This is a genomic window from Saccharopolyspora sp. NPDC047091, assembly GCF_040643635.1.
Lineage (GTDB): Bacteria > Actinomycetota > Actinomycetes > Mycobacteriales > Pseudonocardiaceae > Saccharopolyspora_C.
Genome location: NZ_JBEYUS010000032.1, coordinates 1 through 55,023 on the forward strand (window position 1 = coordinate 1; position 55,023 = coordinate 55,023).

Below are 55,023 nucleotides of genomic sequence, written 5' to 3' on the forward strand. Positions count from 1 at the left end.
AGGACAGCTTTTTGGCTCGGGGCGGAGCCACTCGGGAAAAAGATCCCGCAGCGAGGGAACCGCTGAGGTTCCGCCACCCCACCCCCGAGCAACGGGAGCGGGAAGGCGGTCAAGGCCGAAGGCGTGCCAGTTGCGGGTCGTGGTCGCTGGTCTGGTCGGCGAACTCCGCGTTCACGTGCACCACGTCGTAGTCCACCCGCCCGACGCCCGAGGTGGTGAGCACGTGGTCGAGCGCCTGGGCGTTGCCCTCGTACACGTAGCTGTACCGCTCCACCGGCGGCAGCGCGTCGGCGGCGGAGGTCAGCAGCCCGCCCTCGGTCAGCGCGGACACCGCAGGGGAGAACCCGAAGTCGTTGAGGTCGCCGGTGACGACGACCTTCGCGCCCGGATCGATCGCGGTGAGCTCGCCGACGAGGCCGCGCACCAGCCGGGCCTGCGCACCGCGCTGCCGCTCCGAATCCCGCGCGGGCGGCTGGAACCGGCCGTGCAACGGCTGGTCGCCGCCCTTCGAGGTGAAGTGGTTCGCGACGACGAACACCTGCTCGCCGCGGAACGAGAACTCGCCGACCAGCGGCTTCCGGCTCGCCTCCCACGTCGGGTCGGCGGGCGCGATGCGGCCCGGGGAGGCGCTCAGCTCGGCGCGGTCCCCCGCGGGCACCGCGCGGACCGGCGTGACCGCGTCCCCGCCGGGACGGTCCACGAAGGACACCCGGGCCGGGTCGAACAGGAACGCCACCCGGATGTTGCCGCCCGGCTGCCCGCCGTCGGCGCCGTCCACCGGGTCGATCTGCCGCCACTCGTAGCGCGGGCCGCCCGCCACGGCGATCGCGTCCACCAGGCGGCGCAGCGTGCCACCGGCGGCGACCACCCCGTCGTCGGCGGCGCCGGTGTCGTCCTGCACCTCTTCGAGGGCGATCACGTCCGGGGATGCCAGGTTCACGGCGACGCCGCGGGCCAGCCGGTCGAACTTCGCCTGCTCGTCGGTGCCCGCGAGGTTCTCCACGTTGTAGGTGGCGACGGCCAGCTCGGCCGCGTCCTGCGCGCGGGTGACCTCCGGTTCGACGCCCACCGGCCGGTGCTCGCCGAGCGACGTCGCCGCCAGCAGGTAGCCGCCGAACCGGCTGTAGTCCAGCGGCCCCTCGGTGCGGCCCGCCAGCTCGTCGCCGACGTTCGCCGCCGGGACCGGCAGGCCCACCGGCTCCACCTTCAACCGGCCCGAGTTCGGCTCGTCGTAGCCGGTGTAGGTGGTGGTGCCGCGCTCGCCGGCCTGCTGCGCGGGCTTCGAGGTGACGGTCAGCGCGCCGTACGAGTCGGTCGGGCCCACCACGCGCGCGTCGGCGACGGAGACGTTCATGTGCTCGCGGGACTCGTAGAAGTCCAGCGCGAACCGGGCCGGATCCAGCGGCAGCGCGTCCAGCTCGCCGTCCGGTGCGTAGGCCTCCGGCACCGAGTCCGGGGTGATCGGCTCCGCCGCCGGGACGGGTGCGGAGCCGGTGACCTGCCAGCCGGCGCGGTTCAGCTCGGTCACCGACTGGTTCGGCGTGGTGTCCGGCTGCTCGCCGTCGCCGACCGCGTAGTACTCGGCGACCGTGCCGGACACGGCCACCACGTCGCCCACCGCGACCTGCGGCGGCTCGTCCGGGGTGTAGACGAACAGACCCTCGCTGGTGCGCGGATCACCGTCGGGTTCCGGGTCCTGGAACCAGAAACCCGGTGCGGTGCCCTCGGTCCGGACACCGGTGACCACGCCCGGCACCCCGCTGACCTGCTGCCCCAGCAACGGGGAGACGCGGCCCGCGCCCTGCATGTCGTGGATGCGCACCTCGGCGGCCGCCGCCGAACCCGGCAGCACCACCAGCACCCCGCACGCGGCCAACGTCCCGGCCAGCACCTTCGACGAACCCACCCGAACCCCCAGCGCTCGAACGATCACAGCGGCGCTCGACGCTACCGCGCCCAGGTGACGTCTCCACCGATTTCACCCGTACGCCGGGCAACACCGCACCGGACGAACAGCGCACCGCCCGACTTCGACACCACCCGGCGGTCTCGGCCCTTTCTCGTCAGTGGCGAAGCCGATGAGCGGCGACCCAGCGAGCAACCGGACTACCCGCGGGTTCTCCGCGTTCTCCTCGCGAGGACGGTGTTTTCGCCTGTGGCGGAGCCACCGGTGAAAACGGTCCCGCAGCGTGGAGGACGCCGAGGTTCCGCCACCCCACCCGCACGCAGCAGGAGGGACGACCGCAGTTCAGACCCGGATCTCCGGGCGGTGCTGTTCCAGCCAGGCGGCGATGTCGAGGGCTCGGTCCAGCTTCTCCCGCTCGTAGCCGGGGAGTTCCGCGGATGGCGTGCTCACCGTCGCGTCGAACCACTTGCGGTAGATGACCTGGAACATCGGGTGGTCCGGGTCGGCCAGCACCTCGCGGCCCATCGCCTGCAACTTCCCGGCGTAGCCCGGGTCCTGGGTGGACGGGTACGGGCTCTTCACCCGCTGCAGCACCGACTCCGGCAGCACGTCGCGGGTGGCGGCGCGCAGCAGGCTCTTCTCCCGGCCGTCGAAGCTCTTCATCGCCCACGGCGTGTTGAACACGTACTCGACCAGCCGGTGGTCGCAGAACGGGACGCGCACCTCCAGTCCGACGGCCATGCTGATCCGGTCCTTGCGGTCCAGCAGCGCCCGCAGGAAGCGGGTCAGGTGCACGTGGCTCATCACCCGCATCCGCGCCTCGTGCGGGTCTTCGCCGGGCAGCGGTTCCACTTCGGCGGCCGCGTCGCGGTAGCGGTCCTTCAGGTAGGTCATCAGGTCGATCCGGGCGTCCAGGTCCGGGTCGAAGAACTCCGACACCGCGGGCCCGCCCTCGTCCGCGGACATCTCACCGGCGGCGAACACCGGCACCATCCACGGGAAGATCTCGGCCTGCTGCGCCACCGGGTCGTGGAACCACGGGTAGCCGCCGAACAGCTCGTCCGAGGTCTCCCCGGACAGGGCGACCGTGCAGTGCTCCCGGATCGCCTGGAACAGCAGGTACAGCGAGGTGTCCACATCGGCCGCGCCGACCGCGAAGTCCTTCGCCGCCAGCACCTTCCGCCGCGTCACCGGATCGGCCAGCGCCGCGTCGGAGAGCACGATGTCCTGGTGCACCGACCCGACGTGCCGCGCCACGTCGTGCACGAACGGCGAATCCGGCGTCGCCCGCATGTCGTCCGGGCGGAAGTTCTCCGCCAGCCCCACGAAGTCCACCGAGTAGCTGCGCACCCGCTCGTCCCGCTCCGCCAGCCGGCCCGCCGACAACGCGGTCAGCGCGCTCGAATCCAGGCCGCCGGACAGCAGCACGCCCAGCGGCACGTCCGCGGTCAGCTGCCGCCGCACCGAATCGTCCAGCAGCTCGCGGATCGTGCCGATCGTCGTGTCGAGGTCGTCGGTGTGCTCGGCGGTCCGCAACGTCCAGTAGGTGCGTTCGCGCAGCCCGTCCCGGTCCACCACGACCAGCGTGCCCGGCACCACCTCGCGCATGTCCGCCCAGATCGCGTGCCCCGGCGTCTTGATGCCGCCGAGCAGCTCGTTCACCCCGTCCGCCGCGATCACCGGCCGCACGTCCGGGTGCGCCAGGATCGCCTTCGGCTCCGAACCGAACAGCACGCCGTCCCGGGTGCGCTGGAAGTAGAACGGCTTGATGCCCATCCGGTCGCGCACCATGACGAGCTTCTCGGCGCGGCCGTCCCAGATCGCGAACGCGTACATGCCGTTGAGCCGGTCGACGAGCTCCTCGCCCCACTCCAGGTAGCCGCGCAGCACCACCTCGGTGTCGCTGGACGTGCCGAACCGGTGGCCGCGGCCGCGCAGTTCTTCGCGCAGCTCCTGGAAGTTGTAGGTCTCACCGCTGTAGGTCAGCACCACCGGGCCGTCCGGGGTGTCCGCGCGCATCGGCTGCGCCCCGCCCTCGATGTCGATCACGGCGAGCCTGCGGTGGCCGAGCGCGACGTGCCGGTCCAGCCAGACGCCCGCCGCGTCCGGGCCGCGGCAGGCCATCGTCTCCGTCATCGCCGCCACGACGTCCCGCCGACGGTTCACGTCGTCCTCGAACGACACCAGTCCCGCGATCCCGCACATGTTCCGCGCTCCTCCGCCGACGCCTGCACCGACCCACCCCGCAGCATCCCCGCCGAAAACCCGGACATTCACCAAAGATCGGGGCTCTCCACAGCACCACCGCCGCCGATCCGGCGGCGAGCACCCGGTCGACGCGCTCGCCGGAACGGAGCAGTGCACCAGGGGCGGCGTCCCCGTTCGGCGGCGAACGCCGGTGCGCCGAGTGGTCCCCCACCACCGTCCGAACCCGTCGGACGCACCGAACGGACGAGCCCGCGACCTGGTCCGCGACGCAGCGAGTTTCGCTGGACCAGCGGTAGGGACGGGCCGCGCTGCCCGGAAGCATCCGTTGGCGGCGGCTCTTCTTCCACGCCCTGGAGGAGCATTGACGCATCCGTCCAACTGCGAACGTGCCGACGGCGAAACCTGCAAGTGCCGGTGCAACAACACCCGACACGGGTGGCCCGGCGCCGTTTCGCTGATCCGCGACCCCTCCCCCGACGCCCTCGACGACTTCCGGGAACGAGCCGACCGCAGGTGGGAGGCGGCCGAGCGCAAGGCCTCCGGGAACCGCTACCGCTCGACGATCGGGCACAAGCGCGCCGCAGTGGACACCGCGCGCGAACAGGTGCTCCGGGCGCTCCGCGCGGTGCACCGGAGCGCCGAGCCCCGTGCAGAGCAGCAGCGGCCCCCACCGGATTCGACGCCCGACGACGGAGCCACCGGGTCCGGTGCAGGACGGCGGGAATCTCCACCACCTCCGACGTCCGACGAGGAAGCCGACACCGCGGCCCGGGAACGGGCGGACACCGACCGGAAGCTCGCCACCGCCCGCACCGACGTGGACCGGGTCGAAGCGGTGGGCGAGCTGCTCGGCCAGGTCCTCGACCAGGTCGAGCGGGACTTCGGCCCGCTGGGCGCCGGAACGCGCGCGGCGATGGCGGAGCACTTCTGGTGCGAACTGCTCGTGCAGCTGGTCGTGGTGATCGAGGAGTCGAAGCGCGCCTGGGACGCGATTCCCCAGGTGGTGGGAAAACAGCTCGACAAGGTGGTCAACGCGGGCCGCCGCAAGATTCCCGCCAAGGTCGTCTCCGCGTGCGTGCAGCAGCTCTGGACCCGCCTCACCGAAGCGCTCGGTCTCACCGGGATCGCGCAGGCCACCGCGCTGCTGCCCGCGCTGCGGACGCTCGCGGTCGTGCTGTGCAAGTCCCCGCCCCGGCATCCGGCCGTGGTGCGGCACTGCCTGGACCCGCTCCAGGAGCTGCTGCTGGAGAAGGCGAAGGAGCGGTTGAAGCAGGCGTTCGGCGAGAGCCTGCTGCCCGAGATCCACGCCCGGCTCGGATAGCCGCCGGCCTGTCGGTGCGCTGATCTAGTCTCGCGCGGCGTGAGACCTGGATACGGATACGCGCTCGTGCTGCGGCCGGGCGAGCACCTGAGCCGCGGTGCGGTGAGCTGCCCGAGCGGCGAGTACGGCCTGGTGCACCAGCACGACGGCAACGTCGTCCTCTACCGGAACGCGGACTCGTTCGCGGTGTGGGCCACCGGCACGAACTACCAGCGGGGCGTGCTGCACTCGCCCGCGGCGTCCGATCCGGATTCGGCGTTCGGCCGCCCCGGCCGCCTGGCGCTGGAGGAGGACGGCGACCTCGTCGTCTACGCGCACACCGGCGAGCGGCTCTGGTCCACCGGCCCGCAGCGCGAACCGGTCGAGTCCCTGCTGGTCCACGACTGGGGCAAGATCGTGCTGAAGAACGCGCAGGGCCACGTGCTGTGGGAGTCGCCGCGCGCGCCGAAGCGCTGGGACGGCTGGAACTCCCCCGCCGACGCGCACCGGGTGCGGCGCGGGCAGTCGCTGCGGAACGCCTCGTTGACCTCCGCGAACGGCGAGTACCAGTTCGTCGTCGGCGAGGAGGACGCGTGCTTCCTGTCCCGGGTGGACGGTCCGGTGCTGTGGCACGAGCCGATCCGGCGGGGCGACGGGTTCGCGCTCACCGAGGACGGCGAGCCGCGCACCGTCCGGCCGGACGGCTACGCGCTACCCGGCATCGTCGGCCCGGCGCGCGACGTGCGCGCGGAAGCGATGCTGGTGACCGACGACGGGCGCCTCGCCCTGGTCGACGAGCACGACGAGGTGCTGTGGGCGCACGAGCCGCCCGAGCCGCCCGCCCGGCGCGCCCGCCCGCGGAAGCCGAAGCTCGCCGCCGGTTCCCCCGCGCTCCCCGGAACCGAGGCGATTCCGGTGGTGCGCACCGACTTCTCCGACGACACGGCCTGGGCGGCGACCGCGGCCCGCACCACCGCCGACTACTTCGAAGGCGACGAGCCGGACGACGAACCCTGGTCGGCGAACGTGATCCCGCTCGACGACCGCCGCTACGCCGGGCTCACCCCCGCGCAGCTGGCCGCCCTCGTCCCGGCGGAGTCGCACTGGCCGCTGCTCGTCATCGCCGATGCGCACGCCATGACCTCGCCCGAGCACGACGTGCTGGTGGTCAGCCTGCACGAGGACAGCTTCGGCGAGACCCGCCGCGCCACCACCGGCGCCCTCGTCGAGATGGAGATCAACCTGTCGATCGCCAACATGGACTGGGAGGACTTCGCGGGCGAGGAGGACTCCGGCCGCATCGAACCGATGAACGTCGAGAACCGCCCGCACCCGCCGAGCAGCTGACCCGGCGGGGCGTCGCGCCCGGCGGACCCGCCCGTTCTGCGAACCTCCCCGCGAGGCGTGTCCGTGTCTTGGCAGCGGCGAAGCCGATGAGCACCGACCACGCACGCAGAACGACCACCCGCGGGTTCTCAGCGGTCCCCTCGCGAGGACGGCGATTTCTCGTGTGGCGGAGAGCCACTCGTGACATCGATCCCGCAGCGAGGGGACCGCTGAGGTTCCGCCACCCCACCACCACGCGACAGAAGTAGCGGGCCACGGCGGTCAGCGGCGAAACGGCCGGTTCGCCGGGTACGAGCGGACTTCCACGACCCGGTCGTCGCGGACCACGAGGAACTCGATGCCGGTGGCGCCGTCATCCGCTCCGGGTCGACCCGGGATCGCGGTGCACGGCCCGCGGGCGGTCAGGAGGTCGCACCCCGACGGGACGGTGCCGGGAGCAGAGCCACCTCACCGTGCGCGGTGCCCCCGGAACCGGGCCCCGAACGCCGAAGAGCCGGTCCCCTGTGGGGACCGGCTCTTCGCTGGCGGTAGCGGTGGGATTCGAACCCACGGAGGCTCTCACCTCACGCGCTTTCGAGGCGCGCTCCTTCGGCCGCTCGGACACGCTACCGCCGACTAGGCTACTGCACGCCTGTTCGGCGCCTCAGGCGGGGGTCGGCGATCAGGAACCGCTGGACTCGCCCTCGCCGGAGCCCTTGAGCTTGTCCTGGACGTCCTGCACGGCGCCGGCGGCCTTGTCCTTGACGTCCTGACCGGTCTCCTTGACCTGGCCTTCGACCTGGTCGCGCTTCCCGGCGTTCTTCAGCTCGTCGTTGCCGGTGGCGTTCCCGGCCGCTTCCTTGGCCTTGCCGGTCCACTGCTGAGCCTGGTGCTTGGCCTTGTCGAACACGCCCATGGTGACTCCTTCCGCAGGGTTCGGTCACGCGTAGGAGTACCCACCATGATCCCGCATCACGCGCACGTGGTGCAGATCACCGGTGGCGGCCGAAGAAGCCTTCGAGCAGCTGCGCGCACTCGGCCGCGAGCACGCCGCCCACCACGTCGGGGCGGTGGTTGCTGCGGCGGTCGCGCACCACGTCCCACAACGATCCGACGGCGCCGGTGCGCGGCTCCCACGCGCCGAACACCAGCCGGGACACCCGGGACAGGACGAGCGCGCCCGCGCACATCGTGCACGGCTCCACGGTCACCGCGAGCGTGCAGTCGGCGAGCCGCCAGCCGTCGCCCCACTCCGCGGCGGCGGCGCGCAGCGCGAGCACCTCGGCGTGCGCGGTGGGGTCGGCGAGGTCTTCGCGGCGGTTGTGCGCGCGGGCCAGGATGCGGCCGTCGGGGGCGGCGACCACGGCACCGATCGGCACGTCGCCGGTGGCCAGCGCGGCGGGGGCGATCTCCAGCGCGGCGCGCACCAGTTCGGCGTCGCGGGCCGTCACTGGTCCAGCTTCTCCAGCACGCCCGCGAACTGGTCTCCGAAGCCGCAGCGCTGCGCGATCATCTCCAGCTGCTCGTCCGGGTACAGATCGACCTCTTCGATGATCACGAGGAGTTCGCCCTCGGGGAGGCCGATGTCGGACAGGATCGACAGGTTGCCCTCCGGCCACACCTCGTCGTCGTCCTCGTCGGGCGCGTCGGCGCGGAGCAGGTCCAGCACGTCCGCGGCGATGTCGTAGTCCAGGGCGGCCGCCGCGTCCGACAGCAGCAGGTCGACGCCGCCGGGAACCGGGCGGATCAGCACGAAGAACTCGTCGTCCACGTTGCACATGCCGAACACCGCGCCGGTCGAGCGCAACGCCCGCAACGCGGTGATCGTGTCGTCGAGCCCGCCCAACAACGAGCCCTCCAACGCACTGCACCGCCACCGGCCGTCCTCGCGAACCACGGCCACGGCGAAGCCCGCCTCCGGCTCCTGCCCTGTCATGCGGACAACGGTAGAGCGTGCAGGTGCCACCCGAAAGCACTATTGCGCGCTCGTGACCTTCGGCACCGCGAACGGGGGTGCACAACCGCACGACCGGGTGGCGCTGGGTCGCCGCGGGGTCGGGCAGGATGGACGCATGCGTGCCGTGTGCGTGATCGGACTGGGATTGATCGGTGGCTCGGTGCTGCGCGCCGCCACCGCCGCCGGACGCCCCGCCTGGGGCGCCACCGCGGGGGACGACGACGCCGCCGGGGCCCGCGGTGACGGGCACCGGGTGGAGAGCACCGAGGAGGCGCTGCGGCTCGCCGCCGAGCAGGACGCCCTCGTCGTCGTCGCCACCCCGCTGACCGCGGTGCGCGCCGTGCTGCGCGACATCGCCTGGCACGCGCCGGAGGTCCGGCTCACCGACGTGGTCAGCGTGAAGGACCCGGTGGACGCCGAGGTGCGCGGCCTGCTGCCCGGCGCGCGCTACGCGGGCGGCCACCCGATGGCGGGCACCGCGTCCTCCGGCTGGGCCGCCGGGTCGGCCGAGCTGTTCCGCGGCGCGCCGTGGGCGGTCGTCGTCGAGGAGGGCACCGCGCTGGAGGCGTGGCGGGACGCGGCCGAACTGGCGCTGGACTGCGGTGCGCACGTCGTCGCCACCTCGGCCGCCGAGCACGACGACGCCGTCGCCCGCATCTCGCACCTGCCGCACGTGTTCGCGAACGTGCTCGCCGCCGTCGGCGCGGACGGCGGGCCGCTCGCGCTGTCGCTGGCCGCCGGGTCGTTCCGGGACGCCACCCGGGTCGCCGCGTCCGACCCGGAGCTGGTGCGGGCCATGACCGAGGGCAACCGGGTGGCGCTGCTGGACGCGGTGGACGACGCGCTCGGCCGCCTCGGCGCCGCGCGCGGCTCGCTGGCCTCCACCGGGGCGTTGAAGAGCACCGTCGACGCGGGCTTCGCGGCGCGCGGCGAGCTGGAGCGGATCGGCGACCCCGACCGGACCACCGAAGAGGTGGCGCTGCGCGGGGACCGCGACCTGCGGAAGCTGCGGGAGCTCGGCGCGCGGGGCGGGCGCGTCACCGCGCTCGGCGAGAAGTCCGCCACCGTGGAACTCCCAGCGACCTGACAGCAACCGCGCCCGGACCTTCCACCGGCACCGCCGGTTCGGCCAGCATGGAGGCATGGCCCGCGCCTACGTCCTCGACGCCGCCCGCACCCCGTTCGGACGCTACCGGGGAGCGCTGTCCGGGATCCGCGTCGACGACCTCGCCGCCCTGCCGCTGACCGAACTGCTGCGCAGGCACGGGCCGGGCGGCAGCGGGCTGCTCGACTCGGCGCGCATCGAGGACGTGCTGTTCGGCAACACCAACGGTGCAGGCGAGGAGAACCGGAACGTGGCGCGGATGGCGGCGCTGCTCGCAGGCCTGCCCGCCACCGTCCCCGGCGTCACCGTCAACCGGCTGTGCGCCTCCGGCGGTGAGGCGCTCGTGCAGGCGGCGCGGGCCGTCAAGGCCGACGAGGCCGAACTGCTCGTCGCGGGCGGGGTGGAGGGCATGAGCCGCGCGCCGTTCGTGGTGCCGCGCGCCGACCGCGCCATGCCGGACCGGATGGAGGCGGCGTCCACCGCGGCGGGCTGGCGGCTGGTGAACCCGCGGATGCCGTCGGCGTGGACGGTGCCGCTCGGGCACGCCGCGGAGCGGACCGCGCTGGACCTCAGCATCACCCGCCACCAGCTGGACGAGTGCGCGCTGCGCTCGCACCGGCGGGCGGCGGCCGCGTGGGACGCGGGCCTGCACGACGGGTTCGCGTTCCCGGTGACCGCGCCCGACGGGGAGGTGGTGCGCCGCGACGAGTCGGTGCGGCCGGACACCGACCTGCGCAAGCTCGGCAGGCTCGACTCCGCGTTCTCCCCGGACGGGCCGGTGACGGTGGGGAATTCGGCGCCGCTGTCGGACGGGGCGCTGGCCGCGCTGATCGGCACCGAGGCGCAGGCCGAGCGGCTCGGCCTGCGGCCGTGGGGCGAGCTGGTGGGGTCGGCGAGCACCGGGACGGAACCGCACCACTTCGCGCTGTCCGCGGTGCCCGCGATCCGCGCGCTGCTGCGCAAGCTCGGCAGGACCGCGGCCGACGTGGACCTGTGGGAGATCAACGAGACCTTCGCGGCGGTGGTGCTGGCGGTGCTGGAGCACCTGCCCGGCGTGGACCGGGAGCGGGTGAACGTGCACGGCGGTGCGCTCGCCTACGGGCATCCGCTGGGGGCGTCGATGCCGCGGATCGTGCTGGACCTGTGCCGCCACCTGCGGCACCGGGGCGGCGGGCTGGGCATCGCGGCGGCCTCGGTGGGCGTCGGGCAGGGCCTGGCGATCGCGGTGCGGGCGTGACTTCCGCGCGGGCGGTTCCCGTCCCCGGGAATCCCGTCCTCGGGAACGGCCCCGGACGAGGGAGAGGGGCCGCCCCGCGCGCGTGCGGGACGACCCCTCTCCGGGGCGCTGCCGGCCACCACGCGGGCGGGACCACCCTCGCCAGGTCCCTCCGGTTCGGCTTCGGCCGCGCAGCGGAGCGCGAACTACTGCTGCGGCCCTGAGCCCTCGTTGCGGAAGTAGTCCTTGCCCTTCTCGGCTGCCTGGTCGATCTGCTGCTCGTGGCCGAACTTCTTCTTGACCGCATCACTTCCCTTGTCGATGCCCTGTTCGACCTTGTCGCTGTGCTGCTTGCCCATGTTCAACAGCTTGTCCTTGAGGCTGCCGAGTCCCATGACAGCTCCCTTCTGGCGACGTCTCAGGTGACACTCGAAGCTAGTCCTCCTGCGGGGTGAACGCGCGCCGGTCAAGACCGTCCAGGCAGGTCAGCCACTACGGGTCTGCACTTTCGGGTGACGAGGGGCGGCGTTGGGCCCGCAGCCGTGACGCACCGTCGCCGACACACGCGGGGCGCCGGCGCCCCACCGCACGGAGCACGCGGTCGAAGGCTCTCAGCGAAATCGCTCGACGGGGCTGAGCCGGCTCCGTACCGCTGGAACGGGAAGCGGTACGGCTCTTCGACCACCACGGGGGACGATTCATGATCACGAGCGAGCGTTGGGGACTGCCGGAATCGCAGTTCTGGTTGCGCGGCGAACGACCGGCGACCGCCGTCCAGCGCGACCCCGACACCGACGGCGCGCACGTGTACGGCCACGCGGAGGCGGTGAGCGTGCTCGGCGATCCGCGGTCCTATTCGTCGAACACGAGCAGGCTGCAACCCCAGATGCAGGAGTTCGTCGAGGGCGACCTGCTGCAGTGGGATCCGCCGGAGCACACGAAGTTGCGCAGGCTCGTCAGCCGCGCCTTCACCCCGAAGGTCGTCGCCGGGCTCGAACCGCGCATCGCCGAGATCACCCGCGAATTGCTCGACCGCGCGGGCGACCGGCTCGACCTGGTGGCCGACGTCGCCCACCCCCTCCCGTCGATCGTCATCGCCGAATCGCTGGGTGTGCCCGCCGACGAACGCGAGCTGTTCACGGGATGGGTCGACGTGGCGCTCGGCGGGACGGAGCCCGAAGGCTCCGACTCGGATCCGGAGCAGCGGACGCGGACCGCGGTGGCCATGTTCCGGAAGCTGCGCGACTACCTGACCGAGCACGCCGACGAGCGGCGCGCGCACCCGCGGGAGGACCTGCTCACGCGGCTCGTCGAGGCCGAGGTGGACGGCGTGCGGCTGACGCGCGCCGAGGTGGCCCACTTCGCGACCTCGTTGCTCATCGCGGGCCACCTCACCACCACGATGCTGCTGGGCAACACCGTGCTCTGCCTCGACGCCCACCCCGAGCACCAGGCCCGCGCTCGCGCCGACCGCCGCGTGCTGCCCGCCGTGATCGAGGAGTCGCTGCGCTTGCTGAGCCCGTTCGCCTCGGTCTCGCGGGTGACGACCGCGGAGGTGGAGCTGGGCGGTCGGCGCATTCCGGCCGATCGGCCGGTCTCGGTGTGGCTCGGCGCCGCCAACCGCGATCCGCGGCGGTTCCCGGACCCGGACGTGTTCGACCCGACCCGCGACCCGAATCCGCACCTCGGTTTCGGCCGGGGCGTCCACTTCTGCCTCGGCGCCCCGCTGGCCCGGTTGGAGGGCGAGGTGGTGCTCGGTCAGCTGCTCGACCGGTTCCCGGCTTTCGGCACGGTCCCGGAGGACCCGCCCCGCTTCCGCCGGCACCCGAGCTTGACCGGCGTGCAGCGGCTTCCGCTGCGCACATCCTGACCGCCTCCGGGCGATCACCGCGGGTGTCCGCGGTGATCACCCGGGCTCGGAAGTGGGCCGACCCCGTCCCGCGAGGGGCGCGACGCCGAGCCGGCGGTGGCGCTCCGCAGTCCCGTGAAGAGGCTTGCCCGCCGGCTCCCGGCAGGTCTAGCGTGACTTCGTGACCAGATCTGCGAATCCGGTCACGAAGTCACGAGACCGCACCGCCGCGCCCGGCGGAGGAGAGGACACCAGTGCCCCGCGACACCGCCCGAGCCGACCGGATCCTCGACGCCGCAGGGGAACTGCTGCTGCGCCACGGCTACCGGAAGGTGACCATCGACGACGTCGCCCGCCAGGCCGGCGTCGGGAAGGGCACCGTCTACCTGCACTGGAAGACCAAGGTCGCGCTGTTCCAGAGCCTGCTGGTCCGCGAGTCGGTCGCCCTGGTCGAGGACGTGCTGGGGGCGCTGCGCGCCGACCCGGACGAGGTCCGCCCGCACCGGTTGCTGCGGCTGGCCTACCTCGTGACCTTCCGCCGGCCGCTGGCGCTGGCGCTGGTCACCGGCGATACCGAGATGCTGGGGGCGCTCCGGGAGCGCGCCGACTCCGATCGGATGCAGGAGACCAACGAGCGCTTCTACTCGGTGCTCGCCGAGTCCGGGCTGCTGCGCGCGGACGTGCCCGACCTCGCCTACACGCTCAACGCCGCCGCGCTCGGGTTCTTCCTGGCCGACGACTACAAGCCCGCGGTCTCCGGCATCGACCGGGAACTCAAGGCCGACGCCCTCGCCCACACCATCCGGTACGCCTTCGAACCGCCGGAACGACCGGACCCGGCCGTGGTGCGCGCGGTCGCGGACCGGATCGACGCGCTGCTCACCGAACTGATCACCGACTACCGGGAGCTCTTCGACGCGTTGGACGCGGCGAACGCCTCCCGGTGATACCCGTCGACGCTTGATGGAGGGGACATCATGACCGCGATCGAGAACTGGGGATTACCGACGTCGCAGTTCTGGCTGCACGGCGAACGGCCCGACGGCCCCGTGCAGCACGACGAGGCGACCGGGCTGTGGAACGTCTACGGGCACCCGGAAGCCGTCCAGCTGCTCAGCGACCCGGCTACGTTCTCCTCCGACACCAGCAGGTTGTTCCCGCAGGGCGACGAGTTCGCCGACGGCAACCTGGTGCGGATGGACCCGCCGGAGCACGAGAAGCTGCGCAAGCTCGTCAGCCACGCCTTCACCCCGAAGGTCGTCGCCGGGCTCGAACCGCGCATCGCCGGACTCACCGACGAACTGCTCGACGCCGTCGACGGCGCGGACCGGCTGGAGCTCGTCGCCGACCTCGCCTACCCGTTGCCGGTGATCGTCATCGCCGAGCTGCTGGGCGTGCCCGCGAGCGACCGCGGGCTGTTCAAGGAGTGGGTGGACGCGATGTTCACCCGCGACGCGACGCTGTCGCTCAAGGAGCAGACGCCGGAGCAGCAGCGCGAGCTCGACGCGGTGCTCGCCCAGGTCCGCAACCTGACCGAGTACTTGGGCGGGCACGTCGACGAACGCCGCGCGCACCCGCGCGAGGACCTGCTCAGCAAGCTCGTCGAAGCCGAGGTGGACGGCGAGCGGCTCACCCGCGCGGAAGTCGTCAACTTCGCGAACGTGCTGCTCATCGCCGGGCACATCACGACCACGATGCTGCTGGGCAACACCGTGCTCTGCCTCGACGCCCACCCCGAGCACCAGGCCCGCGCCCGCGCCGAGCGGTCCTCGCTGCCCGCCGTGATCGAGGAATCGCTGCGGTTCCTCAGCCCGTTCGCCACGCTCGGGCGGGTCACCAGCACCGAGGCCGAGCTCGGCGGTCAGCGCATTCCCGCCGATCAGCTGCTGATGGTGTGGGCCGCCGCCGCGAACCGGGATCCGCGGCGGTTCTCGAACCCGGACGTCTTCGACCCGACCCGCAACCCCAATCCGCACCTCGGCTTCGGGCGCGGCATCCACTTCTGCGTCGGCGCGCCGCTGGCTCGGCTCGAAGGGCGCGTCGCGCTCGGCAAGCTGTTCGACCGGTTCCCCGTCCTCGCCACCGACCCGGCCGATCCGCCGGAGTTCCAGCCCAACCCGAACATGACCGGGGTCCGGAAGCTCCCGCTGCGCGCCCGCTGACCGGCGGCACCGGCCCGCGGGGGTGGGCCGGTGCCGCCCGGCCGCCGCGAAGCCGGGCCGGAAACCGGGTGCACGGACCGCTGGCGTGATCCCGCGGGACGAGCTCCGCCGGAACCACGCCCGAACACGACGAAGGGCCGCCGGTGCACCCGGCGGCCCTTCGTGCGGTCGAGATCAGAACGACAGCTTGCGGAAGATCGCCCGCGGCAGGTGCCGCAGCACGACCATCACCCAGCGCATCTGGCCCGGAACCCAGATGGACTCCTTGCCCTTGCGGACGGCGTCGATGATCGCCGCGCCGACCTGCTCCGGCGTCTGCGCCATCGGGGCCGGCTTCATGCCCGCGGTGAGCTTCGTCTTCACGAAGTTCGGGCGCACGACCGTGACCTTCACGCCCGAGCCCTCCAGGGCGTAGGTCAGGCCGGAGTAGAACAGGTCGATGCCGCCCTTGGCGGAGCCGTAGACGAAGTTCGTCCGGCGGGCGCGCTCACCGGCCGGCGACGCCATCATCACCAGGTGCCCGTGGCCCTGCTTGCGCAGCTTGTTCGACAGGTGCACGCCCAGCGACATCGGCGCCACGTAGTTGACCTCCGCGGTCAGCCGTGCGGCGGCCGGGTCGGTCCAGCACTTCTCGTTGTCGAGCTGCACGCCGAAGGCGACCAGGGTGACGTCGATGTCGCCGTCGGCGAAGGCCTTCTCGACCACGTCGCCGTGCGTTTCCGGGTCGGTGGCCTCGAACTCGATGGTGCTGACCGTGCTGCCGGTCTTGCGCAGCCGCTCCGCGGCGGCAGCGACGAGGTCGGCCTCCTCCGGGCGCGCGGCCAGCACGATCCGCAGCGGGCGCTGGTTCGCGTACTGCTCCGCGGTCGCCAACGCGATGTCGGACGTACCACCGAGGATGAACAGGGACTGCGGGTTTCCAACGGCGTCGATCACAGGGCCAACCTTCGGGACAGATCGGAGTGGAAGATTCCTTGCGGGTCGACGGCGGCGCGGACCTTGCGCCACTCGTCGAGGCGGGGATACATCTGCTGGATCATCTCGGGCGTGGTCCGCGAGTCCTTCGCGAAGTACAGGCGCCCGCCCGCGCCGAGCACCAGCTCGTCCAGTTCCTGGCAGAACCGGCTCAGCCCGTCCTTGATCGGGAAGTCGACGGTGATCGTCCAGCCCGGCATCGCGAACGACAGCGGCGCGCGGCTGCTGTCGCCCATCCGCTTGAGCACGTTGAGGAACGACACGTGGCCGGACTCGGCGATGCGCTTCACCAGCGTGCGCAGCGCCTCGTGCTGGTCGAACGGCAGGATGAACTGGTACTGCAGGAAGCCCTTGGAACCGTAGGCGCGGTTCCACTCGCCGAACATGTCCAGCGGGTGGTAGAAGGCCGTCAGGTTCTGCACCTGGCCGCGGCCCGCCTTCGGCGTCTTGCGGTACCAGACCTCGCTGAGCGTGCTGAACGTCAGCTTGTTGGCCAGCCCGTTCGGGAACACGTCCGGGAAGGTCAGCAGCTGCGGGGCGTCGAACTTCAGCGGGTCGGCGCGCAGCTTCGGCGGCAGCTCGTCGAGCTTGGCCAGCGAGCCGCGGGAGAACGCCGAGCGGCCCAGCTTCGGGCCGGTGGAGATCGCGTCGAACCACGCCATCGAGTAGTCGTAGTTCATGTCGGAGCCGTTGGAGAACAGCTCCAGCGTCTCGTCCAGGTCCTTCGTGCGGTCGGCGTCGACGATGAAGTACGCGCTCTCGGTGCGCTTCATCTTCACCTTGGCGCGCAGCACGATGCCGGTCAGGCCGACACCGCCCACCGTCGCCCAGAACAGGTCCGAGCCCTCCCCGTCCGGGGTCAGGGTGCGGACCTCGCCGTCGGCGGTGAGCAGGTCCATCGACAGCACGTGGTTGCCGAAGCTGCCGTGCGAGTGGTGGTTCTTGCCGTGGATGTCGCACCCGATGGCCCCGCCGATGGTGACCTGGCGGGTGCCCGGCAGCACCGGGACCCACAGGCCGTGCGGCAGCGCCGCCTTCATCAGCTGGTCCAGGCTCACGCCGGCGTCCACGTCGACCACGGCGCCGTCCGGGTCGATGTCGTGGATGCGGTTCAGCGCGGTCATGTCGACGACGGTGCCGCCCGCGTTCTGCGACACGTCGCCGTAGCTGCGGCCGAGGCCGCGGGCGATGACGCCGCGCTCATCGGCCTCGCGGACCGCGCGGGCGATCGCGTCGACGTCAGGGGTGCTCAGCACCTGGGCGTGGGTCGGCGCGGTGCGCGCCCAGCCCATCAGCTTCCGGTTCTGCAACGCTCCGGTCACAGGCTCAACCTCCGGGACAGGTCGGAATGGAACACGCCCTCGGGGTCGACCGAGGCGCGGATCTTGCGCCACTCGTGGATGCGCGGGTACATCCGCTCGATCATCTCCGCCGTCGTCCGCGACTCCTTGGCGAGGTAGAGCCGCCCGCCCGCGTCGAGCACCAGCTCGTCGAGCTCCCGGCACAGCCGGTCCAGGCCCGCCGTGATCGGGATGTCGACGGTCAGCGTCCAGCCCTCGCTGGGGAACGACATCGGGGCCTCGTTGCCCGCGCCGAAGGTCTTGAGCACGTTCAGGAACGACACGTGCCCGCTCGCGCTGATCTTGTCGATGGAGCGGCGGAACATGTCCTCCTGGCCGAACGGCACCATGAACTGGTACTGGAGGAACCCGTTCGGCCCGTACACCCGGTTCCACTCGCCGACCAGGTCGAGCGGGTGGAAGAACTGGGTGATGTTCTGCACCATCCCGAACCTGGTCGGCGCCTTGCGGTACCAGACCTCGTTGAAGGCGGTGATCGTGTACTTGTTCACCAGCCCGTTCGGGAAGATCGGCGGAGCGGTCATCAGCTGCGGGGCGTTGAACTTCAACGGGTCCTTGCGCAGCTTCTTCGGCAGGTCCTCCAGCGTCGCGGAGTTCCCCCTGGTCAACAGCGCGCGGCCCAGGTTCTCGCCACGCGCCAGCGAGTCGAACCAGGCCACGGAGTAGATGTAGTTGCCGTCGGAGCCGTCGGTGAAGTGCTCGATCAGCTCGTCGAGGTTCTTCGTCTGCACGTTGTCGACCAGGAAGTACGCCGTTTCGACGCGCTTGAGCCGGATGGTCGCCTTCAGGATGATCCCGGTCAGCCCCATGCCGCCGACCGTCGCCCAGAACAGCTCGGCACCGGCGCCCTGCGGCGACAGGGTGCGCACCGAACCGTCGGCGGTGAGCAGGTCCAGCGACAGCACGTGGCTGCCGAACGAACCTTGCGAGTGGTGGTTCTTGCCGTGGATGTCGGAACCGATGGCGCCGCCGACGGTGACCTGGCGGGTGCCCGGCAGCACCGGGATCCACAGGCCGTACGGCAGCAGGCGGCGCATCAGCACGTCCAGCGAGACACCGGCGTCCACCACGACCGTCGCCTCGTCCGCGTCCACCTGGTGCACGCGGTTCAGCGCGGTCATGTCGATGACGGTGCCACCGGCGTTCTGCGACGGGTCGCCGTAGCTGCGGCCGAGGCCGCGGGCGATGACGCCGCGCGCACCCGCTTCGCGGACCGCTCTCGCGATCACGTCGACGTCCGGGGTGCTCACGACTTGAGCCGAGGTCGGCGCCGTGCGCCCCCAGCCGGTCAACCGCTGGCTGGTCGCGTGTTCGTGCTGTACCGATCCCACCCAGCCGAGTCTATCCGCGCCGCGCCCCCGGGTACGGGCGGGTAGCGGCGGCCTAGCACAGGTGTCCCCGACGGTGCAGAGCTTCGCCGCTACACTTTTCGGGGCGACTTGTGGTCGTCCGCCTCCGGGCCAGCCGTACCGACGCTCGTTGCCGACACTTGGGGTGAACCAGTGGCCGTGGCCGAATCCGGTGCAGACACCGAGATCAAGAAGCTCGGGCTGTTCCAGCAACTCTTCCGCTTCGTGGCCATCGGCGGGTTCTGCGCGCTGATCGACGCGGGCACGTACTCGGTGCTGCTGGGCGTGCTGGGCTGGCCGACCTGGTTGTCGAAGTCGATCTCCTTCATCCTCGGCACCACCGCCTCGTACCTGATCAACCGGAAGTTCACCTTCAGCGGGGCGAGCACCGGCAACTCCACGGCCAAGGCCGGGGCGTTCGCGATCGTCTACACGACGACGTTCTTCGTGAACATGGGCTCGAACGAGCTGCTGTGCCGGATCTTCGAGGCGCACGAAGCGTGGCAGTTCGGGCTGTTCTGGGTCATCGCCCAGGGCCTCGGCACCCTGATCAACTTCGTGATGCTGAAGTGGGTCGTCTTCCGCGACTGACCCGGCACCGGCCCGTCAGCGGCTGAACCCGGTGGGCCGGTTCGGCGCGCCGTAGGCGTTGCTGTCCGAACGGGAGCTCTCCACGTGCGCGGTCGCGACGTGCGCGAAGTTCACCGCGAACTTGCCGCCGTCCGCCGTCGTCAGCAGCGTCGTGCCGCCGGAGCCCATCAGCTCCGCCAGGCGCCCGTCCAGCGTCTCGGCCTCGGTCGCGTCCAACGCGATGTGCAGGGGCTGGGACACGCCGGCCAGGTGCAGGACCAATCCGGGTCGTTTTTCGCTCATGCCCCCAGCGCACCACCGCGCGGGCTCCGGCGACAGCCGCTTTCACCCTGAGCGGACGCGCCACCAGGCTTTTTCACCCTGGGCGGACACGAGGAACGGCCCGCCCCACCGGAGATCGGCGGGGCGGGCCGTCGTCGCTCGGGCTCGGGGTCCGCCGGAACGACCCGCGGTGCGGGCCGTTCCGGGCGGGCTCCTCACTGCTGGTCGTCGTCACCGCCGAGCTGCTTGACGTCGTTGCGGTCGTCGGAGCTGGGCACGTCGCCCGGCAGCTGGACCGTCTTCGTCAGCGGCCCCGGTGACCACAGGCCGGAGTGCGTCTCGGAGTGCACCTCCATGGCCGCCTGCGCGGGCAGCGCGTCCGGCTCGTACGGGTCCACCTCGTACAGCGAACCCCAGTCCCGGTTCAGGTCCCCGCGCATGTAGGTCGGCAGCTCCCGCACGCTGGAGCTCACGTTCATCCAGCCGAACGGGCCGCCCGCGTCCGGCGAGGACCAGCCCGCGCCGATGTCCCGGACCTCGGCGCCCGCCGACACCCGGAACCGCGGCATCTCGGCGACGCCGCCGCTGATGCCGGAGATCTTCAGGCACGGGTGCACCAGCGCCGCCGTCCACTCCACGAACGTGGGGGCGTCGCCGACCACGTCGGTCATGTTCGACAGCTGCGGCGCGCGCGGGGCGCTCACCGCCAGCCAGCCGTTCGGCGACACCGCCTGGTCGATCGCGACGACCCGCATCTTGGTGGCGCCCTCGGCGTCGCCGCCGACCGTGTAGCGGTAGTCCCGCCACGACGGTCCCGGACCCTGGCCGACGAACTGGCGGTGCATCATCTCGAAGCCCTGCGGGGTGTCCCGGCCGAACTCCAGGACCAGCGCGTTCGCCCCGGACTCCGAACCGGCCAGGCTCAGCACCACCGGGACCTCGCCGGTCGCCGCGCGCTCCGGCAGGTCGTACCACTGGGTGCGCAGCTCGCCGGTGCCGGTGCCCGCCTCGTCGTAGCTGCCCCACACCGGGGCGGTGTCGTCGCCGAACTGGTGCGGCGGGCGCCAGTCCGGTTCCTCCGGGTCCGAACCGTCCCCGACGGGCAGGCCCGGGCGGCGGAAGCCCTCCATCTTCGCGCCCAGGTACTGGCGGGCGTCCTCCTTGTCCTGGGCGCGCTTGGGCACCTCGAAGTCCGGGGACGGCGTGCCCGGCTGGGCGCCGGACACCGGCAGCATGCCCGCCTTCGGATCGGTCTCCACGTAGACGTAGTCGGACAGGCCGCAGCTGGACCCGGCCAGCTGCTTGACGTTGTCCATGCCCAGGCTGTAGCTGCCCGCCTGCTTCTGGATGACCTTGCCGAAGGTCGCCAGCTCGCCCAGCACCAGCAGCGCGCAGATGATCGCCAGCGGGGCGGTGCCCAGCCGCAGGGCGCGGCTGCGCTTCTCCATCCCGGTCTTGTCCGGGAGCTCCACGAGCTTCGGGTTCTTCTCGTCCAGCCGCAGGTGCTCGACGAACGCGACGATGCCCGCGATGGCGGCGATGCCCAGCAGCAGCGTGCTCGCGTCGTGCCCCTTGATCGACGGCGGCTTGTCGAACCACGGCACGCCCCAGCCGGACACGTACCACCAGGCGTTCGGGCCGGTCGCGGCGAACGCGCAGATCACCATCAGGCCGGCGAAGAACGCCGCCCGGTTCCGCCGGGACCGCAGCACCGTGCTGCTCGTCGCCAGCGCCGTCAACGCCGCCAACGCACCGCCGACCGCCGCGAAGATCCCGAAGTGGTGCGACCACTTGGTGGGGGTCAGCGCCAGCGCGACGAAGGACAGCGCCGCGACCGCCAGCAGGCGGCGGCTCGGGCCGAGCGCGGCACCGCGGATGCGGCCCCGGCGCAGCAGCATCACCGCGCAGGTCGCCAGGCACAGCATCACCAGCAGCACCGGGAACCGGCGCACCAGCGAACCGTCCGGGGTCGGGCTGAACAGCAGGTTGTAGCGGTTGAGCTCCTGGTACCAGTCCTCGCTCGGCCCGAGCTCGGTGCGCAGCTCGGTGGCGTCCATGACCGAACCCCACGTCTGGTCCGCGAACACCGCGGTGAGGATCACGAACCCGCAGGCCGCGATCGGCGCCAGCACCGGCAACCAGCCGTAGTCCTTGGCGCGCTGCCGCACCAGCCGCAGCAGCGGCTTCAGCGCCGCCACGTACGGCAGCACCGCCACCAGCCCGTGCGGACCGGCGCCGAGCGCCAGCGCCGCCACCACCAGGCCGAGCGCGGCGGGCATCAACCGGCCGGTGGCCACCGCCCGCTCCACCGCGCACAGCGCCAGCAGCGAGAACAGCGCGATCACCGGCTCGGCCCGCAGCCCGTTGTTGTAGGGCAGCCAGAAGGCGAGGAACACCGCGGCCGCGGCCCATCCGGCGGCGTTGCTGCGCCGCACCTGCTGGCCGAGCCGGGGCAGCACCTCGCGGCTGATCAGCAGCCAGCTGACCGAGCCCATCAGCAGCGCGGGCAGCCGCACCCACGGCGTCGCCGTGGACACCTGCACCCACACCGAGTACAGCTCGTAGAACCAGCCGAACGGCGCCTCCGGCACCGCGAACCAGCGGTAGTAGTTGCTGATGTAGCCGGCGCTCTCCCGCGCCCGCGCGATGGTGAGGATGTAGCCGTCGTCGGAGGTCATCGCGCCCGCGATCCACCACACGATCAGCGATCCGAACACCGCCAGGTCCCGCAGCGTCGGCTTCCACCAGCCCAGCGGCGCCCAGCGCGGCGGACGGCGGCCCGCCCGCACGTCCAGGCGGCGCAGGCACACCACCGAACCGACGAACGCCGCCAGCGCCAGCACGATCACCGCGATCTTGATCGGGGTCGCGCTGCTCTCGTAGCGGTTGTCGATGCGGGCTTCGAAGGACAGGCCCCGGATGTCGTCGGCGTTCTCGTCCAGGTCGGAGAAGATGCCGGTCAGCTGCGGGCGCTGGTCGCCGCGCATGTTCGCCAGCTTCTCGTCACCGAGCTCGACCTTGGTGCCCACCGCGTCCGAGCGCACCGTGATGGCGCAGTCCCCCGGCGGCAGCGGCATCGTGCTGATCTGCTGCCCCTTCGACAGCAGCGTCACCTGGCCGTTGTCGACCTGCAGGGTCATCCCGGTGAGGTTGCCGTAGTCGGAGTCCGGCGGGTTCGTGCTCAGCAGGTTCGCCGGACCCTGGGTGCGCGCGTCGAGGCTGCGGATCGAGGTGCACGGCACGGTCGCGTTCATCCACAGCGGTTCGAAGCTCACCAGCGGCGCGGACACCGATTCGGTGCCCTGCGCGGTGGGCCATCTCAACGTGTTGACGTCGTGCTCGACCGGCAGGAAGGGGACCGCGATGGCCAGGACCGCGCCGAGCAGTCCGAGCACGGAGGCGAACCACCTCAGCTGCTTCGCGGACGGGTCGCGCCGGTTCGCCGCCGGGCGTGCCGGAGAGTCCGCCGGTCGATCCTCGGACGACTCCGATGGGTCGTCCTTGCGACTGCTGTCTTCCTGCCCCTTACGCACGCCAGGAGAATAGTAGTCGCTGGTCCGGGGACGTCCGGCGCGTTCGGTGCGGTCCCGGTCGAGATCTTCCCCGGCTCCATGAGCAGTACCGATCGAGTGATTCTCAGGTCGCTCTCAGCGTCCCGTGATCCGCCGGTGACCGCCCGGTGACCCGGGCGCCGGGGACGTTCAGGACGCCTCCGCCAGCAGTTGCGCCACGCGCTGGTGCGAGGTGCCGATCACCTCGGCGATGACGCGCTGGCTCAACCCCGCCGCCCGCAGCGTCGTGATGATCTCCAGGCGGGCGCGTTCGGCGTTCTCCGCGGCCTGCCTGGACTGCTCGCGCCAGTGGACCAGCTCCTCGACCGGGCGGGTGTACTCGACGTCGCCCTGGCGGTAGTGCCAGGAGAGGTCGAAGGAGTCCGGTTCCCGGTCGGCGAGACCGGCGATGAGGTCCCGCACTTCGACGTCGAGCTCGTCGAAGTGGTCGACCTCGGTCGCCCCGGCGGGCAGTCCGCGGACCACCGCGACCCAGCCCGAGGATTCCCGGCTCACGTCCACTCGGTAGTCGCCGGCACGTTGCGTCGCGCTCATCGGTCCTCCAGCCACTTCTCGCCGAACACGGGGGCCAAGCCTGTCTCGACATGCGTCAGCACATGCCAGGAGATCTCTTTGTTGTGCCCCGTTAAACCGAATCTGGCCACTTCCACACCGTCCCGGTCGTAGACCGCGAAGATCCGGTGCGATCCCTTGCCCCTTCCGGGGATCTCCTTGATCGTCGCCTTCGCGCCGCGAGCCGCGCGGCGCGCCAGGCTGAGCACCTTGGCCGGCTTCAGCTTCTTGTTGACCACAGCATACTTCTACCGCAGTGGACACTCAAGCGGCAAATACGCTAGAAAGATTCACGTTCCGCCGAACGGCGGAACGTGCGCGACCCCGATCAGCGGCGGAAGAACTGCTCCCGGCGGCCCTGCCGGACCAGACGCAGCCATTCCCGGAACGCCTTCGGGTCCCGGCGGTGGCCGACGAAGTACAGCCCGAACCGCAGCACCTCGAGCATCCCGATCTTGCGCATCCCCGGCTGCGACAGCAGGTAGCCGCGGTTCCGGTAGGTGTAGTAGCGCTTGTTCGCGTCCGACGGGTCCTGCGCGTGGAACCGGCCGCCGAGCATCGGCTTGAACTCGTCCGACCCGTCCGGGTGCACGAACCGCGTCTTCAGCGAGGTGCCGAACGGCAGGCCCGAGCGCACCACCCGGCGGTGCAGCTCCACCTCGTCGCCGCGGAAGAACAGCCGGTAGTCCGGCACGCCCACCACGTCCAGCGTGGCCGCGCGGAACAGCGCGCCGTTGAAGAACGACGCGATGCCGGGCAGGAAGTCCGCGTCACCGCCGGGAGCGCCGAGCTCCTCCGGGTGCCGCTTCCAGGTGAGGCCGCGGCGCAGCGGGAACGCCAGCTTCTCCGGGTGGTCGATGTTCACCACGACCGGCGAGACGGCGGCGAGCTTCCGGGTGCGCGCCACTTCCAGCAGCGTCGACAGCGCGTGGTCGTCGGCGGGCCTGCCGTCGTCGTCGCCGAGCCACACCCACTCCGCGCCGAGCGCCAGCGCGTGCAGCATGCCCAGCGCGAAACCACCGGCACCGCCGAGGTTGCGCTGCGAGGGCAGGTACGTCGACGGGATCGGGCAGTCCTCGACGGCCTGCCGCGCGGGCTGGTCGGGACCGTTGTCCACGACGATCAGGTGGTCGGGCACCCGGGTCTGGGTGGCGATCACCTTGAGCGACTCCGCGAGCAGCTCACGGCGATGCCTGGTGACGATCACCGCGACGACGGAGTCGGCGGGGAGTTGCGGCTGCTCGGCGGAGTCGGTCGTCATGGCGCCTTGTCGCTCTCGATCAGGGCGGACTCACCGATCCGCTCCAGGGTTTCCGGGCTGAGGTTCTCGAACGGGTCCTTGCCCTTGTAGGAGGTCAGGACGCTGCGCAGCGAGCCGTGCTCCCGGATGCCGCCCTTCTCCATCCAGAGCCCGGTGGTGCACAGCTCCATCAGGAACTCGTCCGAGTGCGAGGCGAACACCAGGATGCCGGAGCGCTTGACCAGGTCGTTGAGCCGGTCCCGCGCCTTGTCCAGGAACTCGGTGTCCACGGCCCCGATGCCCTCGTCGAGGATCAGGATCTCCGGGTCGATGGACGTGACCACGCCCAGCGCCAGCCGCACCCGCATGCCGGTGGAGTAGGTGCGCAACGGCATGCCGAGGTAGTCGCCGAGTTCGGTGAACTCGGCGATGTCGTCCATCCGCTTTTCCATCTGCTTGCGGTTCATGCCGAGGAACAGCCCGCGGATGATGATGTTCTCGTACCCGGAGATCTCCGGGTCCATGCCGACGCCGAGGTCGAAGACCGGCGCGACCTTGCCCACCACGCGGGCGCTGCCCCGGGTGGGCTCGTAGATGCCGGACAGCAGGCGCAGCAAGGTGGACTTGCCCGCGCCGTTGTGCCCGACCAGCGCGACCCGGTCGCCGTGGCGCAGCGAGAGGTCGATGTCGTGCAGGGCCTCGATGATCGGAACCCGGCTGTCCGTGCCGATCTTGCCGCCGGCCCGTCCCAGCGCCGCCTTCTTCAGCGAGCGGGACTTGGCGTCGAAGATCGGGAAGTCGACCGCGGCATTCCAGACGTCGATGCTGACCATGTGCAGAACCCCCGATCAGATCCAGTAGGTGACGCGAGCGCGGTAGTTGCGCAGCACGAGCAGCGCCAGCAGCCAGCCGACGACGGTGCAGCCGAGGACGATGCCCCAGTGGTAGAACTTCTCGTCGCCGCCGATCAGCGGGTCGCGCATGATCTGGATGTAGTGGTAGAGCGGGTTGATCTCGGCCAGGTTGGCCCGCCACCCGATCCCCTTCTCCTCCAGGATCTTCGCGTCCCACACGATCGGGGTCATGAAGAACAGCAGCGTGGTGAGGCTGTTGATCACCGGCGGGATGTCGCGGAACCGCGTCGCGATGACGCCGAACAGCAGCGCCACCCACGCGCCGTTGATCATGAGCAGCAGGAACGCCGGGAAGGCGAGCAGCACGCTCCACCCGATCGGCATCTGGAAGATCGCGAGGACCACCAGGTAGACGACCATGTTGTGGGCGAACAGCAGCGCCTGGCGCCAGACCAGCCGGAGCACGTGCACGCTCAACGGGGCCGGTAGCTGCTTCATCAGGCCTTCGTTGGAGATGAAGACCTCGGTGCCCTCGGTCAGGCACCCCAGGATGAAGTTCCAGACGATGAACCCGACCGTCAGGTACGGCAGGAAGGTCTTGATGTCCTGCTCGAAGAGCTGGGAGTACAGCAGACCGAGCGCGGTCGCCGTCATACCCATGCCGATGGTGATCCAGAGCGGGCCGATCACCGAGCGGCGGTAGCGCTGCTTGATGTCCTGCCAGCCCAGATGAGCCCAGAGCTGCTGCTGCTGGAAACCTTGCGCGATGTCTTGGAACGCCTTGCGCCAAGTCCGTGCGGACGTCTCGGGCGGGGCCGGAGGGCGCTCTTGCGTGCTAGTGGCCTGCACGGTGCGTCAGAGTACCCACCGGCCACACCCGACCGAGGACAGGGCATCGCTGCCGCGATCACTCTCGGCATACCGGACACCCGGCGGCACTGCTCCGATCAGAGGTACTGGCCGGTTCCCCGCGACTGCGGGCCCACGTCGCCCTCCCCCGCGCTGCCCGCGGGAAGGCCGCGCCGCATCTGCTCCAGCTGGGCCCGCGCGGCCATCTGCTGCGCGAACAGCGCGGTCTGCAGGCCGTGGAACAGGCCTTCCAGCCAGCCGACCAGCTGGGCCTGCGCGATGCGCAGCTCCGACTCGGACGGCGTGGACTCCTGGGCGAACGGGAGGGACAGCCGCTCCAGCTCCTCGATCAGCTCCGGGGCGAGGCCTTCCTCCAGCTCGCGGATGGAGGACTGGTGGATCTCCTTGAGCCTGCTGCGGCTCGCCTCGTCCAGCGGCGCGGCCCGCACCTCCTCCAGCAACTGCTTGATCATGGTGCCGATGCGCATCACCTTCGCGGGCTGTTCGACGAGCTCACCGACGTTCTCCCGCTCCCCGACCGCCTCCGCGGACGGGTCGCCGCCCGAGCCGAGCGGCGTGCCCTCACCCACCACGAAGATCTCGCGCTGCTGGTCCTGCTCGTTCTGGTTCATGCCCACCATCCTGACGCGTTCCGGGACGCCGGGTGCGCGTGGAGCGCTGGATCAGACCACCCGGCGGTCGTCCGCCCGGTCCCGCTCCGTACGGTATGACCATGGCGTTCGACGTCGCTGCAGTTCGCGGGCTGTTCCCCGCGCTCGGTGACGGCTGGGTGCACCTGGACGCCCCGGCGGGCATGCAGGTTCCCGAGCAGGTCGCGACCGCGGTGTCCACCGCGCTGCGCGCCCCCGTCTCCGGACCTGGCGGGATCTTCCCCGCATCGCAGCGCGCCGAGGCCATCGTGGACGCCGCCCGCCGCGCACTGGCCGATCTCGTGGGTGCCGACCCCGCCGGGGTGGTGCTCGGGCCGAACTCCGCCGTGCTGCTGCAACGCCTCGCCGACGGGCTCGGCGACGGCTGGATGATCGGCGACGGCGTCGTGGTGTCCCGGCTCGACCACCCCTCCAACGTGGTGTGCTGGCAGCGGGCCGCGCAGCGCTCCGGGACCCAGGTGCGCTGGGCCGAGGTGGACATCGAGACCTGCGAGCTGCCCGCCTGGCAGTACCAGGACCTGGTCGACGAGCGCACCAAGGTGGTCGCGGTGACCGCCGCCTCCGGCGCCGTCGGCACCCGCCCGGACGTCCGCCAGATCGCCGAGATCGCCGCCGCGCACGACGCGCTGGTCGTCGTCGACGCCTCCGCCGCCGCCCCGTTCCTGCCGCTGGACATCACCGCGACGGGCGCGGACGTGCTCGCGCTGAACGCCTCGGCGTGGGGCGGGCCGCCGGTCGGCGCGCTGGTGTTCCGCGATCCGGCGATGATCGACCAGCTGCCCTCGGCGGCGCTGGAACCCGGCTGGCGGGGCCCGGACCGGCTGGAGCTCGGTCCGCACGCCTACCCGCTGCTGGCCGGGCTGGTGTCCTCGGTGGACTACCTGGCCGGGCTGGACGACGCCGCCGCGGGACCGCGCCGGGAGCGGCTGCTGACCTCGCTGAGCTCGGTGAAGGCCTACCAGGCGGGGTTGCTGGCGAACCTGACCGGCGGGCTGCGCAGGCTGCGGAACGTGATGGTCATCGGCGACGCGATGCGCCGGGTGCCGTCGATGGCGTTCACCGTGAACGGGGTGAAGGCCGTGGACGCGATCGAGCACCTCGCCGAGCAGGGGGTCTGCGCGTTCGCCGATCCCGGGACGCACGGGGTGTTCGCGGTGCTCGGCGTCGGCGAGGTCGGCGGCGCGGTGCGCGTCGGCCTCACCCACTACACCAACACCTACGAGGTGGACCAGCTCCTCCGCGCAGTAGCCGCCCTCACCTGACCCCGCACCGAGGTGAGTGGCCCACCCGCCCAGTGAGGCTGGGCGAATGGGCCACTCACCTGGTCACGATCGGGTGAGCAGGATCTTGCCGTGCACGCCGCCCGCTTCGAGCAGCGCGTGCGCGCGGGCCGCTTCCGGCAGCGGGACGCGGTCGTGCACGATCGGCAGCACCTTCCCGGCGGCGACCAGCGGCCACAGCTTCTCCCGCACGTCGGCGACGATGGCCGCCTTCCCCGTCGGGCCGTCCACCGGCCGCCCGCGCAGCCCCAGCACCGAGATGTGCAGCCGCTTCACCAGCATCTTGCCCAGGTCCAGTTCGGCCTTGCGGCCGCCCTGCATGCCGATCACGGCGAGGTGCCCGTCCGGGGCGAGCGCGGAGAGGTTCCGGTCCAGGTAGGCGGCGCCCATGTTGTCCAGCACCACGTCCGCCCCGCCGAGGCCCTTCACGACCTCCACGAAGTCCTCGTCCCGGTAGCTGATCACCGGATCGGCACCGAGCTCCCGGCAGAACTCGATGCTCTCCGGCGCGCCCGCGGTCGCCGCGACCCGCGCGCCCAGCGCCCGGCCGATCTGGATGGCGCTGGTGCCGATGCCGCCGGAGCCGCCGTGCACCAGCAGCAGCTCGCCCTCGGCGAGACCGCCTTCCATGACCACGTTCGACCACACGGTGCACGCGACCTCCACCAGCCCGGCCGCGTCGACCAGGTCGACGCCGTCCGGCACCGGCAGCAACTGCGCGGCGGGCACCGCGACGCGCTCGGCGTAGCCGCCGCCGGACAGCAGCGCGCACACCTGGTCGCCGACCTGCCAGCCGGTGACGCCGTCGCCGAGCTCGGCGATGGTGCCGGAGCACTCCAGGCCGAGGATCTCGCTGGCGCCCTTCGGCGGCGGGTAGTTGCCCTGGCGCTGCGAGAGGTCCGCCCGGTTCACCCCGGCGGCGGCGACCTCCACGAGCACTTCGCCGGCCGCGGGCCGCGGATCGGGCTGCTCGGTCCACTCCAGCACTTCCGGGTTCCCCGGTTCACGGATCGCGATGGCATGCATGGCACCGACGGTAATACCTGCACGCGCTCCGGCAATATCGGGAAAAACGCCCGCCAGGACCATCATTCGGACATTCTTGACTCCGTCGGGGGAGCTGTCGAAGCTGATCGTCACGAACTCACCTTGGGGAGCCAACAGAACATGAGTGCTGTGAAACCCGGTCGCCGCGCGACCGCCGCGTTCGCCACCTTCGCCGCGATGCTGCTCGCCGCCGCTCCTGCTTCCGCCGCCGCCACCGACCTGGGCGACCGGGTCGAGGTGGACGCGGTGCACCGGCACCTGATCGCGCTGCAGCGCATCGCCGACACGCACGACGGGAACCGCGCCTCCGGGCTGCCCGGTTACGAGGCCAGCGTGGACTACGTGGCGGGCAAGCTGCGCGCGGCCGGTTTCGACGTCACCACCCCGGAGTTCGATTACCAGGCGTTCTTCCTGGACTCGTTCGCGCTGGACGTGGCGGGAGCCCCCGTCGAGGGCGGTGCGCTGGAGTACTCCCCTGCGACTCAGCCGGGCGGGATCACCGCGCCGCTGACCGTCGCCGCCGTCGACGACACGCCAGGCTGCGAAGCGGCCGACTACCCGGCGGACGTGGCGGGTTCGGTGGTGCTGGTGCAGCGCGGCTCCTGCACGTTCGCGGAGAAGCAGCTGGTCGCCGCGGAACTCGGCGCCGCGGGCACGATCGTCTACAACAACGTCGAAGGCCCGTTGAACGGCACCCTGGGCGACCCGGCCGACGCGCGGATCCCCAGCGCGGGCGTGGACCTGGCCACCGGGCAGCGGCTCGCCGAGCAGGCCGGGGCGCCGGTGCACCTCGACGTGCAGTCGAGGCTGGAGGACATCACCACCCGCAACGTGATCGCCCAGACCCGCAGCGGCCGCACCGACAACGTGGTGGTCGCCGGGGCTCACCTGGACAGCGTTCCCGAAGGGGCGGGCATCAACGACAACGGCAGCGGCACCGCCGGGCTCCTCGCCACCGCCGAGGCCCTCGGCGGGAACCCCGGCGCGGAGAACGCGGTGCGCTTCGCGTTCTGGGGCGCCGAGGAATCCGGCCTCGTCGGATCGACGAAGTACGTGCAGAGCCTCGGGTTCGAGCAGCAGCTGGACATCGCGCTGTACCTGAACTTCGACATGATCGGTTCCCCGAACGCCGGGTACTTCGCCTACGACGGCGACGACTCGGACGGCGTCGGCGCGGGCCCCGGCCCGCACGGTTCCGGCGCCATCGAGCAGGACCTGGTCGCGGCGCTCGCCGAACAGGGCGTGGAAGCCGAGGGCACCGACTTCGACGGCCGCTCGGACTACGGCGAGTTCATCGCAAACGGCATCCCCGCGGGCGGGCTGTTCACCGGCGGCGACGGCACGAAGACCGAGGAGCAGGCCGCGAAGTGGGGCGGCACCGCGGGCCGGACCTTCGACCCGAACTACCACACCTTGCAGGACGATCTGTCCAATGTGGACAAGGTGGCGCTGGAGCGGAACTCGAAGGCGCTCGCCGACACCATCGGCCGGTACGCGCAGAGCACCGAGAACGTCAACGGCGCGCAGCGCCGCACCGCCCAGCGCACCGCGGCCGCACCGCTCCCCCTGCTCGGGGAGCACGCGGTCCGCTGACCGGCGGCCGAGCGGCCCGCCCGGACCGGGTGGGCCGCCCGGCTCGTTCGGGAGTCGGCCGCGGGAACCCGAATCCGCACGTCCGGCGCATTCAGGAAGCCCGCGGCGGCACTCGGAACTCGGGTCCGACCGCTCGGCTCGTTCGGGAGGCACGCGGCGGGGGACCGGAACCGGGTCCGCACATCGGGTGCGTTCGGAAAGCCGGCAGCGGCACGGCCGGAATCGGGTCCGCACATCGGGTGCGTTCGAATCGGGTCCGCACATCAGGTGCGTTCGGCAAGCCGGCAGCGGCACGGCCGGAATCGGGTCCGCACGTCGGCTGCGTTCGAGACGTCAGCTGCGGCACTCGGAATCCCGGGTCCGCCCACCCGCCACCGCCACCGCGCCGCCGCACCCGTTCGGCGCAGGCGGTCTGCGGTGGGAGCCCGGCGGCCCGTCCTGCCGATCCACCCCGGTGATCACCGACCGCGGACTAACCTGGTGGGCGTGATCGATGGGAGCGAAGAGCAGGTCCGCTGGCTCGACGACGACGAGATGGTGGCGTGGCGCTCGTACATCGAGGGCAGCGCACTGCTGGAGCACCGGCTGAACCGGGAGCTGCAGGCCGCGCACAACCTGTCCATCGCCGACTACGAGATCCTGGTGCGGCTCTCCGAACAGCCCGGCAGGCAGCAGCGGATGAGCGAACTGGCCCGCGACGTGGCGCACTCGAAGAGCCGCATCTCGCACCAGATCCGCCGGTTGGAGAACGCCGACCTGGTGCGCCGCAACGACTGCCTCGAAGACGGCCGCGGCGTCCTCGCCGTCCTCACCGACCGCGGCCTCGAAGTCCTGCGCACCGCGGCGCCCACCCACGTCGCAGGCGTCCGCGAGCACTTCATCGACCTCCTGGAACCCGCCGAGAAGCAGGTCCTCGCAGCGGTCTTCGAGCGCCTCCGCACCCGCCTGCACGACCGCCCCGACGCCTGAGCTCGGCCCCCTCCCCGCTGTCCTCCGAACCGCCCCAGCGGGCTAGGCTCCGGCCCTGGAAGCGTGGCAGAGCGGCCGAATGCACTCGCCTTGAAAGCGAGCGTCCCGAGAGGGACCGGGGGTTCGAATCCCCCCGCTTCCGCTCAGGTGACCAGCACGAACAGAGCCCGGCGAGGATCATCCCGCCGGGCTCTGTTGCGCCTAGTCTCAGTTTTAGTCTCAGTTGGGGCCTGTGGACGCCTCCCAGAGGTGGGAGCCGACCCGATCGGCGATGTCCCCGAGTACCGCGCCACCGACGTGTTGGTAGCGCTTGGCGACGGTCGGGCTGGACCAGCCCATGACCTTCATCGCGGCTGGGTCTGAGACTCCGAGTTCGACCAGGACGGTTGCGGCGGTGTGGCGCGCGTCGTGCAGGCGGGCATCCCGAACTCCTGCGGCGACCAAAAGCCGCTTCCAATGCTTCTGGTCCGTCCGATGGTTGATCTCCCCGCCCGTCTCCGTGGCGAACAACCAGTCCTCCTCCGTCCAGAGGTCACCCGCTACGACCCGCTCAGCGTCTTGTTCTTCCCGGTGCTGCTTCAGGTACTCGACCAGCGGGGCAGGCAGGCCGATCGGACGGGTGCCCGCCGCCGACTTCGGCTTCTTCGTCTTCGGCCGGAGGTTCACCCGCTGGGGGCAATGGCCGCCGTGCTTGCGTCCGCAGGTGTCGCCGCAGCCGTGCTCCCACTTCGGCCGTGGCCGCTGAACGCGCACCCGCAAAGTGCCTTCGTCGAAGTCGACATCTCGCCATTGCAGGCCGAGAACTTCGCCCTGACGCAACCCCAGCGAGATCGCGATGATCCACCGGCACGCGTTCCGGTTCTGCAAGGCCACCGCGAACAGCTTGGCGATCTCCTGGCGGTCGAACGGTTCGACTTCCTCTTCCTCGATCCGGGGCGGTTTGGCGATCAGTGCGGGATTCTTGGCGAGGTAGCCGCGCTTCACCGCTTCGTTCAGCGCGGTGCGGATCGTGCGGTGCACCTGGTGGGCCGTCGAAGCCGAGGAACCCGCATCCTGCATCTTCCGGTACATCGCCTCCAGGTGGTGCGCTCGCAGGTTCGGCAGCTTGTGCGCGCCAACGTGCTTGCGGACATGCTTGACCGCGTAGAAATACGCGTCCCAGCCGTTCCCGGTCGTAGTGATGCTCGCGATGTCGTCCAGCCAGTGCCCGATCCACTGCTCCACGGTCATCGGCTTTCCCGGCTTCGTCGCGGTCCCGGCCTCACGTGCCTTCTCCAAATCCGCGACCTTTCGGGCCACGGTGGCGCGGGACTTCGACATCACGTGCCGTCGGTCGGGCTTGCCGTTGTCGAGGACACCCACCGTGACCCGGCCGTGCCAGTAGCCGTCCTTGCCCTCGTAGATGCTCGATCGACCGTTGTCGTTCCTGGTCTTCTTCGCCACGGGTTCCCCTTCAGGCGGCGTTCTGCTGGGGCTGCTGGACAAGGCGCGCGGCATAGGTGTTGATCGCTTCCTTCGGGATGCGGCGGAGTCGGCCGATGCGGACGGATTCGAGTTCGCCGGAGCGCACCAGGGCGTAGGCAGTAGTGCGGCCGACGCCGAGCTGTTCGGCGGCCTCTTCGACGGTCAGCAGCACGCGGGATGGCATCGCTCGCACGGTCCGATCGGGCTGGGGCGCGGGCTGCTCTTGCTCGGCGAGCAGCGCGGCGAGCTTGGCGAGCGTGGCGGCGATGTCGGTAGCGCGGTCGGTCATGCGGCGCCCCTTTCGGTGGTGCTGGCGGGGTTGTCCGTCCCAGCCGTCCCAGGCGTCGCGATGCTGGTCAGGCTGGGACGGTTTGGTTCGGTGGGACGCTTTGATCCGTCCCAGGGGTGCAAGGCGTCCCGCGTTGAGCTGGGCGGCGACGCTTGGGACGGCCGGGACGGCTCACCCCCAGCGGGCGGGCAGTAGCGGGTCCAGGCGTCGAGGAAGTCCGCGCGGCGGTAGCCCTTGGATTGGCTGCCATCCGGGAAGCGGACGTTTCCCGAGCGGATGTCGAACTCCCCGAGCAGCCGGGCGAGCTTGGCTTGAGTGAGCCCTTGGGAGCCGTAGTCGCGCCACGGTGCTTCGGGGTCGTTGTTGAGCTGACGGATGAGTTCACCGCTGGCGATCTCGTACTGATCGCCGAACGCGGTGCGGCAGTCCACCAGCAGCCGGGTCCGCAACGTTCCTTCGTTGTCGCCTTGGGATTCGGCGATGAGCGTCAGGGCGGCTTGGCGTGCTCGGTCGGGCCAGTCGCCGCCTGCGTGGTCGGCGACGATGATCAGCGGTTCCCAGGTGTCGGCCGCGCGGTCCTCGATCGGCATCGGGGGTTCGGCGCGTTCGAGGTGGGCGAGGTCGGCGCGCAGCCACCCGGCGATGCGTTCGGCGAGGGTGAGCAGTGCGGGCCGGTCGCGGCGGTGCCGGTAGGGCGCGACCTTTTCGCCGGGTGCTCGGCGGCGCATCCGGATCACGACGGCGCGATCCTCGATGGTGTCGGGCATGGTGCCGATCCCGGCGAGTGCGGCCATCGCGAACGTGGGGATGGACTCGACCCGGTTGGTGGCGGCGTCGTAGCGCTTGGCCGGGCGGTTGCGCTGGTGTCCGGCGTTGAGCAGCCCGCGCAGGTCCTCGTTCCCATCGGCGTTCGGGCCGAAGATCGTGTCCGCCTCGTCAACGAGCATCGTCGGTGGGTCCTCGGTGATCGATCGGTACACGGCTGCCGGGCTGGCGTTGACGGTCAGGAACGGGTCGTGGCAGGTGGCCTCCACGACGTCGAGCAGGCGGGATTTCCCGCAGCGCTTCTCCGGGGCACGGATCACGAGCCGGGGGGCGTGTGCCCAGGCGAGTTGGGCATGGCTGGCGGCGGTCCAGAGGACGACGGCGTCCAGGGCGTGCGGGCTGGGCAGGATCACGTAGCGGGTCAGGGCGGCGTGCAGCTCGTCGAGGAGTGCGGCGCCGGTGCGGGCGGGTGCAGGCGTCATCGGATACCTCCGGGAAGTGGGCGGGTGCTCATGCGGTGCGGCCGAAGCCGTGCAGCGAGCCCGGTCCGTCGTGGGTGCCGCGCTGCCAACCACGGGTGGCGTTGCGCCGGGCGGTGGCCTCTTCGACGGGTTTGCCGGTGCGCTGGCGGCGGCGGATCGCGGCGTCCACCAGGGCGCTGAGCGCGTCCTGTTCGGACCACGGGGCCGTGTCGTGGACGGCGAGGTTCGCCAGGCGCCGGGCGGAGGCGTAGACGAGCCGCCAGCGCTCACCGTCGCGGGTTTCGACCTTGTGCAGCTCGTCGTCCCAGACCCGCCGCCAGTAGCCGGGCGCGTGGTCGCCGACCGGACCAGCGGGAAGGTTGGGAGCCTCCCCCGGTTCGATCACCGGGGGCGGCGGTACGGCTCGCCGGGCCAGCCAGTCGGGAAGCTCGGCGATGTCGATCCGGTCGGAGTTGCGTTCGTAGGTGCCGGTGCAGTCCTCCGGTGGTGCGGTGATTCGGCAGGCCGGAGCCACCACGTAGCCGCCCTGGGCGCGGAGGTCGATTTGGTGACCGACCCGGCCGGTGGCGTCGCTGGTCGCGCCGAGCCCTGCCGGAGCACGGAAGTACAGGTGCCGCCCACCGCTCGGTGTCGAGACCTCCAACGTCTCCGGCACGTGCACGCCCTCGGCCGTGGTGATGGCGTGCAGTGCTTCCAACCCGTCCGCGACGAGGTTGGGCACGTCGTGTGCGGCGGGTGCGGCTGGCTTGTTCTTGCGGTCCAGGTCGAGCACCACGAGCCCGGATGCACCGGTGCTGATGCCGACGTTGGCGCGCGGGCTGTGGGTCCACCAGTGGCGGATCACGGCCGGGTCGGTGGTGGCCGAGAGGTAGCCGTGGCAGGGCCGGGCGGCTTTCAAGCAGTGGCACTCCGTAGGAGTGCACTTGTCGGCCTTGCAGGGCAGGCAATTTCCGAACGGGCGCTTGCTGTCCGGCCGCAGCGGGAAAACGTGCAAACCGCGACGGGCGAGCCAGGCAGCGAGATCGAGGTAGATGGTCACGATGGGTTCCTCCTTCAGGCGGCGTGGTCGGGCTGCGGCGGCAGGTCGCGGACTCGACGCGGTCGCCCGGCCAGCGCCACGGCCGACCGTTGGGCGTGTTTGGCCTGGTACATCCGCCGGTCGGCCGCGCCGAGCAGTTCGCCGAGCGGGGCGCCGGCCTCAGCCACGGCCAGGCCGACGCTGCCCAGCGCGGTCAGGCGCTGGCCTCGCACTTGCAGCGGCTCGGCGAGTACCTGGGCGATCTCGTCGGCCCGCTGCTTCGCCGCTGCACGGCTGCCGATGTGGCCGAGGTGGACGGCGAATTCGTCGCCGTGCAGCCGCACGGCGCGTTCACCCGGCGCCGTGTTCTCCGCGAGGCGGGCGGCGACGGCGGCCAGGACGTCGTTGCCGAACTCGTGGCCGTGGGTGTCGTTGATGGCCTTGAAGTGGTCCAGGTCGATCAGCAGCGCCCCGACGAGCCCGCAGCGGCGGAAGCGCCGTGCGTGGCGGCGCAGGGCGGCGCGGTTGCCGATGCCGGTGAGTTCGTCGGTGTGCAAGCGGCGGTTCAGGAAAGCGGCGGCAGCGGTGGCGACGGTGGCCCATCCGGCGGTCGCCAGCGGCAGCGCGAGTTCTGCGAACATGAGCGGTGCGCTCCTTCGGGAGTGAAGTGGTCCCGCCCGTCGACCTCCGGCCAGAGACAGCCGGGCGGGACCGCGGTTTCCTCAGCGGTTGCGGCGGTTCTTGTGGTGCAGGCGGCGGTAGGCGTTCCAGACCTTCAGCCCGGCACGGGGTCGCAGCCCGGTGCTCCCGCACACACCGCAGAGCCGGACGGCGCGGATGAACGGGGAGCGGAACTTGCCCTCGCCCTTGCAGGTCCGGCACGCCTTGAACGGCCAGACCACACAGCTCGCGACGTAACCGAGCGTGACGACGAGCAGGGCGATGATCAGGAACAAGCTCGCGGAGCCAGAGGGGGTCACAGATGGCCTCCGAGGGGTTTCGGGCACAGGTCGGCCCGCGCGCCTCTAGGGACTAGGGCGCTGGTGGCGAACGGGGTGGGTGTCTAGTGGGGTCTCTAGGTCTAGAGGCGGCACCGTCTAGGGCTAGAGACTTGCGGCGGGCTATCCGGCTTCGCGGTGACGATTACGATCCGCAACTTCCGTGGCGATGTCGGCGCGGGTGATGCCGATGCGGCTCGCACCCTTGCCCTCATCGGTCGTGCCCCAGACCTGTCCGGTGCGGATGCCGTGCCGCTTGAGCGCGGCCGTCAGGTCGGCAGCCTCCCGGAAGGTGCCGTAGACCTCGGGCTTGAGCTCGTAGAGGCGGGCGATGACGCGTTCGTTCCAGACCTTCTTCTCGGTCTCCGGCACCACGGTCAGGACGTCTTCCAGCAGGGTGTCCCGGCGGGTGTCCTGTTCGGACTCCAGTCGCTCGCCGATGGCGTGGCCGGTCAGCGTTCCGGCCTGCTCACGGAGGTTCCGGGCGTAGGCCACGACCTTCTCCGCGGCCGGGCCGTCGAGCCCGGCGACGGTGCGCACGATCTGCGCCTCCGAGCCTTCGCCGACGAGGTAGCCGATGCCCTTGTCATCCCACGCGAACGTCGTGGCCCGCACACCCTGCTTGTACTTCGAGGTGCCCAACACCATGTCGTTCTCGGTCTGTCCCTGGACCTTCAGACAGAACCGGGTCGAGACGTTCGCTGAAATGCCCGTGGGCAGGGACTTCGCGTCGGGCCGCTGGGTCGCGAGGATCAAGATGATCCCCAGCGCCGGACCCCGCTTGACCAGGTCCGTGCAGATCGCCTCCAGCTCCTCGCCGAAGTCCGGGTGCTCGAACCACACCTGGCACTCGTCGACGCCGATCACGATGGGGTGCAGGCGGAAGGTCTTCTTGCTGGCCAGATCAGGCGTGACCTTGTTCTCCGGCGCCTGGCCCTTCTTCGCCAGGTCCCGGATGAGCTTCGCCCGGCGCCGCAGCTCGTCGCGCAGCCCGCGCAGGTCGGTCACGGCCTGGTCGATCTCCTCGGGCTCGTCACCTACCCCGTGCACGTGGGTCACGGGTTCCAAGGGGTCGAGGTCGCCGGTGCCTTTGAGGTCGTAGGTGTGCAGCTCGGCCCGCGGGTCGAGGGCGGCGATGAGCAGCAGCTCGCGCAGCGCGAACGTCTTACCCATCCGTGGAATCGCGCCGATCGCGACGGAGGTGAACATCAGCCGTAGGTCGACCCACCGGCCGCGCTGGTCGGTGCCGAAGGGCTGGGACTGGAACAGATCGACCCGGTTGCCCTTGCGCAGTGCCCAGGCGGGTTGGGTGGCCTTGCGCATGTCCTGATCGCCCACCCAGAGCACGAGGCGTCCGGCGTGTTCGGTGTTGTCGGATTCCGGCCACACGCACCCGAGCGGGCGGCGGAGGCCGGAAGCGAGCTTGGCGCGACGCTCCATCACGTCCCCCGGAGTCACCCCCGGCGGAAGGTCGATGTCCGCCCGCCAGCCCTTCCCGTCCCGGGCGATCGGCCGCGGGAACCCGATCCCGGTCCCGCCCTTGCCCAACGCCTGGTTGATCAGCGAGATACCCAGGGATGCCAGCGCAGTTTCCACGGCGCCGGAGGTGAGCTTGGGGACCTTGGTGGACTCCACCGCCCGCGACGCGATCGGCTTGTCAGAAGGCGCTCCCAACCAGCCCAGGCCAGCCAGCGCGAGGACAGCCGCAGTCCACTGCACGGCGGCAGGAAGCACCGAGTGTCCGAGCAGAACCGCAGCCACCGTGGCCACGCCGAGCCCTCCGGCGATGATCGCGCGAGCCCGGACCCGGCCGTCTCGCTGCTGGGACAGCTTCAGGTACTCGGCGGCGTCCTCCCGTCGTGCCGACGCGAGCCGAACCGGGAGTCCTTCGGCGTCACCGATCCACCGCAGCAAGCCACCGATCAACCGCACCGTTCCCGCCGGAATCCGCACGAGGACCCGAGCGACGTAGACGGGGCAACGCACAGCGTGGAACCCGGCACTGTGTCCGGCATAGCCGAGCGCCCATCGTGCGGTGGCCCGGAACTCCTCGGCGTCCTTGGCCCACGCGGGGAGGATTGGGAGCCGCTTCTCCGCACGCACCAACGCCGAACCCGGCTCCGGCTTCGTGGGCTGGTCGACCTGCGGCGGCTCGACGATCTCCCCATCGATCACCTCACCGTCGGTCGATCCCGGCACGGTCTGCTCGCTGTCGGGCGTGGTGATCCGCTCGGAGGGCAGGTGCAGGACTCGTGCGTCCTGCTGCTCGTCCTGGTCCTGGTGTTCCTCGTGGTTGGTCATGGGGTCACCTCCGTGGAGTCGGTGTGCAGCAGGTGAGTCAGGGCTGCGCCCATGCCGAGTACGGCGACCGGCAGGCAGGCAACGAGGGTGGTGATCCACCAGGGAGCTGAGGTCATGCCTGCGGCGGTCATCAGGTGGTAAGCGATCTGGCCGAGCGCGCCGAGCCCCAGGGAACCGAGCGCGGAGATCTGGGCGAACCGGCGTGCCCGGTGCGGGACCTGTCCGGACAGCCACACCCGCAGGGCGTAGGCGGCGTAGGTCTCGACCCCGATCGGGAGCGTGATCGCGGTGTTGAGCTCGAACCCGGACCAGATCCCGGGCAGCGGGTGCACGATCCCGAACCCGGTGAGCCCGCCGAGCCCGACCCAGCCGGACCAGATCGCCACGAACGCGGGCAACGCCAACAGCAGCACCGGCCAGCGAGCAACCGGCTTGCCCACGGTCGGCGGCTCCGGGTTCACGATCTTGCTGACCTGCTCGGACTCGACCGGCTCCGGTTGCCCGTGGGCGGTCGATTCATCCGGCTTGTCACGCTCGACGGGGCCAGGATCGACGGGTTCCGGCTCCGGGTTCTCCGCTTCGCCGTGTTCCTCGGCGAGCGGTTCTGTTGCCTGCCCGGCGGAGTCGTTCGAGTCCGGTTCGGCGACCAGATGGAGCCGGACCGGGTCCGGTTCCGGGGTGGGCTCGCCGAGCAGGTCCAGCACGGTGTTGGCCTTCTTCGCCCCGATCCGCAGTTCCGACATCAGCCGGTTCCGCGACGGCAGTCCGCCGAGTTCGTCTGCGAGCTGCCGGGCCTGCGGCACGAGGTCTTCGATCGGGGTCGGGTAGGCGCTCTTCGCGGTGGTCATCGGGCCACCTCCGACAGCAGGCGCGGGGCGGGGACGCGGTCGCCGAGGTGCTCGACGGCGAACATCACGCCTTTGAGCACCACGATCACGGCGAACGCTGCGAGGGCGGTGGTGCGCACCAGCCCGGAGGCCAGCGACAGCGCTACCAACAGCACGGCGGGAAGCACGCCCCACCGCAACGCCTGGAACGTCACCCGCACGGGCGGGGCCACGATCCGGAACAGGCGCACTAGCATCGGAATCCTCCTGATTGATCACGAGATGGGTTGGGAGCCCCGGCCCAGCGCGTTCTTGGCGGGATGGCTGGGCCGGGGGCACCCCTAGCGGGACAGCGAGTGCAGGTGGAGCGCGTCGCGCACGATCAGGTCGTGGTCGAACGCCAGGCGGCGGCTCAACGCGACGTCGACGGGCATCCAGCGGGCGTCCCTGGCGTCGTCTCCGGCGGTGGCGGGCGGCATCGTCGGCAGCAGCGCGGTGAAGGCCACCGAGATGACGCGGCCGCGCGGGTCGCGGCCGGGCTCGTCGTAGACACCGACCATGTCCAAGCGTCCGGTGGTCAGGCCGGTCTCTTCGGTCAGCTCGCGGCGGGCGGCGGTGATGAACCGCTCCCCGTTGTCGACATAGCCACCCGGAAGCGCCCAATGCCCCGCGTAGGGCGCCCAGCCGCGGCGGATGAGCAGGACGTGCCGGACTCCGCCGGACTCGGCGAACAGGACGATGTCGGTGGTCAGGCTGGCGTTGGTGATCTCAGACAAGACGGGTCCCTTTCAGGTGGTGGTGGGGTTCAGTCGAAGGTGATGTCGCCGGTGATGACTCCGGCTTGGATGCCGACCACGCCGCCGCGGTTGACGTTGACGACGTTGCCGCTGGGCTCGGTGATCGCCGGGTCCTCGTGGTGCTTGCCCGCGGCGATGTCGTCGGCGGTGTAGCTCCGGCCTCCGATGTGGACGGTGAAGTGCTCGGACATGGCTCCTCCTCGGTGTTGCGGTGGTCAGAGAACGGCGGTGAGCAGGGCTGTGACGGCCAGCCACAGCCAGTGCCAGGACTGATCGAGCGCGTACGCGCCGGTGCCCAGGTGCGGGTTGTCGTCGCGCCCGGTCCGCGGTGCGCCGAAGCGGTAGAACTCGCCGTTGCCGACCCGATCGGCGAGCGCGGCCAGCGTGTGGCGGCGGTCGGCCCAGTAGTGGGTGATCGCGCTGACCACCTGGCCGACGACGAACCCGGCCGGGCTGATCGGCAGACCGAGCACCGCCCACAACAGCGCGACGGTTCCGGCGGTCGCGGCGGTGTAGGACAGCACGTGCTTCGCGCAGGCGAACCGGCCCAGCCAGTCCGGGCGGCCCTTGTTCGCCGCCTGGTGCGAGGTCTGCAACCAGTGATCGGCGACGTGGTGCGCCACCAGCAGCGCGGGCAAGGTCGCGGCGAAGATCAGGGCGGGTTCGAGGTGCACGGTCATCACGCGGCCTCCCCGTCCAGCTCGACCGCCGGAACCTCGGCGGCTGCGGAGACCAGGCGCAGCACGGTGTTCCCGGCGCGTCGTTGGTAGCGGCGCAGGCGGACTCGCTCGCCGGAACCCAGCTCCGACCAGGTGAACGGCGTGACCAGCGGATCGGGCGAACCCAGCTCCTCGGAGATCACGGCCTCCCAGTGGTCCCGCACGTGCAGGCGCTCCCACTCCTCCAACGGCGCTTCGCAGTCGACGAGCCCTTCCGGCAGGGCGTCGAAGTCCAGGTTGTGCATCTCAACTCCTCCAAATGAAGCGATACATTTCAATGTTGCGACACATTAGCCAGGTCGCGATCCCTGCGTCAACCCCATGTCGCAAGACGTCTGCGGTAGGCTGCTTACGTGGTTGAGAACACGCCTGACGAGGACAAACGCCCAGCTAGCCGCCGCGTTGCCGATGCCGTGATGGCGCGGATCGAGTCCGGTGACTTGCAACCAGGGGCGGCGCTACCCACCTACCGGGGTCTTGCCGAGGAGTTCGGCGTGGCCGTGAACACCGCCTTGGCCGCCGTGCGCCTCTTGCGTGATCAGGGCGCGGTCACGATCCGACCGAACGCCGGGGCGCAGGTCCGGAACCGCGCGCAAGATGTCGACTTCCCGGCAGAGCTGAAGAAGGTCCGTGCCCAGGTCAGCGAGCTCCGCACCGAGGTCCACCAGTTCGACGCCGCACTGAAGGCGATCGAAACGCAGATCGCATCCTTGGCCGAACACGCCGACGAGGAGCGCAACATCAGCTGACCTCCCCCAAGAACGTCATCAGGGAACCACCCACGCGCCCCGCCCCGGCCAGTACCGAACGCACCAAGTCGGCCGCCGCAACCGGGCTCTTGATGACCAATGTCAGGAAAGCCACCAGGGCGAGCGCGAATACGACTTTCGGCAGTGTTCCGCCGCCGGAATTCATTCCCGGAATCGTCTGCTTCGCCATGATGTCGCTCCTTCTCGCCGGTTCCGCAAGGGCCGTTGTCGCTTGCCCATCTAGATTGCGTCCTCAAGCGACAGAGCAGAACTGCCCTAACGCCCCCTCGGCGCTGAACTTCCGCTGAACCGGCGCCCCTGAACTTTCACTGCACTTCGGTGCGGCGCGGGTTCAGCGCCAGGCGGTGAAGTGCGATGCTGGCGCGCATGGAGCTGAACGGCGCACCCGCGACCCTCGACCAGATCAAGGCGTTGGCCTTGACGAACTACGGGCACTTCACGTCGATGCTGGTCGAGGACAACCGGGTTCGCGGACTGTCGCTCCACCTGGAACGCCTGGTCCGGGACTGCTGGCACCTGTTCAACGTCGAGCTGGACACCGACCGCGTCCGCGAGTTCGTCCGCAAGGCGTTGGCCGGCGCCGAGCAACCGGTCACCGCCCGCGTGACGATCTACGACCCGACCTTGGAGATGGGAGCGATCGGCTCCGCCGCTGAACCGCACGTGCTCGTCACCACCCGCTCGGCGTCGACCGCGCAGCCCGCGCCCTGGCGGGTGCAGGCCGTCTCGTACCGCCGAGAAGACCCGGCGATCAAGCACGTCGGCCTTTTCGGTGCGATGAAACATCGGCGTGCGGCGCAGCGCGACGGATTCGACGATGTTCTGTTCCTGAACGCCGACGGAACCATTTCGGAGATTGCCACTTCCAACATCGGATTCATCCGCGGCGATCAGGTCGTGTGGCCGCGTTCCGAATGGCTCGCAGGTGTGACGATGGGACTGCTGCGCCAGGGCCTCGACGAAGCCGTCACGGAGGAAGCCGTAACCCTCTCGGACCTGCCCGCGTTCGATGCCGCGTTCGCGACGAACGCCGCGACCGGAGTCCGCTCGATCGTCGCCGTCGACGGCACCGAGTGGTCGGCGGACCACCCCAAGCTCGACGAGCTGCGCGAGCTGTACGCCGAGATCCCGGGCGAAGAGATCTAGCAACTTGCGCCCGCGGGTTAGGCTCCCCACCAGCAACATCGGTGCAGGGGAGTGCAGCACAGTTGGCGACGGTTCATCAGTGGTCAGGGGTTGAGGTCCGGGCGCTTCGCGAAGCCAAGCGGATGAGCATCCGCGAGTTCGCCGCGCACCTCGGGATCAGCGAACGCATGATCTCGAAGTGGGAGGCGGGCGGGGAGAACATCCGGCCGCGCCCGGTGAACCAAGCCGCGCTCGACACGTGCCTGAGCCGCAGCGACGCCGACACCCAAGCTCGTTTCAGCCATCTGACCGGAGATTCCCTTGTCTCGGGCGCGAGCGACGATGCGGGGCCGGCCCCGATTGGGAGCAGCAAGGTCCGCCATCCCGGCGACGGCAGCGAGATGGTCGAGGTCGAAGGCAGCGTCTTCCTCTCCGGCCGCGCGAACGATCCCGTGTGGCTGGCCGGGTACTTCATCGACGTGAACCCGGTGAGCAACGCCGACTACGCCCGCTTCGTCGCCGCGACTGGCCACCCGGCGCCGAAGCACTGGCCGGACGGGCAGATGCCCGGCGAGCTGGCCACGCACCCCGTGGTGTTCGTGACCTGGACCGACGCGGCCGCCTACGCGTCGTGGGCGGGCAAAGAGCTTCCAACCGGCCAGCAATGGGAGAAAGCCGCACGCGGCACGCGCGGCAACGTGTTCCCGTGGGGAGACCAGCCGACCCCGGCGAAGTGCAACGTCCGGGAGAACGGCGTCGGAGCCACCACTCCGGTCGGCCGGTACCAGAGCGGCGTGAGCCCGTACGGCGTCTACGACCTGTGCGGCAACGTCTGGGAGTGGTGCGCCACCGAATCCCGCCCCGGCCGCCGGGAACTCAAGGGCGGGGCCTGGACAAGCCCGTTCGAACGCTGCGCTCCACCGTCGTTCAACGACGCCGCCGAGTCGATGTGCGACGACGACACCGGCTTCCGCTGCGCGATCTCCACCGAGGAGATGCGGAAGCTCCTCGGCAGCTAACTAGGGCACGCTCCGTTCAGATGCTGGCGGAGGGCGACAGTGGACGGATCAGCACCGGCTGCGGGAGTCCTTCAGGCAGGAAGCACTCACGTGCGGGGCGTTCGATCGGCGATTGTTGATCTCCAGGCGCCGAGAGGCGCAGGATCGCTCGCAGCGTCCACGACGGCGCCGCGTGGTACTGGAAGGTCACGCCAGGAGGGTTGAACGCTTCTGCCGCGTGCTCCGCGGGAACCCGGTACGCGGTTGCTTCGCTCGGGCTCCTGAGGATGAAGACGTCGGTGCACGCTTGGTGCTTGCACGTCGCAGCCACAAGCTGCGGGCTCTCCGGCGGTCCCCAGCGGATGAGGGTCCAGTTCCGTCGACGAAGCTCCCGCAGAAGGTCTCCCAACTCCGCCGGAAAGTCCTCGCCCGGGGCATCCATCGCAGCGTTCAGCTTCAAGTCACCCGCCAGGGTGCGAGCCCTCCGCCCCCGCCCCGCCCAGTCCGTCGACCTCGTCATAGCCAATCTCCAAAATTCGGACAACTGACGACATGTGACGACACTACTAGACCATTGAACTCAGTAGTGCACATAGAGGTACAGGAGAGCTGCACCGCTGCCGCTCGCGGACAACAGTGGATTCGTGGGGCTACTGACGACGCGAGAACTCGCCGAACAGCTGAGCGTGTCCACCCGGACCGTCCAGCGCTGGGTTGACCGCGGCTGGGTTGCCCCCGAGCTGACCTTGCCCAGCGGCCACTACCGGTTCGATCTTGAGAACGTGAAGGCACAGCTCCGAAACCAGCGTCAGCGAGACGAGTAGCCGGACGCTGGCACCGCCCGCGCAGGCCGACCCAGTCGCACTTCCCCCCGCTAAGATCCAGCCGATGCCGCACCGCCGAAACGAACAACGGCCTTCCTAAAACCCCAGTTCGCGAAGGGTGCTCTCCACGCACGTGGAGGTGGTCCGACGTTGGTGGCCGTAGGAGGAGTGCCGGGGGCGTGCTCTCCACGCACGTGGAGGTGGTCCGTTTCGCGAAAGCGAGGACACCCGGCCCTGAACGTGCTCTCCACGCACGTGGAGGTGGTCCGGCCCGGACCTCGCGCTGGCCGGTGCGCCAGTCGTGCTCTCCACGCACGTGGAGGTGGTCCGAATCGCGGTGCCGACCGGAATGCCGAGGAATCGTGCTCTCCACGCACGTGGAGGTGGTCCGTTCTCGCGGAGTCCGCGCGCGATAAAACCGCGGTGCTCTCCACGCACGTGGAGGTGGTCCGTTCTCGCGGAGTCCGCGCGCGATAAAACCGCGGTGCTCTCCACGCACGTGGAGGTGGTCCGTCCTCGGCGAGCCCGGTGTTGATGGCGTCGTCGTGCTCTCCACGCACGTGGAGGTGGTCCGTACGCCGAGCGCCCGGACGTGCTCGACCGGGTGTGCTCTCCACGCACGTGGAGGTGGTCCGCACCGTCGGCATGATCCGCGAGCGCGCCGGCCGTGCTCTCCACGCACGTGGAGGTGGTCCGCCAGTAACGCGAACCGCCAGGGGTCACGTGCTCTCCACGCACGTGGAGGTGGTCCGGACCGGCAAGGCGCGATCGACTATCTGAAGCGGTGCTCTCCACGCACGTGGAGGTGGTCCGTACGGGCAGCAGTACGACTACCGGTGCCCGAAGTGCTCTCCACGCACGTGGAGGTGGTCCGACGTCGCCGAGCTGCTTGATGGCTTCCGCGCCGTGCTCTCCACGCGCGTGGAGGTGGTCCGCGTGAGCGTGGTGGTGGAGATCCTGGCGCGGTGCGCTCTCCACGCGCGTGGAGGTGGTCCGGACGACGCGCCGGGCCGCAAGTCCATCGTCGGGTGCTCTCCACGCGGGTGGAGGTGGTCCGATCCGCTGGGTGGCGAGTGCCTGGTACTCGTCGTGCTCTCCACGCGCTTGGAGGTGGTCCGGCATACCCGCCCGGGGCCTTCTTCTGCAGGAAGTGCTCTCCACGTGCGTGGAGGTGGTCCGAGCTTGGACATTGCTCGGATCAGCAGGCAAATGTGCTCTCCGCGCGCGGGAGGTGGTCCGCAGGACGGTCGACCGGGAGCGTCCGGGGTCCTCGCGATGGCGTTCCGGGGCGAGCCCTTGCGGTGCAGTGCTCGCACGCGGTCGCGCTCGGCGTCGGCGATCGGGCGGGAGGCCATCAGAACACCCCCGGCGGATCACTCAGTGGCGCGACACGTCGGCGAGTCGGACTTGATCGGGAGCGCCCAAAACCACAAAGCCAGCAATTCCCTGACCTGCGAATACCGTTTCTGACAAGTACGACTATACGTATATTACCTGGTCAAGGTCGTGTAGGGGCCGCCCGGGGGGGTGCCCCGGTGATCGGGTCCGGTACGCTCCCGAGCGTGCCATCTGGCATTACCGGGAATCAAAATGAAGGGACGGCGGCGAATGTCCGAAGCGTTGAACGCGCGCATTTTCGACGCACTGCTTGATGCGTATCGCGAACGCCAGAAGACGCTCCGTGCGGTCATCTGCTCGTTCGCGTTCGTGGTGGGTCCAGCGCTGTCCTGCTGGCTGGCAGGGCCAGGGGCGGGAGTCCAGTCCCTCCCCTGACCAAGCCGTACCTACGTAGTAAGCGCGGCGGCGGTCGGGTAGCTGCACTGAGGGATGGCACTCCCTCTTACGTGCGGTCCGGCCGCTGTCCGCGTTTCAGCAGCTCAACATTCGGTTCTAGTCAAGTGCTGACGCGAATAACCGTATCACCGTATGACTGCACGGTGACACGGTCGTACGGTCAAGGGGCCGATGTGGCGGCACTGCTGTGCGGCGGAGGAAGCGGGCGAGGTCTTGGCGCCGGGCGGTGTTGTGTCGGTGTGCGCAGGTCCTCGCGTCCGCTTGCTCCGGAACGCAAGAAACCCCGGCCGGGTCGGCTCGGGGTTTGGGCACAGCGGTTGCCCCCTGAAAGGTGATCTAAGCGGCGGCGGCCGTGTCAACTTCGGGTGGCGTGCGCATTGGGGGTTCGCGTCCAGGATCACGGCGCACTGCTGGGCGTCGTAGAGCGGTCGTCTGGCCCGGTCGCGGTCGGCGACAGGGCAGGTGCTGCGGATGGTGTGCACCGAGCGGCCGGCGAGGCGGACGAGGCTGTTCCGGTCGCCCAGGGCGCGGCCGTCGCGGTAGCGGACGATCGGCGGTCGGGTCACGGGTGTGGGCTCCGTTGCGGGGTGTTGGTGAGCAGGGCGGTCGCTGCTGTCCACGGGTCGGCGTGTGGAGTGCCGTGTTCGGTTTCGGCGAGTACGACGCGCAGGGCGTCCCATGCTTGGCCGTCTGGGATGCCGAGTTCGGTCATGCGCTGCCAGAACTCGGTTTCGCGTGTGGCGGCGGCGATGGTGGCTTCGTGGACGTGATCGAGATCCGGTGTCTGCACGCGGGGGATCGTTCAGCAGCCGGTGCGGTCTTTCCCGCGCGACACGGTCCACGGTCGGGCGATACGCCTGCATTGGCGCGAGAGGTGCGTCACGGTGCTGTGTCTGCGAGTTCGGCGCCGATGCGGAGTAGGTCGAGTCCGTCGAACGTGGTTCCGCAGTCGCCGCACTGGGGCGCTGGGCCGAGACAGGCCAGCCGATGGCTAGTCTCAGTTCTAGTCTCATTCGTTGGCGTACAGCACCGTTCAGACGCGTCCATAGCATGATCCGACCAGCCTTAACGGATGCACTGAACCTCTCCAAACAGTGGTTCGCAGACCTTGAAAGCGAGCGTCCCGAGAGGGACCGGGGGTTCGAATCCCCCCGCTTCCGCAACTGTGACCAGCACTAACAGAGCCCGGCGAGGATTTCCCCGCCGGGCTCTTTCGCGTCCTGCTCGGATCTTTCACGGGGATCCGGCGGCTGCCGCAGCAGAACCACCGGTGTCCGGCTCGAACCCCGGCTGATCCGGAGCACCGAAATCCGCCGGTGATTCCTCCCGTGCGCGCAGTCGACATGAATGGTGCTGGCCATCATGCTGCGCGGAGTGGGTTCGCTCCGGTCCGTGGTGGGCGCGCTTCGGAGCACTGCTGGGTGTGGCGTCGCTGAGGGTTGCGGGTCTGGTGGGGCGCGCCGGTGGGGAGTCGGCGGTGCTCGCGGGGCCGGTCCAGGCGTGGTCCCGGGAGCGACGTTCTCCCGCACTCCGCCGGATCAGGGCGTCAATGCCCGGAGTGCGGGTGCTCGATGAATCGTTCCGCCGGCCGAACGGTTCCTCGCTGGTCGGTGGCAACGAGCTGCCGACCGTGCAGCCGGCATGGGCGGTGGCTCCCGGACGGTCGCCGAGGGGTTTCCCGGGTGGCGCGGTCGAGCCGGCGCCGGTGCGTTCTTCCCGCGAATAGCGTGCGTTCCGGCGATGCGTTCGCTTTCCACCCGTACCTCGACGAGGAGTTCAGATGCGATTCGGCAAGGCCCTGGCGACAGCGGCTCTCTGCGTGGCCGGTGCAGGTGCTTCCCTGCTGGGAACCGGCGTGGCGTCGGCGGGCCCCGAACAGCTGGAGACGCTCCCGACGGTCTACCCCACCTCGGACGCCTGCCTGGCCAAGGTCAGGCAGATGCAGAACGACCCGAACACGCCTGATGACTACTACGCCATCTACTGCAAGCCCGTCCACGGCGCGGATTACGACGGCCCGAGCCAGGTCGAGGTCCAGCACGGACCGTGGGTGGACTGAGCACCCCGCCACTTCCTCCGCGGCACCCTCGATCCCCGTCCTCGGACGGGGATCGACGCTTTTCCAGGCCGTGATCCCACGGCGCGCGGACGGCACGGTCCGGCGGGGTCGGTCGACCGGGACCGTGGCCCGCGCGGCCTGTCGGCGAAGGTCGGGCCCGGGTCCGGCCGAGCCGGGCTGCACCTCGCATTTCGCGCCGCACGCCGCCGAGCGGTGGCGGTCCGGCGGAACACGGAGGACGCTGATCACGGGATCGGCCGAACACCGCTGTTCGAGCTCATCCGGCAGCGGGCCGCCGGCCCACGCGAATCCCCCGAAATGGGTCACCCGAAACGGTGAAGTTATGTACCCAATGGTGGGACAACGAATTCTCGGCGTTTCCGGCAGATCCACCTGAAACGCCGGTTTCCGCTGCTCAGCAACGAATTCGACGCAACGGCACCACCGTGCACGTGCGTACCTTTCCGTTTGGAGCGGTCCAGGCGGTGGGTTAGCGTCCGCCCGGCACCTGATCGGCGGTACCCGGTGATCCGGCACCTCCCCCGATCGGACCGAACTTCCGAATGCCCTTCGGCATTCCCCCACCGCATCGCCGCACCCGGCAACGACCGGGCCAGGAACCGAGGACGAGCCATGACTGCGCGAACGCGATCCGCCCCGAGCGCCCCGGCACGCCGCCGGGTGCTCGGCCGCGCGCGATCCTCGCTGCTCGCCGGTGGCCTCGCGGCGTTGCTCGCCGGGTGCGGGGGCGGTGCGCTGCCACCTGCTCCGGCAGCGGATCACGCCGCCTCCGCACCGGCCGGACAGGCCGACCGGATCGACCTCACCGGACTCCCCGAGGCCAGCACCTTCGGCGACCTCGACGGCGCCGCCGCCGACCCCGCACCGCAGGTCGGCACCGACGGGGTCGTGCTGCGGATCGAGCACGACGTGGCCGTGCACGACGCGCCCGGCGGCACCCCCTTCGCGCGGCTGCCCGCCACCCAGCTCGGCAACCCGACCTGGGTGCCGCTGATCGCCCGGAACGGCGGCTGGGGCCAGGTGCTGCTGCCCTCCCGGCCCAACAGCAGCACCGGCTGGGTCCACCTCGACGGCGCTCCCGTCACCCAGGCCCGCACGCCGTACCACGTCGACGTCGACGTGGACGCGCGTCGGCTCGTGGTGTGGGAAGGCGACCGGAACATCGGCAGCTGGACCGTCGGCGTCGGCTCGTCCGACTCCCCGACACCCCGCGGCCGGACCTACCTGATGGCCGCGATCGAGGAAACGGTCACCAAGTTCAGCCCCATCATCCTTCCGCTCGGTACGCATTCCGAAACGTTCAACAGCTACGGAGGCGGACCGGGAACCGTCGCACTGCACGGCTGGCCGGACCCGGCCGTGTTCGGCGAAGCAGCCAGCGACGGATGCGTGCGAGTGCCGCCGGATGCATTACGGCTGCTGAGCACGCTCCCGCTGGGAACACTCGTGCTGCTGCACTAGCAGTCGCGAACAGCGGAGCGGAACGCGGCGGGAAGGCGGCAGGGCGAACGCGGTCCTGGCGCGACCGGCCGGGCGGAACCGAACACGGGAAAGCCGGCCACCACAGAAATCCCGGAAATCGAAACGAAGGAAGTGCGACAGTGCACAAAAAAGCACGCTTCGCCGGTGTGATCACCGCGACCGCTGGCTTGTTGCTCGCAGGCGCTCCGGCGTTCGCCGACAGCGCGCACAACGACGGGATCAACGTCGGCAACGACAACGACGCGAGCATCGCTCCGATTCAGCTGTGCGGTAACAGCGTCGCGGTCGTCGGCGCGGTGGTCGACATCCTGTCGCCGCAGTCCGGCAGCTGCGACAACGCTCCGGTCGGGGACCACCCCTCGCACAAGCCGGACCACGAGAAGCCGGAGAAGCCCGGCCACGGTGGCGACTGCGACGACAACGACTGCGGCGGCTGCGACGACTGCGGCGAGCTCCCCGAGCTGCCCGGCCCCGGTGGCCCCGGACCGGGTGGGCCTGGCCCCGGCCCGGCTCCCGCGCCCGCACCCGCGCCGAGCGCTCCCGAGCAGGTCTCGCCCGCCGAGCTGCCCGCCGCGCCCAGCCCGGTGGCGGTCGCCGGCCACGCCGCCGTGACCGGCTGACCGGTTTCGCCCCGATTCGCACCGTGCCCGCACCTCGTTCCGACCCGCACCGTGGTCGGCGAGGTGCGGGCACGTGCACAGTGGTGACATGTTGATCCGCATCCCCACGCCCGGCGACGTCCTCGGAATGGCCCGCTCCACGGTCGGCTGGGCGGTGGAGTCCGCCACCACCGTCGCCGCCGCTCCCGCCCGGGTGCTGGGTCTGGTCGACGGCGTCGAGACCCTGCTGCACCGGGTGAACGCCGTCGTCGACGGCGCCGAGGAGATCCTCGCCCGCACCGGCCGCACCGTCGACGAGGTCGACGAGGTGCTGCGCGAAGCCAAGGTCGTGGCGGCCGCGGCAGGCCGCACCGTCGAAGCCGCGAGCACCATCTCCGCCGAAGCCCAGACCATCGTCGAGTCCGCGGGCGCCGTCAGCGACACCGCCGCGAGCACCGTCCGCGACGTGCAGCGGACCGCCGCGGTGGCCGACGAGCTGCTCGCCGCCTACGAACCGCTCGCGCGCAAAGCGGCCCCGATGGCGCAGCTGTTCGTCGACGAGCTCTCGCAGAAGGAGGTCGACGCGGCGATCCGCCTCGTCGACGAGCTGCCGGTGCTCACCGAGCACGTGCTGTCCGACGTGCTGCCGATCCTGCGCACCCTGGACAAGGTGGGCCCGGAGATCCACGAGCTGCTCGAGGTCACCCACGACGTGCGCCGCGCGATCGTCGGAATCCCCGGCTTCCAGTTCTTCCGCCGCCGCGGCGGTGAGCGGGTCAGCGAAGAAGCGGTCGCCGCCAAGCCCGCCGAGGAACGGGTTGAGGAGCGGGCCGAACAGCGGGCCGTGGCCGCGGCACCCGCCCAGGACGAGATCGGCTCGGCCGCGCGCTGAACCGGCGGGATCTTCCACTCGAAAGTGCGATCATGCTGGCCGCGCACGACGTTTCCGCCGGCTGCGCGGCTAGATTCGCTGTCGGTGTGGTTCGGCTGCGTGCTCGTCGCGGTCGTTGCGGTCCGACCGGCGGTCACACCTCGCGGGGTGTCCGGCGGAGTACTCCCCCTCTCTTCGCCGGGCACCACCGTTCCGCCCTTCCCCTTGCCGCAGCCGGGAATCCGGTCAGTCGAGGAGGGACCGGGTGAGCCCGGTGATCGTCTCCGCCGCGGTGTCCCAGCCGGTTCCGACCGGGTGCAGCGTGCAGACGGCGACGATCAGCAGCCGGTCGCCGCGGCGCACCAGGCCGCTGGTGTGCATCGCCGGGTGTTCCAGGTCGATCCGCTCGTCCGGGATCCTGCGCCGTTCGGCCGCCGGTTCGGGGGGCGTCTCGTTCGGCCCGAGCCCGAAGCCCGACCAGCCCTGCTTGAGCGCGTCCACCTCGGCCCCGGCGGCGGGGAGGCCGAAGGTCTGGTCGAAGCCGTCGGTGCCGTGCCGGGTGAACCGCCGCAGCTGCGCCAGCACGAATTCGCCCGCGCTCCCGGCGGTCCGCAGGTGCCGCAGCGCCAGCACCACGTCGGCGGCGGTGAGCACCACGTAGCCCCACATGTCCGGGTCGCGCGGCGGTTCGGTCCCGGTGAGGCCGATCTCGGCGACGGTGCGGTGCACGATCCGCTCCCGGCCGCCGCGGTCCCACAGCTCGCTCGCCGCGTCGTCGTCGCTGGAGCGCAGCATCGGTTCCAGCAGCGCCCGTTCGGCCGCGGACGGCTCGCCGCCACGCCGCAGGTGGTCGAGCGCGATGAGCGGTTTCACCAGCGAAGCGGAGCGGTAGCGGTGCCGTTCTCCGTGCCGCCGCAGCACTTCCGCCGTGTCGGCGTCCACCACGAGCCAGCTCGCCCGCACTCCGCCCGGAACGTGTTCCGCCGCCATCACCGGCCCCCGATCTGCGCGTTGTGCGGGCACGGTAGCAACGCGGGGGCCGGTGGATCGAGCTTCGTCAGCCGTGCAGCGGGAAGGACTTCGCGGCGCCGAGCAGCAGATCGTTCTCCGCGGTGTCGCCGATGGTGATGCGCACGCCGGAGCCGGCGAAGGCGCGCACCACGACGCGTTCGGCGAGGCAGTGCTCGTTGAACTCGCCGGTGCGCTCGCGCAGCGGCAGCCACACGAAGTTCGCCTGCGTCTCCGGGACGTCGTGGCCGAGGGCGAGGAGTTCGTCGCGCACCCGCACCCGTTCGGCGCTGATCGCGGCGCAGCGGGCGCGCATCTCGTCCTGCGCGGCCAGCGAGGCGATCGCCGCGGCCTGGCCGACGGCGTTGATGCTGAACGGGATGCACACCTTGCGCAGCGCTTCGGCGACGTGCGCGGGCCCGATGGCGTAGCCGACGCGCAGCCCGGCGAGGCCGTAGGCCTTGGAGAAGGTGCGCAGCGCGAGCACGTTGTCGTAGCGGGCGGTGAGTTCGACGCCGTCCGGCACGTCCGGGTCGGTGACGAACTCGCGGTAGGCCTCGTCGAAGACGACGAGCACGTCGGAGGGCACCGCGTCGAGGAACCGCTCCAGCTCGGCGCGGCGCAGCGCGGGACCGGTCGGGTTGTTCGGGGAACAGACGAACACCAGCCGGGTCCGCGGGGTGATCGCGGCGGCCATCGCGTCGAGGTCCACGGCGTGCCCGGCGGTCAGCGGCACCTGCACCTCGGTGGCGCCGACGATCTTGCTGAGGATCGGGTAGGCCTCGAAGGACCGCCACGGGTAGACGACGGTGTCCTCGGCGGTGCAGGTGATCTGGACGAGCTGCTCGCACAGGGCGACGGAGCCGCAGCCGACGGCGATGCGGCCCGGATCGACGTCGAGGCGGGTGGCGAGCTCCTCGGTGAGGCGGGCGGCGCCGATGTCCGGGTACCGGTGCGCGTCGGCGGCGGCGCGGGAGATGGCCTCGGTGACGCCGGGCAGCGGACCCGCGGAGACCTCGTTGCTGGCGAGCTTGAGCGATCCGGCGACGGTGCGGCCGGCGACGTAGGCGGGCAGCTGGTCGAGGTCGGGGCGGATGCGGACGGTCATGCGGGGCTCCCTCTGCTCGGGCGGTGCCGCCGCTTCGCCGCCGGTAGCACCGCCCGACCACTGTAGAACCGGGGTCGCGGCGCTGACCTCGACGGGGAGGCCCAGAATCCGTGCGGCCGAGGCGGAGCTCCGGTTCGGCAGCGCGGAACCGGGCGGCTGTGCGGCGGTTCCACTCTGCTCGGCGACGGGGTTGGCGCCGATCGGGTGTAATGCCGAACACACTTGCGGTTCGGCCTCCGACCTGCACCGGAACGCACCACGTGGCCCGCGGTGGGCTTGGTCGAGGGTGTCGCCGCACGTGGCGCGGCCCTTCCCCGGCGCCGCCGCGGGTCCCGCGGTGCTCCGCGGGCGGCGCCGGGGCGGGAACGCGGCGGGGGCGACGGTGTGTCAACCGGACTCCGCCATCCGGTTGATCACGTTGACTGTTGTTCACCCATGCCTGATTACCTGAACGGCATGACCGAAACCCGGACCGAGACGCTCGCGCTCACGGACGGCACCGAGCTCCGGA

The 55,023-nt window shown here is 70.8% G+C and carries 56 protein-coding genes, 2 tRNA genes and 1 CRISPR repeat array (1 of these 59 only partly in view); of the genes, 21 read left to right on the forward strand and 37 right to left on the reverse strand.

Features of this window, described 5'->3' with window-relative positions; all coding sequences use genetic code 11:
• Positions 1–109: 109 nt before the first annotated feature.
• Complete coding sequence (locus ABZ805_RS15840; protein ID WP_358440159.1) at positions 110–1,906, reverse strand: endonuclease/exonuclease/phosphatase family protein; 1,797 nt, start codon at positions 1,904–1,906, stop codon at positions 110–112.
• A 342-nt stretch (positions 1,907–2,248) separates the two neighbouring features.
• A complete protein-coding gene (gene asnB / locus ABZ805_RS15845) occupies positions 2,249–4,111 on the reverse strand; it encodes an asparagine synthase (glutamine-hydrolyzing) (protein WP_358440161.1) in 1,863 nt (620 codons plus the stop codon).
• A 364-nt stretch (positions 4,112–4,475) separates the two neighbouring features.
• Between asnB and ABZ805_RS15850 the strand changes: the two genes are divergently transcribed.
• Both ABZ805_RS15850 and ABZ805_RS15855 read left to right on the forward strand, forming a co-directional pair.
• Positions 4,476–5,435, forward strand: a complete 960-nt coding sequence (locus tag ABZ805_RS15850) for a hypothetical protein (protein ID WP_358440163.1) — start codon at positions 4,476–4,478, stop codon at positions 5,433–5,435.
• A gap of 39 nt (positions 5,436–5,474) precedes the next feature.
• Complete coding sequence (locus ABZ805_RS15855) at positions 5,475–6,761, forward strand: hypothetical protein (protein ID WP_358440166.1); 1,287 nt, start codon at positions 5,475–5,477, stop codon at positions 6,759–6,761.
• Positions 6,762–7,283: 522 nt separating this feature from the next.
• Here the strand turns inward: ABZ805_RS15855 and ABZ805_RS15860 are convergent.
• The 4 genes from ABZ805_RS15860 to ABZ805_RS15875 all read right to left on the reverse strand — a co-directional run bounded on the left by ABZ805_RS15860 (position 7,284) and on the right by ABZ805_RS15875 (position 8,676).
• Positions 7,284–7,371, reverse strand: a tRNA-Ser gene (locus ABZ805_RS15860).
• 51 nt (positions 7,372–7,422) lie between these two features.
• On the reverse strand, positions 7,423–7,656 hold the full coding sequence (locus tag ABZ805_RS15865; protein WP_358440169.1) for a CsbD family protein: 234 nt from the start codon (positions 7,654–7,656) through the stop codon (positions 7,423–7,425).
• 76 nt (positions 7,657–7,732) lie between these two features.
• Positions 7,733–8,170: a nucleoside deaminase gene (locus tag ABZ805_RS15870; RefSeq protein WP_358440320.1), complete on the reverse strand. Its 438-nt coding sequence runs from the start codon at positions 8,168–8,170 to the stop codon at positions 7,733–7,735.
• A gap of 17 nt (positions 8,171–8,187) precedes the next feature.
• Positions 8,188–8,676, reverse strand: coding sequence for a tRNA adenosine deaminase-associated protein (locus ABZ805_RS15875; RefSeq protein WP_358440171.1), 489 nt, complete (start codon positions 8,674–8,676; stop codon positions 8,188–8,190).
• Between the two features lie 136 nt (positions 8,677–8,812).
• Here ABZ805_RS15875 and ABZ805_RS15880 point away from each other — a divergent pair, with 136 nt between their 5' ends.
• Entirely contained in the window at positions 8,813–9,784 is a 972-nt protein-coding gene (locus ABZ805_RS15880; protein WP_358440173.1) for a prephenate dehydrogenase, read from the forward strand.
• Positions 9,785–9,839: 55 nt separating this feature from the next.
• Positions 9,840–11,039 (forward strand): thiolase family protein, encoded by a 1,200-nt coding sequence (locus ABZ805_RS15885; protein WP_358440175.1) that lies wholly within the window; start codon positions 9,840–9,842, stop codon positions 11,037–11,039.
• 185 nt (positions 11,040–11,224) lie between these two features.
• Here the strand turns inward: ABZ805_RS15885 and ABZ805_RS15890 are convergent, their stop codons facing one another.
• Positions 11,225–11,413, reverse strand: coding sequence for an antitoxin (locus ABZ805_RS15890; RefSeq protein WP_358440177.1), 189 nt, complete (start codon positions 11,411–11,413; stop codon positions 11,225–11,227).
• Between the two features lie 305 nt (positions 11,414–11,718).
• Here ABZ805_RS15890 and ABZ805_RS15895 point away from each other — a divergent pair, with 305 nt between their 5' ends.
• From ABZ805_RS15895 to ABZ805_RS15905, 3 genes are all read left to right on the forward strand, one after another.
• Positions 11,719–12,888, forward strand: coding sequence for a cytochrome P450 (locus ABZ805_RS15895; RefSeq protein WP_358440180.1), 1,170 nt, complete (start codon positions 11,719–11,721; stop codon positions 12,886–12,888).
• Positions 12,889–13,121: 233 nt separating this feature from the next.
• Entirely contained in the window at positions 13,122–13,814 is a 693-nt protein-coding gene (locus tag ABZ805_RS15900) for a TetR/AcrR family transcriptional regulator (protein WP_358440183.1), read from the forward strand.
• Between the two features lie 27 nt (positions 13,815–13,841).
• Complete coding sequence (locus tag ABZ805_RS15905) at positions 13,842–15,029, forward strand: cytochrome P450 (protein ID WP_358440322.1); 1,188 nt, start codon at positions 13,842–13,844, stop codon at positions 15,027–15,029.
• Positions 15,030–15,203: 174 nt separating this feature from the next.
• Here ABZ805_RS15905 and ABZ805_RS15910 read toward each other — a convergent pair whose 3' ends face one another.
• The 3 genes from ABZ805_RS15910 to ABZ805_RS15920 are packed head-to-tail and all read right to left on the reverse strand — an operon-like array spanning position 15,204 to position 18,696.
• Entirely contained in the window at positions 15,204–15,965 is a 762-nt protein-coding gene (locus ABZ805_RS15910) for a decaprenylphospho-beta-D-erythro-pentofuranosid-2-ulose 2-reductase (protein ID WP_224957147.1), read from the reverse strand.
• Positions 15,962–17,296 carry an FAD-binding oxidoreductase gene (locus tag ABZ805_RS15915; protein ID WP_358440324.1) on the reverse strand — a complete coding sequence of 445 codons (1,335 nt, stop codon included), beginning with the start codon at positions 17,294–17,296 and terminating at the stop codon, positions 15,962–15,964. Before ABZ805_RS15915 ends, ABZ805_RS15910 begins: the two co-directional genes overlap by 4 nt.
• A gap of 26 nt (positions 17,297–17,322) precedes the next feature.
• Positions 17,323–18,696 (reverse strand): FAD-binding oxidoreductase, encoded by a 1,374-nt coding sequence (locus ABZ805_RS15920; protein WP_358440186.1) that lies wholly within the window; start codon positions 18,694–18,696, stop codon positions 17,323–17,325.
• 171 nt (positions 18,697–18,867) lie between these two features.
• Between ABZ805_RS15920 and ABZ805_RS15925 the strand changes: the two genes are divergently transcribed.
• Positions 18,868–19,305 carry a GtrA family protein gene (locus ABZ805_RS15925; RefSeq protein ID WP_358440189.1) on the forward strand — a complete coding sequence of 146 codons (438 nt, stop codon included), beginning with the start codon at positions 18,868–18,870 and terminating at the stop codon, positions 19,303–19,305.
• 15 nt (positions 19,306–19,320) lie between these two features.
• On the opposite strand, the gene ABZ805_RS15930 is transcribed toward ABZ805_RS15925, so the two are convergent.
• From ABZ805_RS15930 to ABZ805_RS15965, 8 genes are all read right to left on the reverse strand, one after another.
• The gene (locus ABZ805_RS15930; RefSeq protein WP_358440192.1) at positions 19,321–19,587 is read right to left on the reverse strand and encodes a hypothetical protein; all 267 of its coding nucleotides are present in this window, start codon (positions 19,585–19,587) and stop codon (positions 19,321–19,323) included.
• Positions 19,588–19,781: 194 nt separating this feature from the next.
• Positions 19,782–23,099, reverse strand: coding sequence for an arabinosyltransferase domain-containing protein (locus ABZ805_RS15935; RefSeq protein ID WP_358440195.1), 3,318 nt, complete (start codon positions 23,097–23,099; stop codon positions 19,782–19,784).
• Positions 23,100–23,267: 168 nt separating this feature from the next.
• The gene (locus tag ABZ805_RS15940; RefSeq protein ID WP_258345004.1) at positions 23,268–23,672 is read right to left on the reverse strand and encodes a MerR; all 405 of its coding nucleotides are present in this window, start codon (positions 23,670–23,672) and stop codon (positions 23,268–23,270) included.
• Positions 23,669–23,929: a hypothetical protein gene (locus ABZ805_RS15945; protein ID WP_358440199.1), complete on the reverse strand. Its 261-nt coding sequence runs from the start codon at positions 23,927–23,929 to the stop codon at positions 23,669–23,671. Before ABZ805_RS15945 ends, ABZ805_RS15940 begins: the two co-directional genes overlap by 4 nt.
• Before the next feature lie 89 nt (positions 23,930–24,018).
• On the reverse strand, positions 24,019–24,951 hold the full coding sequence (locus tag ABZ805_RS15950) for a glycosyltransferase family 2 protein (RefSeq protein ID WP_358440202.1): 933 nt from the start codon (positions 24,949–24,951) through the stop codon (positions 24,019–24,021).
• Positions 24,948–25,763: an ABC transporter ATP-binding protein gene (locus tag ABZ805_RS15955; RefSeq protein ID WP_358440205.1), complete on the reverse strand. Its 816-nt coding sequence runs from the start codon at positions 25,761–25,763 to the stop codon at positions 24,948–24,950. The genes ABZ805_RS15950 and ABZ805_RS15955 overlap by 4 nt, the downstream gene beginning before the upstream one ends.
• Positions 25,764–25,778: 15 nt before the next feature.
• Positions 25,779–26,633, reverse strand: a complete 855-nt coding sequence (locus ABZ805_RS15960; RefSeq protein ID WP_358440207.1) for an ABC transporter permease — start codon at positions 26,631–26,633, stop codon at positions 25,779–25,781.
• A 98-nt stretch (positions 26,634–26,731) separates the two neighbouring features.
• Positions 26,732–27,265: a bacterial proteasome activator family protein gene (locus ABZ805_RS15965; protein WP_358440209.1), complete on the reverse strand. Its 534-nt coding sequence runs from the start codon at positions 27,263–27,265 to the stop codon at positions 26,732–26,734.
• A gap of 101 nt (positions 27,266–27,366) precedes the next feature.
• Here ABZ805_RS15965 and ABZ805_RS15970 point away from each other — a divergent pair, with 101 nt between their 5' ends.
• Positions 27,367–28,566 (forward strand): cysteine desulfurase-like protein, encoded by a 1,200-nt coding sequence (locus ABZ805_RS15970; RefSeq protein WP_358440212.1) that lies wholly within the window; start codon positions 27,367–27,369, stop codon positions 28,564–28,566.
• A gap of 63 nt (positions 28,567–28,629) precedes the next feature.
• Here the strand turns inward: ABZ805_RS15970 and ABZ805_RS15975 are convergent, their stop codons facing one another.
• On the reverse strand, positions 28,630–29,610 hold the full coding sequence (locus tag ABZ805_RS15975) for an NAD(P)H-quinone oxidoreductase (RefSeq protein WP_358440215.1): 981 nt from the start codon (positions 29,608–29,610) through the stop codon (positions 28,630–28,632).
• A gap of 141 nt (positions 29,611–29,751) precedes the next feature.
• Here ABZ805_RS15975 and ABZ805_RS15980 point away from each other — a divergent pair, with 141 nt between their 5' ends.
• The 3 genes from ABZ805_RS15980 to ABZ805_RS15990 all read left to right on the forward strand — a co-directional run bounded on the left by ABZ805_RS15980 (position 29,752) and on the right by ABZ805_RS15990 (position 32,335).
• Entirely contained in the window at positions 29,752–31,224 is a 1,473-nt protein-coding gene (locus tag ABZ805_RS15980) for a M28 family peptidase (RefSeq protein WP_358440218.1), read from the forward strand.
• 486 nt (positions 31,225–31,710) lie between these two features.
• Positions 31,711–32,193: a MarR family transcriptional regulator gene (locus ABZ805_RS15985; protein WP_224957164.1), complete on the forward strand. Its 483-nt coding sequence runs from the start codon at positions 31,711–31,713 to the stop codon at positions 32,191–32,193.
• A 57-nt stretch (positions 32,194–32,250) separates the two neighbouring features.
• Positions 32,251–32,335, forward strand: a tRNA-Ser gene (locus tag ABZ805_RS15990).
• 77 nt (positions 32,336–32,412) lie between these two features.
• On the opposite strand, the gene ABZ805_RS15995 is transcribed toward ABZ805_RS15990, so the two are convergent.
• The 13 genes from ABZ805_RS15995 to ABZ805_RS16055 form a co-directional block, all read right to left on the reverse strand.
• On the reverse strand, positions 32,413–33,636 hold the full coding sequence (locus tag ABZ805_RS15995; protein ID WP_358440221.1) for a tyrosine-type recombinase/integrase: 1,224 nt from the start codon (positions 33,634–33,636) through the stop codon (positions 32,413–32,415).
• Between the two features lie 10 nt (positions 33,637–33,646).
• Positions 33,647–33,946 carry a helix-turn-helix domain-containing protein gene (locus ABZ805_RS16000; protein WP_358440224.1) on the reverse strand — a complete coding sequence of 100 codons (300 nt, stop codon included), beginning with the start codon at positions 33,944–33,946 and terminating at the stop codon, positions 33,647–33,649.
• Positions 33,943–35,193 carry a DUF3631 domain-containing protein gene (locus ABZ805_RS16005; protein ID WP_358440227.1) on the reverse strand — a complete coding sequence of 417 codons (1,251 nt, stop codon included), beginning with the start codon at positions 35,191–35,193 and terminating at the stop codon, positions 33,943–33,945. Before ABZ805_RS16005 ends, ABZ805_RS16000 begins: the two co-directional genes overlap by 4 nt.
• A gap of 28 nt (positions 35,194–35,221) precedes the next feature.
• Complete coding sequence (locus ABZ805_RS16010) at positions 35,222–36,232, reverse strand: bifunctional DNA primase/polymerase (protein WP_358440230.1); 1,011 nt, start codon at positions 36,230–36,232, stop codon at positions 35,222–35,224.
• A 14-nt stretch (positions 36,233–36,246) separates the two neighbouring features.
• Positions 36,247–36,852 (reverse strand): GGDEF domain-containing protein, encoded by a 606-nt coding sequence (locus ABZ805_RS16015; protein WP_358440233.1) that lies wholly within the window; start codon positions 36,850–36,852, stop codon positions 36,247–36,249.
• 81 nt (positions 36,853–36,933) lie between these two features.
• Entirely contained in the window at positions 36,934–37,167 is a 234-nt protein-coding gene (locus ABZ805_RS16020; protein ID WP_358440235.1) for a hypothetical protein, read from the reverse strand.
• A gap of 165 nt (positions 37,168–37,332) precedes the next feature.
• Positions 37,333–39,510 carry a cell division protein FtsK gene (locus ABZ805_RS16025; RefSeq protein ID WP_358440238.1) on the reverse strand — a complete coding sequence of 726 codons (2,178 nt, stop codon included), beginning with the start codon at positions 39,508–39,510 and terminating at the stop codon, positions 37,333–37,335.
• The gene (locus ABZ805_RS16030) at positions 39,507–40,358 is read right to left on the reverse strand and encodes an ABC transporter permease (RefSeq protein ID WP_358440241.1); all 852 of its coding nucleotides are present in this window, start codon (positions 40,356–40,358) and stop codon (positions 39,507–39,509) included. Before ABZ805_RS16030 ends, ABZ805_RS16025 begins: the two co-directional genes overlap by 4 nt.
• Positions 40,355–40,594, reverse strand: a complete 240-nt coding sequence (locus ABZ805_RS16035) for a hypothetical protein (protein ID WP_358440244.1) — start codon at positions 40,592–40,594, stop codon at positions 40,355–40,357. Before ABZ805_RS16035 ends, ABZ805_RS16030 begins: the two co-directional genes overlap by 4 nt.
• Before the next feature lie 84 nt (positions 40,595–40,678).
• The gene (locus ABZ805_RS16040) at positions 40,679–41,113 is read right to left on the reverse strand and encodes an NUDIX hydrolase (RefSeq protein WP_358440247.1); all 435 of its coding nucleotides are present in this window, start codon (positions 41,111–41,113) and stop codon (positions 40,679–40,681) included.
• Positions 41,114–41,142: 29 nt separating this feature from the next.
• Entirely contained in the window at positions 41,143–41,325 is a 183-nt protein-coding gene (locus ABZ805_RS16045; protein WP_358440250.1) for a hypothetical protein, read from the reverse strand.
• 24 nt (positions 41,326–41,349) lie between these two features.
• Positions 41,350–41,814 (reverse strand): DUF3307 domain-containing protein, encoded by a 465-nt coding sequence (locus ABZ805_RS16050; protein WP_358440252.1) that lies wholly within the window; start codon positions 41,812–41,814, stop codon positions 41,350–41,352.
• Complete coding sequence (locus ABZ805_RS16055) at positions 41,814–42,098, reverse strand: hypothetical protein (RefSeq protein ID WP_358440255.1); 285 nt, start codon at positions 42,096–42,098, stop codon at positions 41,814–41,816. Before ABZ805_RS16055 ends, ABZ805_RS16050 begins: the two co-directional genes overlap by 1 nt.
• 108 nt (positions 42,099–42,206) lie before the next feature.
• Here ABZ805_RS16055 and ABZ805_RS16060 point away from each other — a divergent pair, with 108 nt between their 5' ends.
• Positions 42,207–42,602 carry a winged helix-turn-helix domain-containing protein gene (locus ABZ805_RS16060; protein ID WP_344931152.1) on the forward strand — a complete coding sequence of 132 codons (396 nt, stop codon included), beginning with the start codon at positions 42,207–42,209 and terminating at the stop codon, positions 42,600–42,602.
• Here the strand turns inward: ABZ805_RS16060 and ABZ805_RS16065 are convergent.
• The gene (locus tag ABZ805_RS16065; protein WP_358440258.1) at positions 42,595–42,792 is read right to left on the reverse strand and encodes a hypothetical protein; all 198 of its coding nucleotides are present in this window, start codon (positions 42,790–42,792) and stop codon (positions 42,595–42,597) included. The two genes, ABZ805_RS16060 and ABZ805_RS16065, sit on opposite strands and share 8 nt — an antisense overlap.
• Positions 42,793–42,977: 185 nt before the next feature.
• On the opposite strand from ABZ805_RS16065, the gene ABZ805_RS16070 reads away from it, so the two are divergent.
• Together ABZ805_RS16070 and ABZ805_RS16075 are read left to right on the forward strand one after the other, a co-directional pair.
• Entirely contained in the window at positions 42,978–43,769 is a 792-nt protein-coding gene (locus tag ABZ805_RS16070) for an aminotransferase class IV family protein (RefSeq protein WP_358440261.1), read from the forward strand.
• Between the two features lie 41 nt (positions 43,770–43,810).
• Entirely contained in the window at positions 43,811–44,767 is a 957-nt protein-coding gene (locus ABZ805_RS16075) for an SUMF1/EgtB/PvdO family nonheme iron enzyme (RefSeq protein ID WP_358440264.1), read from the forward strand.
• Positions 44,768–44,783: 16 nt separating this feature from the next.
• On the opposite strand, the gene ABZ805_RS16080 is transcribed toward ABZ805_RS16075, so the two are convergent.
• Positions 44,784–44,957, reverse strand: a complete 174-nt coding sequence (locus tag ABZ805_RS16080) for a hypothetical protein (protein ID WP_358440267.1) — start codon at positions 44,955–44,957, stop codon at positions 44,784–44,786.
• A gap of 433 nt (positions 44,958–45,390) precedes the next feature.
• Here ABZ805_RS16080 and ABZ805_RS16085 point away from each other — a divergent pair, with 433 nt between their 5' ends.
• Entirely contained in the window at positions 45,391–45,570 is a 180-nt protein-coding gene (locus tag ABZ805_RS16085; protein WP_358440271.1) for a helix-turn-helix domain-containing protein, read from the forward strand.
• Between the two features lie 118 nt (positions 45,571–45,688).
• A CRISPR array of direct repeats spans positions 45,689–46,810; the repeat unit is 29 nt; unit sequence GTGCTCTCCACGCACGTGGAGGTGGTCCG.
• 1,116 nt (positions 46,811–47,926) lie between these two features.
• On the opposite strand, the gene ABZ805_RS16090 is transcribed toward ABZ805_RS16085, so the two are convergent.
• Positions 47,927–48,154, reverse strand: coding sequence for a hypothetical protein (locus tag ABZ805_RS16090; RefSeq protein WP_358440273.1), 228 nt, complete (start codon positions 48,152–48,154; stop codon positions 47,927–47,929).
• 990 nt (positions 48,155–49,144) lie between these two features.
• Between ABZ805_RS16090 and ABZ805_RS16095 the strand changes: the two genes are divergently transcribed.
• The 4 genes from ABZ805_RS16095 to ABZ805_RS16110 all read left to right on the forward strand — a co-directional run bounded on the left by ABZ805_RS16095 (position 49,145) and on the right by ABZ805_RS16110 (position 52,417).
• Positions 49,145–49,423, forward strand: a complete 279-nt coding sequence (locus ABZ805_RS16095; RefSeq protein ID WP_358440276.1) for a hypothetical protein — start codon at positions 49,145–49,147, stop codon at positions 49,421–49,423.
• Positions 49,424–50,056: 633 nt separating this feature from the next.
• The gene (locus ABZ805_RS16100) at positions 50,057–50,905 is read left to right on the forward strand and encodes a L,D-transpeptidase (protein ID WP_358440278.1); all 849 of its coding nucleotides are present in this window, start codon (positions 50,057–50,059) and stop codon (positions 50,903–50,905) included.
• Positions 50,906–51,072: 167 nt separating this feature from the next.
• A complete protein-coding gene (locus ABZ805_RS16105) occupies positions 51,073–51,546 on the forward strand; it encodes a chaplin family protein (protein WP_358440281.1) in 474 nt (157 codons plus the stop codon).
• An 88-nt stretch (positions 51,547–51,634) separates the two neighbouring features.
• A complete protein-coding gene (locus ABZ805_RS16110; protein ID WP_358440283.1) occupies positions 51,635–52,417 on the forward strand; it encodes a hypothetical protein in 783 nt (260 codons plus the stop codon).
• Between the two features lie 225 nt (positions 52,418–52,642).
• Here the strand turns inward: ABZ805_RS16110 and ABZ805_RS16115 are convergent, their stop codons facing one another.
• Together ABZ805_RS16115 and hisC are read right to left on the reverse strand one after the other, a co-directional pair.
• Positions 52,643–53,386: a hypothetical protein gene (locus tag ABZ805_RS16115; protein ID WP_358440286.1), complete on the reverse strand. Its 744-nt coding sequence runs from the start codon at positions 53,384–53,386 to the stop codon at positions 52,643–52,645.
• A 67-nt stretch (positions 53,387–53,453) separates the two neighbouring features.
• Entirely contained in the window at positions 53,454–54,512 is a 1,059-nt protein-coding gene (hisC, locus tag ABZ805_RS16120; RefSeq protein WP_358440290.1) for a histidinol-phosphate transaminase, read from the reverse strand.
• Positions 54,513–54,968: 456 nt separating this feature from the next.
• On the opposite strand from hisC, the gene ABZ805_RS16125 reads away from it, so the two are divergent.
• A protein-coding gene (locus ABZ805_RS16125; RefSeq protein WP_358440293.1) for a dienelactone hydrolase family protein crosses the window boundary here: on the forward strand, positions 54,969–55,023 show its start. Its footprint extends 650 nt past the window's final position; only the first 55 of its 705 coding nucleotides appear in the window; its start codon is at positions 54,969–54,971; its stop codon lies off the right edge, out of view.

Bases quoted from the DNA above. Each gene is read 5' to 3' on its own strand.
- ABZ805_RS15940 (WP_258345004.1), bottom strand. From the start codon at position 23,672: ATGAGCGCGACGCAACGTGCCGGCGACTACCGAGTGGACGTGAGCCGG.
- ABZ805_RS15975 (WP_358440215.1), bottom strand. From the start codon at position 29,610: ATGCATGCCATCGCGATCCGTGAACCGGGGAACCCGGAAGTGCTGGAG.
- ABZ805_RS15980 (WP_358440218.1), top strand. From the start codon at position 29,752: ATGAGTGCTGTGAAACCCGGTCGCCGCGCGACCGCCGCGTTCGCCACC.
- ABZ805_RS15915 (WP_358440324.1), bottom strand. From the start codon at position 17,296: ATGGGCTGGGCGCGCACCGCGCCGACCCACGCCCAGGTGCTGAGCACC.
- ABZ805_RS16065 (WP_358440258.1), bottom strand. From the start codon at position 42,792: ATGGCGAAGCAGACGATTCCGGGAATGAATTCCGGCGGCGGAACACTG.
- ABZ805_RS15955 (WP_358440205.1), bottom strand. From the start codon at position 25,763: ATGGTCAGCATCGACGTCTGGAATGCCGCGGTCGACTTCCCGATCTTC.
- ABZ805_RS15970 (WP_358440212.1), top strand. From the start codon at position 27,367: ATGGCGTTCGACGTCGCTGCAGTTCGCGGGCTGTTCCCCGCGCTCGGT.
- ABZ805_RS16045 (WP_358440250.1), bottom strand. From the start codon at position 41,325: ATGTCCGAGCACTTCACCGTCCACATCGGAGGCCGGAGCTACACCGCC.
- ABZ805_RS16025 (WP_358440238.1), bottom strand. From the start codon at position 39,510: ATGACCAACCACGAGGAACACCAGGACCAGGACGAGCAGCAGGACGCA.
- ABZ805_RS15895 (WP_358440180.1), top strand. From the start codon at position 11,719: ATGATCACGAGCGAGCGTTGGGGACTGCCGGAATCGCAGTTCTGGTTG.
- ABZ805_RS16050 (WP_358440252.1), bottom strand. From the start codon at position 41,814: ATGACCGTGCACCTCGAACCCGCCCTGATCTTCGCCGCGACCTTGCCC.
- ABZ805_RS15875 (WP_358440171.1), bottom strand. From the start codon at position 8,676: ATGACAGGGCAGGAGCCGGAGGCGGGCTTCGCCGTGGCCGTGGTTCGC.
- ABZ805_RS15930 (WP_358440192.1), bottom strand. From the start codon at position 19,587: ATGAGCGAAAAACGACCCGGATTGGTCCTGCACCTGGCCGGCGTGTCC.
- ABZ805_RS16110 (WP_358440283.1), top strand. From the start codon at position 51,635: ATGTTGATCCGCATCCCCACGCCCGGCGACGTCCTCGGAATGGCCCGC.
- ABZ805_RS15965 (WP_358440209.1), bottom strand. From the start codon at position 27,265: ATGAACCAGAACGAGCAGGACCAGCAGCGCGAGATCTTCGTGGTGGGT.
- asnB (WP_358440161.1), bottom strand. From the start codon at position 4,111: ATGTGCGGGATCGCGGGACTGGTGTCGTTCGAGGACGACGTGAACCGT.
- ABZ805_RS16070 (WP_358440261.1), top strand. From the start codon at position 42,978: ATGCTGGCGCGCATGGAGCTGAACGGCGCACCCGCGACCCTCGACCAG.
- ABZ805_RS16035 (WP_358440244.1), bottom strand. From the start codon at position 40,594: ATGCTAGTGCGCCTGTTCCGGATCGTGGCCCCGCCCGTGCGGGTGACG.
- ABZ805_RS16000 (WP_358440224.1), bottom strand. From the start codon at position 33,946: ATGACCGACCGCGCTACCGACATCGCCGCCACGCTCGCCAAGCTCGCC.
- ABZ805_RS15890 (WP_358440177.1), bottom strand. From the start codon at position 11,413: ATGGGACTCGGCAGCCTCAAGGACAAGCTGTTGAACATGGGCAAGCAG.
- ABZ805_RS15950 (WP_358440202.1), bottom strand. From the start codon at position 24,951: ATGACGACCGACTCCGCCGAGCAGCCGCAACTCCCCGCCGACTCCGTC.
- ABZ805_RS16005 (WP_358440227.1), bottom strand. From the start codon at position 35,193: ATGACGCCTGCACCCGCCCGCACCGGCGCCGCACTCCTCGACGAGCTG.
- ABZ805_RS15880 (WP_358440173.1), top strand. From the start codon at position 8,813: ATGCGTGCCGTGTGCGTGATCGGACTGGGATTGATCGGTGGCTCGGTG.
- ABZ805_RS15885 (WP_358440175.1), top strand. From the start codon at position 9,840: ATGGCCCGCGCCTACGTCCTCGACGCCGCCCGCACCCCGTTCGGACGC.
- ABZ805_RS16100 (WP_358440278.1), top strand. From the start codon at position 50,057: ATGACTGCGCGAACGCGATCCGCCCCGAGCGCCCCGGCACGCCGCCGG.
- ABZ805_RS16030 (WP_358440241.1), bottom strand. From the start codon at position 40,358: ATGACCACCGCGAAGAGCGCCTACCCGACCCCGATCGAAGACCTCGTG.
- ABZ805_RS16095 (WP_358440276.1), top strand. From the start codon at position 49,145: ATGCGATTCGGCAAGGCCCTGGCGACAGCGGCTCTCTGCGTGGCCGGT.
- hisC (WP_358440290.1), bottom strand. From the start codon at position 54,512: ATGACCGTCCGCATCCGCCCCGACCTCGACCAGCTGCCCGCCTACGTC.
- ABZ805_RS16015 (WP_358440233.1), bottom strand. From the start codon at position 36,852: ATGTTCGCAGAACTCGCGCTGCCGCTGGCGACCGCCGGATGGGCCACC.
- ABZ805_RS16115 (WP_358440286.1), bottom strand. From the start codon at position 53,386: ATGGCGGCGGAACACGTTCCGGGCGGAGTGCGGGCGAGCTGGCTCGTG.
- ABZ805_RS15865 (WP_358440169.1), bottom strand. From the start codon at position 7,656: ATGGGCGTGTTCGACAAGGCCAAGCACCAGGCTCAGCAGTGGACCGGC.
- ABZ805_RS16055 (WP_358440255.1), bottom strand. From the start codon at position 42,098: ATGCACAACCTGGACTTCGACGCCCTGCCGGAAGGGCTCGTCGACTGC.